We start from the raw sequence: 51,803 nt of genomic DNA, 5'->3' as shown, positions 1-51,803 counted from the left end.
ACTGCAGGGGGGACCCTGTGGGAGAGTAGGACGCCGCCGAACAATTATTGTGGGAAAGCCCCGCACCCTTGTGGTGCGGGGCTTTTCTGCGTTCCCGTAAAGGGCTGCTCAACGAAGCCGCGCAGCAGCGAGGACTCGTTCGCTCCCGGCCGTCAGGCCACCGTCACCGAGCTGGTCTTCAAGCTGGCCGACTGACAATCAGGCACCAGGCACCAGGCACCAGGCACCAGGCCTCAGAGACGGCCTGCGGCCTTGAGCGCAAGGTAGGCGTCGGCAAGTGCGGGGGCAAGGTTGTCCGGGGCCGCGTCCACGACGACGACGCCGTGGCGTTGGAGTTTCTCGGCCGTGCTGCGACGTTCAGCCTGTGCCTGGGTGCCGGCGGCGGCGTCGTAGACCGCGTCCACCGTGCCCCGGCCCTTCGCCATTTCCTCGATCCGCGGATCGGAGACGGCCGCCAGCAGCACTGTGTGTCGCTGCGTCAGTTGAGGGAGCAGCGGGAGGAGCCCCTCCTCGACGGGGGCGGCCTCCAGAGTCGTCAGGAGAACGATCAGCGACCCGCGCGGGGCGCCGGAGAGGGCTGCGGTGCTGAGCCCCCGGGCGTCCGTCTCCACGAGCTCGGGCTCCAGGGAAGCCAGGGTGTTGACCACCGTCGCCAGGACGTCGCCCGCGCCGGTGCGGCCCTGCACCCGGGCCCGGACACGGCGGTCGTAGGCGAGGAGGTCGACGCGGTCGCCTGCGCGCGTGGCCAGGGCAGTGAGGAGGAGCGTGGCGTCCATGGCCGCATCGAGGCGGGGAACATCGCCCACCCGGCCGGCGGAAGTGCGGCCGGTGTCCAGGACGATCAGGATGTGGCGGTCCCGCTCGGGACGCCAGGTCCGGACCGCGACGGCCGACTGACGTGCCGTTGCCCGCCAGTCGATGGACCGGGTGTCGTCTCCCGGCACGTACGCCCGAAGACTGTCGAACTCGGTGCCCTCTCCCCGCGTCAGCACGCTGGTGCGGCCGTCGAGTTCCCTGAGCCGGGCCAGCCTGGAGGGCAGGTGCTTCCGGCTGGTGAACGGAGGCAGTACCCGTACGGTCCACGGGACGCGGTGCTGGCCCTGGCGCGCGGCGAGGCCGAGAGGGCCGTACGAGCGGACCGTGATGCGTTCGGCCTGCCGGTCGCCGCGACGCGTCGGACGCAGAACGGTGGTGAGGTGCCGTCGTTCGCCGGGAGGGACCGTCAGCGTGTGGCGGGACGACGCCTGTTCGGTGCCGGTGGGCCAGCTGCTGGGGGGCCAGGCATCGCGCAACTGCGCACGGAGGCGGCGCCGGGAGGTGTTGGTCACGGTGAGTTGCACGCTCACCGCGTCACCAAGTCGAACAGATGTATCACCAGATCGAGTGAATTGGAGCGTTCGCACTGGCGCGGCCAGGGCGTAGTCGCACAGAATCGCTAGTGAGAGCGGGACGTTGACCGCGAGCATCCCGGCCCAGCTCGGGGCGAGGATGCCTACGGGGAGTGATCCCAGCGCGGCCAGCAGTGCGGTACGTCCGGTGAGGGCCATGGTCACCGCCTCATCGGGGTACGGGGACGTGGGCGAGCACCGAGGTGATGACGGAATCGGGGGTGACCCCCTCCATTTCCGCCTCGGGCCGCAGGTGGATGCGATGACGGAGCGTGGGAAGCGCCAAGGCCTTCACATCGTCCGGGGTGACGTAGTCCCGGCCGGTGAGCCAGGCCCAGGCGCGTGCGGTCGAGAGCAGTGCGGTGGCGCCTCGGGGGGAGACGCCGAGGGCGAGCGAGGGGGATTCGCGCGTGGCACGACAGATATCCACTACGTAGCCGGCGATCTCGGGGGAGACGGCCGTCCTGGCGACGGCTGAGCGTGCGGCCTCCAGGTCGGCGGGTCCGGCGACGGGCCGTATGCCCGCTGCCTTGAGGTCGCGGGGGTTGAAGCCGTCGGCGTGACGGGTCAGGACGTTGATCTCGTCCTGCCGGGACGGGAGAGGCACCGTCAGCTTGAGCAGGAAGCGGTCCAGTTGGGCTTCCGGGAGCGGGTAGGTGCCCTCGTATTCGACGGGGTTCTGGGTGGCGGCGACGAGGAAGGGGTCCGGCAGCGGGCGGGGGGTGCCGTCGACGGTGACCTGGCGCTCCTCCATCGCCTCCAGGAGGGAGGCCTGCGTCTTGGGAGGGGTGCGGTTGATCTCGTCGGCGAGCAGCAGATTGGTGAAGACCGGACCGGGCTGGAAGGAGAACTCGGCGGTGCGGGCGTCGTAGACCAGAGAGCCCGTCACATCACTCGGCATCAGGTCGGGGGTGAACTGGACACGCTTCGTGTCGAGTTCGAGGGAGGCGGCGAGGGCCCTGACCAGGAGGGTCTTGGCGACGCCGGGGACGCCTTCGAGGAGCACGTGCCCCCGGCAGAGCAGCGCGACGACGAGTCCGGTGACAGCCGGATCCTGGCCGACCACGGCCTTGGCGATCTCGGAGCGGAGGGCTTCCAGGGACGCGCGGGCGCCGTCGGCGGACTCCGGGGCCTCAGGGGTCACGGGGACCACTGCGGGTTCGGCCGGCTCGGGGGTCGGGGCGCTCATGAAGTGCGTACCTCTCTTTCGAGGGCGTCGAGGTGCTCGGCCAGGAGGACAAGGGCCGCGTCGTCGGCGGGCGCCGGGCCGAAGAGCAGGGTGCTCAGGTCGTCGCTTGTGGTGGTGGTGCGGGCGGATACAGCGGGGAGGAGGACAGCGGAGGTGTGTGCCTCGTGGGTGGGCACGTCGGCGAGGCGGGCGATACGGGTGCGGGCGGCGGCCCGGAGTGATTCGGCTGCCCGGTCACGGGCGTTGGCCTTGCGGTAGAGGCCGGCGCGGCCTTCGGCGGATTCCGACGCGCGGATGGACACCGGCAGCCGTTCCATGACCAGGGGGCCGAGCCGGCGGCCGCGCCAGATCGCGGCCAGGGCGGCGGCGAGGGTGAGTTGGAGCGTTCCCCAGAGCCAGCCGGAGGGGATCAGTTCGAGGAAGCTGCTCTCCTCGCCCGGGAACTCCTCTTCGTCGCCCCTGTCGTCGGTGTCGTCGGAGATGCCGTCATCGCTGGTGGCGGATGGATCAGCCAGGGAAGGGAGGTACCAGACGAGATGTGGGCGCGAACCGAGGAGTTGCAGGGCCAGAGAGGCGTTGCCCTGGTGGGCGAGACGTTCGTTGTGGAGGAAGTCGGGGGAGCCGAGGAGGACGGTGTCGCCTTTCTTCCCGTCCTTGAGGAGCAGCAGGCTGGGTGTGCCGTCGCTGGGGTAGCAGGCGGTGGCGTCGGCGTCCCGTGCCGTGTAGCGGATGCCGCCCATGTCCACCGTGCCTGCGTTGCGGGCGGCGGGGAGCGTGCAGGACGGGGGGAGCGTGCTCACCGGGCGGTGGGGCTCGGCGCGTACGCCGGGGGCCAGGCGGGAGGCGGCCGAGGGGCCCGGGGCGATGAGGAGGGTGCGGCCGTCGGAGCCGGTGGTCGCTCCGTGGAGCCGGCGCTGTTGCGACGGGGTGAGGAGGTTGGGGCCGGTGACCAGGAGTGTGGTGTCGGGTCCTGTTGCGCCGATGGCGTCGTCCAGGGTCGTGGCGACGGTGACGGACACCCCGCGCTCCTTGAGGAGCTCGGCCGCCGCGCGGCTGCCCTTGGGGCCGGCGGAGCGGGGGTCGAGGTGCCCGTACGCGGTGCCGGAGCGTACGGCGGCGAACGTGACGCCGGCGATCACGAGGACGAGCAGGACGATCAGCACCCCTTGGACACGCTTCCAGACCTGGCGCGGGGGGAGTGCCGTCGAGGTGGGGGAGGGGGCGGTGGCCGTGGTCATACGGCGGCCCCTCGGGTGGAGCCGGGGAGTACGGGCTTTGCCGCGTCGAGCTCGGTGTCCAGGGCGCGGAGGGCCAGATACGTCGGTTGGCCCGCTGTACGGCCGCCGTATGTGACGTCGTCGAAGTCCCGGGCGGCGGAGCGCAGCCGGGCCGAGTGGTCGGGCAGGGCGCGGCCCGCTTCCGTTGCGGCTTCGTCAGCCGTGCGGCCGGGCCGGGGGTCGAGCAGGGCGCGTTCCTCCAGTGACCGGACGATGGCGCGCATGCGTTCCTGGACGGCTTCGGTCCAGCGGAGAGCGGCGGCGTGTGTGTCGGCCGCGGCGCGGTGCTGGGCGGCGCTGCGGGGGCCGTCGCTCTCGAAGAGGGCGTCCACGGGCCGGGAGGAGCGTTGGGGGGTGCCGAGCCGCCACCAGAGGGCGATGCCGAGTCCGATGAGGAGGAGCACCAGGACGACGAGTCCGGCCGGGCCGCCGGGGGCGACGCCTGCGGCGGCGTCGAACACCCCGGCGACCCAGTCCCAGAAGCGGTTCAGGGCGCGCTCAAGGAAGTTCGGATCGTTCTCGTGGTACATCGGCTTGGCCAGCTCGCTCTCGGCAGCCTCCCGCGCGGGGACCCGTGGAGTGTCCACGGGTATGTCGCCCGCGCTGGTGAGGTGCCGTGCTGCTGTGGTGCCCCCCGCCCCCGGCACCGCATCAGCTCCGAGGGGTGTCGGCGCCGTAGCCGGGCAGTCCGGCGGCCCGTGCGAGGTCGACGTCGAGTGCCTCGCGGCGGATGCGCTGGTCCATGTAGAGCAGTGCCATCACACCGGTGACGAAGGGGTAGACCAGCGTGTAGATGATCACTTCGCCGATGCCCGTGACGATCAGGAAGGGCCAGCCGGGGGTGGGGACGCTGCCGTTGAAGAACTCGCTGACGCCGGTGCCGTCGGCGATGAGCCCGACGACGGTGAAGGGGATGGAGACGGCGAAGCTCAGCAGGAAGACGAACAGGTAGGTCAGTGCGAGGATCCCGAAGGTGCGCCACCAGGCGCCGCGAACCAGCTTCGCCGATCTGCGCAGCGAGGCGATGATGCCCTGCCGTTCCAGCATCAGGGCGGGGGCGGCGAGGATGAAGCTGACCTGCAGCCAGATGATCACGACGCAGGCGGCGGCGAAGCCGAGGAACGCGAGCGCCGCGCCGGCTCCGGAGCCCAGCAGCAGTCCGGGACCGATACCGACGGCCATCACCGTGACGGCGATCAGGGTGATCAGCAGGGTCAGCCCGATCAGGGGGAGGAGCCGCGGGCGGGCTTCGGCCCAGGCGTCGGAGAGCGTGACGGGGCGGCCCAGGACCGAGCGGCTGATCACCACGGTGACGACGGACGCGGTGAAGAGCATCGCGATCATCGCGAGGAGAGAAGCCGGGGCCAGGGAGAGAAGCGATGTCCGGGCGGATTCGGAGGCCTGTCGGAGGGCTTCGGTGCCGCGGGCGTTCGGGTCGATGGCGGTCGGCTTGGGCAGGAGGTAGCGCTGCATGAGGATGACGGCGACCTGGGTGACCAGGGAGACCGCGAGGCTGAAGCCGAGCGCGGTACGCCAGTGCGCCCGCAGGGCCGAGACGGAGCCGTCGAGGATCTCGCCGAGGCCCAGGGGGCGCAGCGGGATGACGCCGGGCTTGGCCGCCGGAGGCCGTGCGCCCCAGCCCGGTTGCTGCGGACCGCCGCCCCAGCCGGGGGCGGGCGGGGGTGCTCCGGGGCCGCCGCCGGGGTTGCTCGGCGGGGACCACTGGGCGGGGGGCGGCTGCTCGGGGGACCACTGTGCCCCCGGCACGCTTCCGTCCTGAGGCCCGGAGGGGCGGGGAACGGCCGCCTCCTGGCCGTCGGAGGGGGCAGATCCGGGCGTCGCCCAGCCCGGAGAGTCGTTCATTCTCGCTCCTTCACCGTCCTGACCGCTCATCGGGGCGGCAGGTTGGCAGCCATCGTGCCACGGGCCGGTGCGGCGTGGACCAGGAGCCTTCTCTCCTTCGTGCCTTCATTTGTGGGCGGCTCACCGGGCAGACTGGGTGGATGGCTGATCAGGACGCGCAATCGCCGGTGGGCAGCGAGCCTCCCGCGCTTCCCGCACTCCGTTGGGACGAGCCTCCGGAAGGTCCCGTACTGGTGCTCCTCGACCAGACGCGGCTGCCCGCCGAGGAGGTCGAGCTGGTGTGCACGGATGTGCCCGCGCTGGTGCGGGCGATCCGGACGCTGGCGGTACGAGGGGCCCCGCTGCTCGGGATCGCCGGGGGGTACGGGGTGGCGCTCGCGGCGGCGCGGGGCTACGACGTGGCGGAGGCCGCCGGGCTGCTGGAGGGGGCGCGGCCCACCGCGGTGAACCTCGGGTACGGGGTGCGGCGGGTGGCGACGGCCTACTGGGCGGCGGCCGGGAAGGGGGCGGGGCCGGAGGAGGCCGCAGCGGTGGCGCTGGCCGAGGCCCGGGCCCTGCACCGGGAGGACGCCCAGGCCAGCAGGCGTATGGCGGAACACGGGGTGGCGCTGCTGGAGGAGCTGCTGCCGGGGCGGGGTTATCAGCTGCTGACCCACTGCAACACCGGGGCGCTGGTCTCCGGGGGCGAGGGGACGGCGTTCGCGGTGGCGCTGCGGGTGCACCGGCAGGGGCGGCTGCGCCGGCTGTGGGTGGACGAGACCCGGCCGCTGCTCCAGGGGGCGAGGCTGACGGCGTACGAGGCGGCGCGCAGCGGGATGGCGTACAGCCTGCTCACGGACAGTGCGGCGGGTTCCCTGTTCGCCGCGGGCGAGGTGGATGCCGTACTCATCGGGGCGGACCGCATTGCCGCGGACGGCTCGGTGGCCAACAAAGTGGGGAGTTATCCGTTGGCTGTGCTCGCGAAGTACCACCATGTGCCGTTCATCGTGGTGGCGCCGACGACGACCGTGGACATGGACACGGCGGAGGGCACATCGATCATCGTTGAGCAGCGTTCCGGGCAAGAAGTGACGGAGCTCACACCGTCACGCGCCGTATCGGCGGGCGGTGGGGGTGGGATGGTCGTCGCACCCCTCGGTGCCCCGGTGTACAACCCGGCTTTCGACATCACACCGCCCGAATTGATCACGGCGATCGTCACCGAGGAGGGTGTCATTTCCCCGGTCACGGGGGTCGGACTGGCCGAGCTGTGTGCCAGGTCATCGCAGGTAACGATTAGCTAATGGGATGATGTCGATTATGAAGGGACGCGTCCTTGTCGTCGACGACGACACCGCACTGGCCGAGATGCTCGGGATTGTGCTGCGTGGAGAAGGTTTCGAGCCGTCGTTCGTAGCGGACGGCGACAAGGCACTGGCCGCATTTCGTGAGGCCAAGCCGGACCTGGTGCTGCTCGACCTCATGCTGCCCGGAAGGGACGGCATCGAGGTGTGCAGGCTGATCAGGGCCGAGTCCGGTGTGCCGATCGTCATGCTCACTGCCAAGAGCGACACCGTCGATGTCGTGGTCGGCCTGGAATCAGGGGCCGACGACTACATCGTCAAGCCGTTCAAACCTAAGGAGTTGGTCGCCCGGATCAGGGCACGCCTGCGGCGGTCCGAAGAGCCCGCGCCGGAGCAGCTGACCATCGGTGACCTGGTCATCGACGTGGCCGGTCACTCCGTGAAGCGGGAGGGGCAGTCCATCGCCCTGACCCCGCTGGAGTTCGACCTGCTGGTCGCCCTCGCCCGCAAGCCGTGGCAGGTCTTCACCCGTGAGGTCCTGCTGGAGCAGGTCTGGGGCTACCGCCACGCGGCGGACACCCGGCTGGTGAACGTGCACGTCCAGCGGCTGCGCTCCAAGGTCGAGAAGGACCCGGAGCGGCCGGAGATCGTGGTGACCGTCCGTGGGGTCGGTTACAAGGCCGGGCCGAGCTGACATGGCCGAGGGCAGCGCTGCTCCGATCCCCGGGGAGCCGGGAGTCCGTGCGGAGCGGGCTGCCGGTCCGGGACGGAAGGCTTCTCGTATGAGCCGTTTCCTGTGGGGCGGCCGGTTGTTTGAGGACCGGACGCCCGGCGGGCCCGTACCGCGTCTGCTGATGCGGTGGGTGCGCCGTCCGTTGCTGCCCGCCGTGCGGTTGTGGCGGCGCAATCTGCAGCTCCGTGTGGTCGCGGGCACGCTGCTGATGTCGATCGCCGTGGTGCTGTTGCTCGGCTTCGTCGTGATCGGGCAGGTCCGCAACGGGCTGCTCGACGCGAAGGGCAAGGCCGCCCAGACCCAGGCCGCCGGTGGTTTCGCCGCGGCCCAGGAGAGGGCGAACGCCTCCCTGGCCCCGGGCGGGCAGGGAGGCGACGGGCCCGACGGCAAGACCGCCAGTACCTCGTGGCGCACCGAGCTCGTCGACCAGCTCGCCAGTGGCGGCAAGAACGCCTTCAACGTGGTCGCGCTCAGTGCGGACTCGGTGGGCGAGGGCGCGGGCAGCCGTGCCCCGCGTGGTTCGGGCAGCGTCGAGGCGGCCAGTGTGCCCGAGCGGCTGCGCCAGGACGTGGGCAAGGGACAGGGGGCGTTCCAGACGTACTCCCTGATCCGGTACTCCAACGGCAATGAGTCCCAGCCGGGCCTCGTCGTCGGCAAGCGGCTCTACGACATCGACCAGCAGTCCTACGAGCTCTACTACCTCTTCCCGCTCACGCAGGAGGAGAAGTCCCTGACGCTGGTCAAGACGACCCTGGCCACCGCCGGCCTCTTCGTCGTCGTGCTGCTCGGAGCCATCGCCTGGTTCGTGGTGCGGCAGGTCGTCACCCCGGTGCGGATGGCGGCCGGTATCGCCGAGCGGCTCTCCGCCGGGAAGCTCCAGGAACGGATGAAGGTCACCGGCGAGGACGACATCGCCCGGCTCGGTGAGGCCTTCAACAAGATGGCGCAGAACCTCCAGCTGAAGATCCAGCAGCTGGAGGAGCTCTCCCGGATGCAGCGGCGCTTCGTCTCCGACGTCTCGCACGAGCTGAGGACCCCGCTCACGACCGTCCGGATGGCCGCCGACGTCATCCATGAGGCGCGCGCCGACTTCGATCCCGTCACCGCCCGCTCCGCCGAACTGCTCGGCGACCAGCTCGACCGCTTCGAGTCGCTGCTCTCGGACCTGCTGGAGATCAGCCGGTTCGACGCGGGCGCGGCCGCACTGGAGGCCGAGCCGATAGACCTGCGGACCGTGGTGCACCGGGTGATCGGCGGCGCCGAACCGCTCGCCGAGCGCAAGGGCACCCGGATCCTCGTCGTCGGCGACGACCAGCCGGTGATCGCCGAGGCGGACGCCCGCCGTGTCGAGCGGGTGCTGCGCAATCTCGTGGTCAACGCCGTCGAGCACGGTGAGGGCCAGGACGTCGTCGTGCGGATGGGCGTGGCGCAGGGCGCGGTCGCCGTGGCCGTACGGGACTACGGGGTCGGGCTCAAGCCCGGCGAGGCGACCCGCGTCTTCAACCGGTTCTGGCGTGCCGACCCGGCGCGCGCCCGTACGACCGGCGGGACCGGCCTCGGTCTCTCGATCGCCGTCGAGGACGCGCGGCTGCACGGCGGCTGGCTCCAGGCGTGGGGCGAGCCCGGGGGCGGGTCGCAGTTCCGGCTGACCCTGCCGCGTACGGCGGACGAGCCGCTGCGCGGTTCGCCGATACCGCTGGAGCCCGAGGACTCGCGGCGCAACCGGGAGGACCGGGAGCGCGGCGAGGCGCCGACGGGCGAGAACCGGCTGGTGTCCGTACCGAACCAGTCCGGGGCGGTGGAGCGCTCGCCGCTGGCCGTGCCGGGGTGCGCCGTCTCGGTGCCGCACCCCGCACCCGCCTCGGTGCACCCGGCCGCGCTGCCCGGCAACGGGGCCCGTGTGGTGGCACGCCCGGCCCCGGAGCGTTCCGGCGGCGCAGGTCTGCCGACGCAGGATTCCGACCAGGAGGACACCACTCGTGGGTACTGACCGCCGTCGTGGTGGGCCCGGACGCGGCGTGCGGCTGACCGCGCTGCTCGGCTGCTCCGTCATCGTGCTCGCCGGCTGCGGGTCGATGCCGGTGACCGGGGACGTCAAGGCCGTCGACGCCTCGCAGCCGGGGGACTCCCAGGTGCAGGTGTATGCGGTGGAGCCCCGTGAGGGCGCGGCGCCCAGCGAGATCGTCGACGGCTTCCTGGAGTCGATGACCAGCGACGACCCCGGTTTCCGGACCACGCGCAAGTACCTGAGCGCGGAGGCGGCCAAGACCTGGCAGCCCAGCGAGGGCACCACGGTGCTCGTCCAGGCCCCCAATCGCGGCGGGCCCCTGCTCCACGACGATGACCGCCGGGACGACGAGACCTCCTACACGCTGACCGGCGAGAAGGTGGCGGCGGTCGACGCCCAGAGCTCCTACCAGCCGCTCGCCCCCACCGACTACTCCCAGATGCTGCACCTGGTGCGGGAGAAGGGGCCGGACGGGAAGAGCGAGTGGCGCATCGACGTCGTGCCCGACGGCCTGGTCCTCGGTCAGTCCGACTTCAAGCGGCTCTACCGTTCGGTGAACAAGTACTACTACGCCACCGGCCGGACGAACGAGCAGCCGACGCTCGTGGCCGACCCCGTCTACGTACGCAATGGAACCGACCCGGTCACCCGGATGAGTACGGCCACGCAGACGGTCAGGACGCTGCTGGAGGGGCCGACGAACTGGCTGCGGCCCGTGGTCGACTCCCGGTTCCCCACCGGGACCGCCCTGCGCAAGGACGTCGTCGCGCTGGCCCCCGACGACCAGAACGTGCTGAAGGTGCCGCTCAACGGCAAGGCCGACAAGGCGGGCCGGACGGCCTGCCGGATGATGGCCGCCCAGGTGCTCTTCACCCTGAAGGACCTCACCTCCGCGCGGGTCGAGCAGGTGGAGCTGGAGGGCGCACGGGGCCGGCTCTGCGCGCTGGACGCGGACGAGGCGGCGAAGTTCTCCTCCGACAGCGGGTCCGACGGGCCCGACAGCCAGTACTTCATCGACGCCAAGGGCAGGGTCCAGCGGATCTCCGGCGCCACCGGGGGCAGCGGCGTCCCCGAGGCGGTCCACGGCCCGCTCGGCGTCGGCACGGTGGTGATGGGTGCCGTCGGCGTGGCCCGGGACGAGCAGCGGGCCGCCGCCGTCTCGGCCGACGGGCAGAACCTCCACGTCGCCTCCCTGGACGAGGAGGGCGCGCTGCCCGACCCCGTCGTGACCAGCACCGCGAAGAAGGCGGCCGACCGGCTGTCCGCGCCGAGCTGGGACGGGCGCGGTGACCTGTGGGTCGCCGACCGCGATCTGGCGGGCCCGCGGCTGCTGCGGCTGGTCAAGGGGGAGGGCGAGCCGCAGCAGGTTCGCGTCCCGGGCCTGGGCGGCGGGCGGATCGAGGAGCTGCGGCTGTCGGCCGACGGGGTGCGGATCGCCCTGCTGGTGAAGGAGGACGGGCGTACGACGCTGAAGATCGGCCGGGTGGAGCGGCGCGGGACCGACGTGGCGCCCGAGATCTCGGTCGAGGAACTGCGTCAGGCCGCGCCGCAGCTCACGGACGTGTCGGCCATCTCCTGGTCGGGCCGTAGCCGCCTCGTGGTGGTCGGCAAGGAGGCGGGCGGCGTCCAGCAGGTGCGGTACGTGCAGGCGGACGGTTCCACGCCGTCCTCCGGAGCCTCCGGGGTGCTGCCCGGTGTCAACCAGGTCCGCGCGGTGGCCGCTGCGGACGACGAGCTGCTGCCGCTGATGGCGGAGACCGAGGGCGACGGCATAGTGAAGCTCTCGCCCGGGGACAACTGGCAGACGGTCTTCGAAGAGGGCACCTCGCTGGTCTACCCGGGCTGATCCGGCGCTTCCCCGTCCGGAGGCCTCCACCGTCCGTGGGCTTCCACCGTCCGGAGGACTTTCCATCGTCCGCAGGGTTTTCCACAGGGGTGGTCCGGTTCCCGGGGGCCGGGCACAGTGGAGCCGTGAGGGATTGGTGGCGGGAGGTCTCCGGCCTGGTCCTGCCGGTGTCCTGTGCGGGCTGCGGCAGACCGCGTACGGAGCTGTGCGCGGCGTGCGGGGCCGCGCTGAGCGGCGCCCCGCCCCGCCGTGTGCGCCCCTCGCCCCGGCCCGCGGGGCTGCCGGCGGTCCATGCGGCGGCCCCCTACGAGAACGCCGTACGTGCCGTGCTGCTGGCCCACAAGGAGCGCGGGGCACTCGGGCTCACCGGACCCCTCGGACGGGCCCTGGCGGCCGCTGTACGGGCCGGGACGGGGCGGATGGGAGCCGTGGGGCCCCTGCTGCTGGTGCCCGTCCCCTCCGCGCGCTCGGCGACCGCGGCGCGCGGCCATGATCCGGTGCGCAGGATCGCCCGGGCGGCGGCGGGGGAGCTGCGGCGCTCGGGCCGGCCGGTGCGGGTGCTCCCGGTCCTGCGGCAGCGCCGCGCGGTCGCCGATCAGTCGGGGCTCGGGGCGCACCGGCGGCGGCTGAACCTCGCCGGGGCGCTGGAAGTGGTCACCGGGGGAGAGCGGCTCCTCGTCCACGGGAGGGTGGTCCTGGTGGACGATCTGTTGACGACGGGCTCGACGCTGGCCGAGGCGGCGCGGGCCGTCACCGAGGCGCTCGGGGGCGGCCGGGGCCCCGCCGGGAGCGGCACGTGCACGGCGGCGGTCGTGTCCGCTTCTCCGTCCGCCTTCGAAATAAACCGGAACTGACCGAGAACTTGCATCGTTGCAGGTAATGAGAGGGCAAAACCCCCTGAACGGAGGTAAGTGCCGGTAGCGGGTGCCGATACCCCGGTGCGCAGGCTATGTTCAGTTGTGAGGAGCGGTGAAGGCCGAACCTCGATGAATGCACCTTGAGGTTTCGGGCAGGTAACTCACCGATGGACCGGAAGAGATAGAGCCGGTGGGGTAGTGACCTCTCCGACGGGGGAGGAGGAGGCGAAAGTCACCGAGTCCGAGGCCCCTGGGGATCACCGGGGGCTGGTGCAAAAGGGAGATGCCCCGCCGTCGAAGCGGGGCGATCCGGGAACGGAGTTCTGCGTGGACATCGTCGTCAAGGGCCGCAAGACCGAGGTGCCCGAGCGGTTCCGCAAGCACGTGGCCGAGAAGCTGAAGCTGGACAAGATCCAGAAGTTCGACGGCAAGGTGATCAGCCTCGACGTCGAGGTGTCCAAGGAGCCGAATCCTCGTCAGGCCGACCGTTCCGACCGGGTGGAGATCACGCTCCGCTCGCGCGGCCCGGTCATCCGGGCGGAAGCGGCGGCGGGCGACCCCTACGCAGCGCTCGACCTGGCCACCGGAAAGCTGGAGGCCCGGCTGCGCAAGCAGCACGACAAGCGCTACAGCCGCCGGGGCAACGGCCGTCTGACGGCGGCCGAGGTCGGGGACGTGGTGCCGGGTGTCGCCTCGTTCGACGAGGACGGCGAACTGGTCGGCGAGCAGCCGTCGGAACCCGTACCGACCACGAAGGTCGGATCGATCGAGGTGCAGGGCGAAGGGCCTCTCGTGATGCGCGAGAAGACCCACACCGCCGCACCCATGGCGCTCGACCAGGCGCTCTACGAGATGGAACTGGTCGGGCACGACTTCTACTTGTTCGTCGACTCCGAGACGAAGGAGCCCAGTGTCGTCTACCGGCGGCACGCCTATGACTACGGTGTCATCCACCTGAGGACCGACCCGCTCGCCGCTGACGAAGCAGGCGGCGCGGGTGGTGCGCTCGGCGGCTGACACCACACCGCCTCGGTGCCCCCGGAGCGTTTTCACGCCACCGGGGGCACCTGTGCGGGAGCACAGGATCGTCGCTTGGGCGTCCCGGCATGGAATCATGGCGTTCCAAGCCAATCGGGGTTCGGTGAAACGCCGTTGGCGGACGACTGATGACTATCAGGCCGTGGCCTTCAGGGGGAGGAACGATGGTGGACACCTTCGGGCCCGTGCGCGATGCGAGTGGTTCCGACGACGGCGGTGCCCATACCGGCGGCGACCCGGACGGAACGCCGCGCAAGGAGCCCATCCGGGTCCTCGTGGTCGATGACCACGCGCTCTTCCGCAGGGGCCTGGAGATCGTTCTCGCGCAGGAGGAGGACATCCAGGTCGTCGGCGAGGCCGGGGACGGTTCGGAGGCGGTCGACAAGGCCGCCGACCTGCTGCCCGACATCATTCTGATGGATGTGCGGATGCCCAAACGCGGTGGCATCGAAGCCTGTACCTCCATCAAGGAGGTGGCCCCCAGCGCGAAGATCATCATGCTGACGATCAGCGACGAGGAGGCCGACCTCTACGACGCGATCAAGGCGGGCGCCACCGGATACCTCCTCAAGGAGATCTCCACCGACGAGGTCGCGACGGCCATTCGCGCCGTCGCCGACGGGCAGTCCCAGATCAGCCCCTCCATGGCCTCCAAGCTGCTCACCGAGTTCAAATCGATGATCCAGCGCACCGACGAGCGGCGGCTCGTCCCCGCCCCCCGGCTCACCGAGCGGGAACTGGAAGTCCTCAAACTCGTGGCGACCGGCATGAACAACCGGGATATCGCCAAGGAGCTGTTCATTTCCGAGAACACGGTGAAGAACCACGTCCGCAATATCCTGGAGAAACTGCAGCTGCACTCCCGCATGGAAGCCGTGGTCTATGCCATGCGGGAGAAGATCCTGGAGATCAGGTAGCCGCTGCGGCCCGGCCCCTCAGCGGTAGGCCCGCTGGAGAGCCCGGCCGATCTCGTCCCTGAGCGGGTCGCGCAGCTCCGGGGCGTCGATCCGCTCCAGTCGGATGTCCGTACAGCCCACCCAGGCCGCCGCCTCCACCAGGGCCTCGGCCATCGGGACCACCGCCTTCGGACCGGCCAGGGACGCCTGCCGGGCGACCAGCGTGGTGCCCTCGCGCGCCGGGTCGACGCGGCCCTGGAGCTTTCCGCCCGCCAGCAGCGGCATCGCGAAGTAGCCGTGGACCCGCTTCTGCTTGGGGACGTACGCCTCCAGCCGGTGCGTGAAGCCGAAGATCCGCTCGGTCCGCGCCCGCTCCCACACCAGCGAGTCGAACGGGGACAGCAGCGTCGTACGGTGGCGTCCACGCGGCTCCGAGGCCAGCGCCTCGGGGTCCGCCCAGGCGGGCTTGGCCCAGCCCTCCACCACCACCGGCACCAGCCCCGAGTCCGCCACCACCGCGTCGAACTCCTCGCCCCGCAGCCGGTGGTAGTCCGCGATGTCGCTGCGGGTGCCGACCCCCAGCGACTTGCCCGCCAGTGCGACCAGCCGCCGTCGGCACTCGGTGTCGCTCAGGTCGTCGTGGAGCACGGCGTCCGGAATGGCCCGCTCCGCCAGGTCGTAGACCCGCTTCCAGCCGCGCCGCTCGGTGCAGACCACCTCGCCGTACATCAGGGCCCGTTCGACGGCGACCTTGGAGGCCGACCAGTCCCACCACTCCCCGCCGTTCTTCGCGCCGCCGAGCTCGGTCGCCGTCAACGGGCCGTCGGCGCGCAGCTGTTTGATCACCGTGTCGTACACGCCGTCGGGGAGGTCGTGGTGCCAGTGCGGGCGGGAGCGGTAGGCGCGGCGGCGGAACGCGAAGTGCGGCCACTCCTCGACGGGCAGGATGCACGCGGCGTGCGACCAGTACTCGAAGGAGCGGCCGCCCGACCAATACGCCTCCTCCACCGTGCGGCGGCCGACCGCGCCGAGCCGGGCGTAGGGGATCAGCTCGTGCGAGCGGGCCAGCACCGAGATGGTGTCCAGCTGGACGGCCCCGAGGTGGCGCAGCACCCCGGGCACCCCCGCCCGGCGGTCCGGCGCCCCCAGGAAGCCCTGGGCGCGCAGGGCTATGCGGCGGGCCTGGTCGGCGGAGAGTTCGACTGCGGGAGGAGGCACAGGCGTCATACGTCGAACCCTAGACGGCACCACTGACAGCGGAGGAGGGAATCCCGGCGCCGCCTCACCGCGCGGAGTCCGGGGCGGTGCCGGGCCGCTCGGAGTGCTGCTCGGGGAGGTAGGGACGGGCGCCGGGGAGCCCCAGGTCGGACGGGAGCAGCGCCGCCGTCCAGGCGTCGCGCCGCACCCCCTTGTTGAGCAGCCCGGACCGCTGCTCACCCTCCAGCCGGAACCCCGCCCGCAGGGCGACCGCTCGCGAGGCCAGGTTGCCGATCTCGGCCCGCCACTCCAGCCGGTCCGCCCCGAGAGAGGAGAAGGCCCAGCGGGCGGAGCCGAGGACCGCCTCGGTGACGTACCCGCGACCGCGGTGCTCCTTGCTGGACCAGTAGCCGACCTCGTACGTCCCGGGTCTGCTGCGGCGGTCGATGCCGAGCGCCCCGACGAGCGTCCCGGTCTCGCGCAGCGCCAGGGCGAAGCTGTACGAGGAGTCGTCCCGCCAGCCGCCCGGGGCGAGGGTCGCGGTGAACAGCTCCGCGTCGGTGAGCCGGTACGGGGAGGGGATCACCGTCCAGCGCTGGATGTCCGGGTCCTGGCAGGCCGCGTGCACCTTGTAGGTGTCCTGCGGGCCGAACGGCCGCAGAAGAAGGCGTCGCGTGGTGAGAGTGATCGGCTCCATACAGTGATTCTGGTGAGCGGGAACGCGCGATGCGAGCACTTTCGGGGCTTCCCGGCACCTTCCGCGCCTCTCGTCCGTTGTCCGTAGAGGGTGCGGCGAGGTCCACGCGGCGGCAGCCCTCCCGACGCGGTGGTGTCCTCGCTTACGATGGCCGTTGCGGTGGGGCCCACCTGCCGTGCCCGCGCCAGAGTCCATCACACGACCAGTGCCAGGCCCGACCGGCAAGGAGACCAGCCTCAGTGTCCGTCTTCAACAAGCTCATGCGTGCAGGCGAAGGCAAGATCCTGCGCAAACTGCACCGCATCGCGGACCAGGTCAGCTCCATCGAAGAGGACTTCGTCAACCTCTCCGACGCCGAGCTGCGGGCGCTCACCGACGAGTACAAGGAACGGTACGCGGACGGCGAGAGCCTGGACGACCTGCTCCCCGAGGCGTTCGCCACGATTCGCGAGGCCGCCAAGCGCGTCCTCGGACAGCGCCACTACGACGTACAGATCATGGGTGGCACCGCCCTGCACCTCGGCTATGTGGCCGAGATGAAGACCGGTGAGGGCAAGACCCTCGTCGGCACCCTGCCCGCGTATCTCAACGCGCTCTCCGGCAAGGGCGTGCACCTGATCACGGTCAACGACTACCTCGCCCAGCGCGACTCCGAGCTCATGGGCCGGGTCCACAAGTTCCTGGGCCTGACCGTCGGCTGCATCGTCTCCAACATGACGCCGGCGCAGCGCCGCGAGCAGTACGCCTGCGACATCACGTACGGCACGAACAACGAGTTCGGTTTCGACTACCTCCGCGACAACATGGCGTGGTCCAAGGACGAGCTCGTCCAGCGCGGCCACAACTTCGCCGTGGTCGACGAGGTCGACTCGATCCTGGTCGACGAGGCCCGTACGCCGCTGATCATCTCCGGCCCGGCCGACCAGGCCACCAAGTGGTACGGCGACTTCGCCAAGCTGGTCACGCGTCTCACCAAGGGCGAGGCGGGCAACCAGCTCAAGGGCATCGAGGAGACCGGCGACTACGAGGTCGACGAGAAGAAGCGGACCGTGGCCATCCATGAGCCCGGTGTCGCCAAGGTCGAGGACTGGCTCGGCATCGACAACCTCTACGAGTCGGTCAACACCCCGCTCGTCGGCTATCTGAACAACGCCATCAAGGCGAAGGAACTGTTCAAGAAGGACAAGGACTACGTCGTCATCGACGGCGAGGTCATGATCGTCGACGAGCACACCGGCCGTATCCTCGCCGGCCGCCGCTACAACGAGGGCATGCACCAGGCGATCGAGGCGAAGGAAGGGGTGGACATCAAGGACGAGAACCAGACCCTCGCCACGATCACCCTGCAGAACTTCTTCCGCCTCTACGACAAGCTCTCCGGCATGACCGGTACGGCGATGACCGAGGCCGCCGAGTTCCAGCAGATCTACAAGCTCGGCGTGGTGCCGATCCCGACGAACCGGCCGATGGTCCGGGCCGACCAGTCGGACCTGATCTACCGCACCGAGGTCGCCAAGTTCGCCGCGGTCGTCGACGACATCGCCGAGAAGCACGAGAAGGGGCAGCCGATCCTGGTCGGCACCACCTCGGTCGAGAAGTCCGAGTACCTTTCGCAGCAGCTCTCCAAGCGCGGTGTCCAGCACGAGGTCCTCAACGCCAAGCAGCACGACCGGGAGGCGACGATCGTCGCCCAGGCCGGCCGCAAGGGCGCGGTCACGGTCGCCACGAACATGGCCGGCCGAGGCACCGACATCAAGCTCGGCGGCAACCCGGACGACCTCGCCGAGGCGGAGCTGCGCCAGCGCGGCCTCGACCCGGTGGAGAACGTCGAGGAGTGGGCGGCCGCGCTGCCCGCCGCGCTGGAGTCGGCCGAGCTGGCCGTCAAGGCGGAGTTCGAAGAGGTCAAGGAGCTCGGCGGGCTGTACGTGCTCGGCACGGAGCGGCACGAGTCGCGCCGTATCGACAACCAGCTGCGCGGTCGTTCCGGCCGTCAGGGCGACCCGGGCGAGTCCCGCTTCTACCTGTCGCTGGGCGATGACCTGATGCGCCTGTTCAAGGCCCAGATGGTCGAGCGCGTCATGTCGATGGCGAACGTCCCGGACGACGTGCCGATCGAGAACAAGATGGTCACCCGTGCCATCGCCTCCGCCCAGTCGCAGGTCGAGCAGCAGAACTTCGAGACGCGTAAGAACGTCCTGAAGTACGACGAGGTGCTCAACCGGCAGCGCGAGGTCATCTACGGTGAGCGCCGCCGCGTTCTGGAGGGCGAGGACCTCCAAGACCAGATCCGGCACTTCATGGACGACACGATCGACGACTACATCCGGCAGGAGACCTCCGAGGGCTTCGCCGAGGAGTGGGACCTGGACCGGCTGTGGGGTGCCTTCAAGCAGCTCTACCCGGTCAAGGTCACCGTCGACGAGCTGGAGGAGGCGGCCGGGGACCTGGCGGGCGTCACCGCCGAGTTCATCGCCGAGTCGGTCAAGAACGACATCCACGAGCAGTACGAGGAGCGCGAGAAGACCCTCGGCTCCGACATCATGCGTGAGCTGGAGCGGCGCGTGGTCCTCTCCGTGCTGGACCGCAAGTGGCGCGAGCACCTCTACGAGATGGACTATCTCCAGGAGGGCATCGGTCTGCGGGCCATGGCGCAGAAGGACCCGCTGGTCGAGTACCAGCGCGAGGGCTTCGACATGTTCAACGCCATGATGGAGGGCATCAAGGAGGAGTCCGTCGGCTACCTGTTCAACCTGGAGGTCCAGGTCGAGCAGCAGGTCGAAGAGGTTCCCGTGCAGGACGCGGCCGAGCGCACCTCGCTCGCCAAGGAGGGCGCTCCCGCCGCCCGTCCGGAGATCCGCGCCAAGGGCCTGGAGGCCCCGCAGCGTCCGGACCGGCTGCACTTCTCCGCTCCCACGGTGGACGGCGAGGGCGGTGTCGTCGAGGGCGACTTCGCCACCGGCGACAGTGCGCGGTCGGGCTCCTCGGACGGCATGACGCGTGCCGAGCGCCGGAAGGCGCAGCGGAGCAGTGGCGGTGGCGGCGGGCGCCGTCGCAAGAAGTAGCGCCAGCGGCGCCACACCGGCCGGGGCCGGACACCACTGGGTGTCCGGCCCCGGCCGCGTCGTGGGGGTCACCGGGGGCCCGGGTGCCCGGCGGTGAGGCGTTCGCCGCCCAGTTCCACGGCCGCGCAGCGCCAGCGCTGGTCGGGGCCCTGTTCCAGGCGGAAGGCCATGGCCCGCACCCGGTCGCCCGCCGTGATGCTGGCAAACGCCTCGACGACCCCGGTGGCGGGCTGGGCGCCATGGCAGTGGCGCAGGACCGGGCGGGCTCCCCGGGCGGCCCCGAGCGGGGTGCTGGGGGCCAGTTCGGCGAGCTGGTCGTAGGCGTCGCCGATGGTGTGGCCGAGCATCCAGTGGACCGGGCGCTGGCCGCTGAGGACCGCGAGCAGCCGTTCGGCGAACCACTGGTGGGGTCGGGGCGGGCGGTGCGGCTGGAGCCGCCGGGACCGCTGGGGAGGTACGGCTCCGGGCCTGCGCTGGTCGCGTCGGCCGACGGGCCTCGTGCTGTCCGTGCTCATGTTCATCGCCCCCGTGAACCGGGCCCGGTGAATACCGGGCGGTAACTTGTGCTGGGGATCTTCTACGGGGACGCCCGACAACACCGCAAGGGGCTCCCGTGCCCGGTCAGGGGCCCGGGAGGATTCACCTATCCGGGGTGTGGCCCTTGTGCCGCAAGGGCCGACGCGGGGGTGACGGGGCGCCGCGGGTGGACACGGGCCCCGGTTGCCGAAACCCGAAAGGGGACGGCCCCCACGTATCCTGAAGGCGTCTCCGACTACGAAAGCGGCCTGCCATGCGCGTGTACGTCCCCCTGACCCTCTCCGGTCTCGCAGCGGCGCACGCGGGCGGCGAGGTCGGCCCGGGGCCGCTGACGGCCTACGCGGTGACGCCCGGGCTGCGCGAGTGGTACGTCTCCGACGACATCGAGGAGCTGGAGTACGCGGCGCTCAGCCGGGCCGCCGCCGCCTCGCTCCGTCTGATCGCCGGGAACCCGGACGAGCCCCGGCGGCGGATCGTCGTCGCCGTCGACGTTCCCGACGGGGCCGCCACCGCCGACCCCGACCACGGGCTGAGCGCGGCCTCGCTCGGCGAGGTGCGCATCGCCGCCGCGCTGCCGCTGGCCAAGGCGGCCGCGGTGCACGTGGACGCCGACGAGGCCGAGAAGGACGTGGCCGCGGCGGCGGCGCTGGGCGCGGCGGACCTCGGTGACGACGACGCGCAGTTCACGGTGGACGGGGCGGAGGACCACGAGCTGCTCTGGTTCGGTGTGCAGGAGATTCCGCAGCTCATCGGCTGAGGCCTCGGCGTTGTCAGATCCTGCGGGTACGTTTTCTGTATGACACCCGGGAAGACACGCACGCATCTGGTCTGGGACTGGAACGGCACGCTGCTCGACGACATCCACGCCGTCATCCACGCGACGAACGCCGCGTTCGCCGAGGTGGAGCTGGCGCCGCTCACGCTGGAGCAGTACCGGGAGATGTACTGCGTGCCCATACCCCGCTTCTACGAGCGGCTCCTTGGCCGACTGCCCACCGAGGCCGAGTGGGAGCGGATGGACGACATCTTCCACCGGTACTACGCGGAGCGCCGGGTCGCCTGCGGGCTCACCGCCGGGGCGGAGGACCTGCTCGCGCAGTGGCAGCTGGCCGGGCACAGCCAGTCGATCCTGAGCATGTACGGGCACGAGCACCTCGTGCCGGTGGTGCGGGGGTACGGGATCGAGCCGCGGTTCGTCCGCGTGGACGGGCGGACGGGGCCGTCGGGCGGGAGCAAGGCGCTCCACATGGAGCGGCACTTCGAGGCGCTGGCCGGGGTGGGCGGGATATCCCCGGAGAACTCGGTGGTCATCGGGGACGCGGTGGACGACGCGGTGGCCGCGGCGCATGTGGGGGCGCGGGCGGTGCTGTACACCGGGGGGTCGCACAGCCGGAGCAGCCTGCTGGCTGCGGGGGTGCCGGTGGTGGACAGCCTGGGGGAGGCGGTGGCGTTGGCGGAGACGTTTTCCGCGTAGCGGGGGCGGTGGTGAGGGGCCCGCGCTGCGGGATTCGGGGCGCTGCCCCGGGCCCCGGTCCTCAAGCGCCGGACGGGCTGGTTCTGGCCGGGCGGGCCGGGTCAGTCCGGCGGGCCGGATCAGCCGTGCGGCTCAAAAGACGTCCTCAAGCGCCGGACGGGCTGGATGTGGTTGGGCTGGAGTGGGTGCGTAGTACCCGTAGGAACTCGCGCATCCAGGCCGGGTGGTCCGGCCAGGCTCGGGACGAGACCACGGGGCCGTCCACCACCGCCTCCGTGTCCTGGAAGGTGGCCCCCGCGCTCTGCATGTCCGGTTCCAGCGCGGGGTACGCCGTGACGCGGCGGCCGCTGAGGTTGCCCGTGGCGGCGGTGATCAGGGGGCCGTGGCAGATCTGGGCGACCGGGCGGTCCGCGGAGAAGAAGGCTCCGATGATCTTGCGCAGTTCGGCGTTGTTGCGGAGGTACTCCGGGGCCCGGCCGCCGGGGATCACCAGGGCGAGGTAGGCCCCCGGGTCCACCTCGGAGAAGGCCAGGTCGGCGGGGAGGGTGTAGCCGGGTTTCTCCGTGTACGTGTCGTAGCCGGGCTCGAAGTCATGGACCACGAAGCGCAGCGTCTTGCGTTCGGGGGCCGCGATGTCGACCTCGTACCCCTCCTCCAGCAGCCGCTGGTAGGGGTAGAGCACTTCGAGGGACTCGGCGGCGTCCCCGGTGACGATGAGGATCTTCTCGGGCATCGTGCGCTCCTCGGCCGGGCTCCATGGACAGGGTTGCCTCCGGCCTATGGACAGGTTGCCCCCGGTTTCGCGCCTTCGCCAAAGGAGGAGCCAGTGTGTCGGCACAAAGCGCCGCACTGTCCGAAGTGTCAAAGTTCGATGTCTTCTTTTGTACACAAGCAGCTCATGACGGGGCGGGGTGCAGGGGCGATAGCCTGGTGCCGTGATCAGCGCGATACGCCTCGGGGGCAGCGAAGCCCCCGGCCGCCGCCCGGAGTGCCACCGCACCCGGGCGATCCGCGATCTCCCGACCCAGGACCGGCCGACACAAACGGCCCATGTGGTCCCGGGTGACTCTCGAAGCGGCATAGCGTCGACCCAGACCGGAAACCCCGTGTCGTGGCGGTACGTCGTTTTTCTCACCTACGTCACGCAACGGCGCGCGACAGGAGCCAGAGGACATGCAGACCAAGCTGGACGAAGCCAAGGCCGAGCTGCTCGCACGGGCTGCCCAGGTAGCTGACAACAGCCCGGGCGGTGGTGTCGGTGGCCCGGGCGGTACCCCCCGGGTGCGGGTCGCCGCCGCCGGGGCCGACGAGGACGCCCGTCCGGGTCAGGACACGGTGCTCGCCTACCTTCAGCGCTACTACCTGCATACGGCTCCCGAGGACATCAAGGACCGTGAGCCGGACGACGTGTACGGGGCCGCCGCCTCGCACTACCGGCTGGCCGAGAACCGTCCGCAGGGCACCGCCAACGTCCGCGTGCACACCCCGACCGTCGAGGAGAACGGCTGGACCTGCAGCCACTCCGTCGTCGAGGTGGTCACCGACGACATGCCGTTCCTGGTGGACTCCGTCACCAACGAGCTGTCCCGGCAGGGCCGCGGCATCCATGTCGTGATCCACCCGCAGGTCACCGTCCGCCGCGATGTCACCGGCAAGCTCATCGAGGTTCTCTCCGGCGGCCCCGGCACCCCGAGGACCGCCAAGGGCCGCCGGGACGCCCGGGCCGAGCTGCCGCACGACGCGCTCGTCGAGTCCTGGATCCACGTCGAGATCGACCGCGAGACCGACCGCGCCGACCTCCAGCAGATCACCGCCGACCTGCGCCGCGTCCTGTCCGACGTACGCGAGGCCGTCGAGGACTGGGGGAAGATGCGCGACGCCGCCCTCCGGATCGCCGACGACCTGCCCGGCGAGCCGCTGGACGACCTCGGCGACGAGGAGGTCGAGGAGGCCCGCGAACTGCTGCGCTGGCTGGCCGCCGACCACTTCACCTTCCTCGGCTACCGCGAGTACGAGCTCAAGGACAGCGACGCGCTCGCCGCCGTACCCGGCACCGGCCTCGGCATCCTGCGCTCCGACCCGCAGCACAGCGTGGACGAGGACCACCCGGTCAGCCCGTCCTTCGACCGGCTCCCCGCCGACGCCCGCGCCAAGGCCCGGGAGCACAAGCTCCTCGTCCTGACCAAGGCCAACAGCCGGGCCACCGTGCACCGCCCCAGCTACCTCGACTACGTCGGCGTGAAGAAGTTCGACGCCAAGGGCAACGTCGTCGGCGAGCGCCGCTTCCTCGGCCTCTTCTCCTCCGCCGCCTACACCGAGTCCGTGCGCCGGGTGCCCGTCATCCGCCGCAAGGTCGCCGAAGTGGTGGAGGGCGCGGGCTTCTCGTACAACAGCCACGACGGCCGCGACCTGCTCCAGATCCTGGAGACCTACCCGCGCGACGAGCTGTTCCAGACCCCCGTCGACCAGCTCCGCTCGATCGTCACCTCCGTCCTCTACCTCCAGGAGCGCCGTCGGCTCCGGCTCTACCTGCGCCAGGACGAGTACGGGCGCTACTACTCCGCGATCGTCTACCTGCCGCGCGACCGTTACACCACCGGCGTACGCCTGCGGCTGATCGACATCCTTAAGGAGGAGCTCGGCGGCACCAGCGTCGACTTCTCCGCCTGGAACACCGAATCGATCCTCTCCCGGCTGCACTTCGTCATCCGGGTCCCGCCGGGCACCGAGCTGCCGCATCTCACCGACGCCGACGCCGACCGCATCGAGGCCCGTCTCGTCGCGGCCGCCCGCTCCTGGGCCGACGGCTTCGGGGAGGCCCTCAACGCCGAACTGGGCGAGGAGCGCGCCGCCGAGCTCCAGCGGCTGTACGGCCACTCCTTCCCCGAGGGGTACAAGGCCGACCACTCGCCGCGCGCCGCCGTGGCCGACCTGGTCCACCTCGAAACCCTCCGGGAGGGCGAGAAGGACTTCGCCCTCAGCCTGTACGAGCCGGTCGGCGCGGGCCCCGGCGAGCGCCGCTTCAAGATCTACCGGACCGGCGAGCAGGTCTCCCTCTCCGCCGTCCTCCCGGCCCTCCAGCAGCTCGGTGTCGAGGTCGTCGACGAGCGGCCGTACGAGCTGCGCTGCGCGGACCGTACGCACGCCTGGATCTACGACTTCGGGCTGCGGATGCCGCAGGCGGACGGGCACACCGGCCATCTCGCCGACGATGCCCGCGCCCGCTTCCAGGAGGCGTTCGCCGCCGTCTGGCGGGGCGAGGCGGAGAACGACGGCTTCAACGCGCTGGTCCTGGGCGCCGGGCTGAACTGGCGTCAGGCCGTGGTGCTGCGTGCCTACGCGAAGTACCTGCGGCAGGCCGGTTCGACCTTCAGCCAGGACTACATGGAGTCCACGCTCCGCAACAACGTCCACACCACCCGGCTGCTCGTCTCGCTCTTCGAGGCCCGGATGTCGCCGGGCCGTCAGCGGGCGGGCACCGAGCTCACCGACGGGCTCCTCGAAGAGCTCGACGGGGCCCTGGACCAGGTGGCCTCGCTGGACGAGGACCGGATCCTGCGGTCCTTCCTCACCGTCATCAAGGCGACCCTGCGCACCAACTTCTTCCAGAAGGCGGACGACGGCACTCCGCACGCGTACGTCTCGATGAAGTTCGACCCGCAGGCCATCCCGGACCTGCCCGCGCCCCGCCCGGCGTACGAGATCTGGGTCTACTCGCCGCGTGTGGAGGGCGTCCACCTGCGCTTCGGCAAGGTCGCTCGCGGCGGTCTGCGCTGGTCGGACCGGCGCGAGGACTTCCGTACGGAGGTGCTCGGCCTGGTCAAGGCGCAGATGGTGAAGAACACCGTCATCGTCCCCGTCGGCGCCAAGGGCGGCTTCGTCGCCAAGCAGCTCCCGGACCCGTCCGTGGACCGGGACGCCTGGTTCGCCGAGGGAGTCGCCGCCTACCGCACCTTCATCTCGGCGCTGCTCGACATCACCGACAACATGGTGGCCGGCGAGGTCGTGCCGCCCGCCGACGTCGTCCGCCACGACGAGGACGACACCTACCTCGTCGTCGCCGCCGACAAGGGCACCGCGAGCTTCTCGGACATCGCCAACGAGGTCGCCGTCGCGTACGGCTTCTGGCTCGGGGACGCGTTCGCCTCCGGCGGTTCGGCCGGTTACGACCACAAGGGCATGGGCATCACCGCCCGGGGTGCCTGGGAGTCCGTCAAGCGGCACTTCCGGGAGCTGGGCCACGACACCCAGACCGAGGACTTCACCGTCGTCGGCGTCGGGGACATGTCCGGTGACGTGTTCGGCAACGGGATGCTGCTCTCCGAGCACATCCGCCTGGTCGCCGCCTTCGACCACCGGCACATCTTCATCGACCCCACTCCGGACGCGGCGACCTCGTACGCCGAGCGCCGCCGCCTCTTCGAGCTGCCCCGCAGCTCCTGGGCCGACTACAACACCGAGCTGCTCTCCGCGGGCGGCGGAATCCACCCGCGCAGCGCCAAGTCGATCCCGCTGAACAACCACATCCGCGAGGCGCTCGGCATCGACGCCTCGGTGAGCAAGATGACGCCCGCCGAGCTGATGCAGGCCATCCTCAAGGCCCCCGTCGACCTGCTGTGGAACGGCGGCATCGGCACGTACATCAAGGCCGTCTCCGAGTCGAACGCCGATGTCGGCGACAAGGCCAACGACGCGATCCGCGTCAACGGCGAGGACCTGCGGGCCCAGGTCGTCGGCGAGGGCGGCAACCTCGGCGCCACCCAGCTCGGCCGGATCGAGTTCGCCCGCCACGGCGGCCGGATCGACACCGACGCGATCGACAACAGCGCCGGTGTGGACACCTCCGACCACGAGGTGAACATCAAGATCCTGCTGAACGGTCTGGTCCGGGACGGCGACATGACCGTCAAGCAGCGCAACAAGCTGCTCGCCGAGATGACCGACGAGGTCGGCGCGCTCGTCCTGCGCAACAACTACGCGCAGAACGTCGCCCTCTCCAACGCCTCCGCCCAGGCCCCCTCCCTGCTCCACGCCCAGCAGCGCTTCATGCGGCGCCTGGAGCGGGACGGGGCGCTCGACCGGGCGCTGGAGTTCCTGCCCACCGACCGGCAGATCCGCGAGCTGCTGAACAACGACACCGGGCTCAGCCAGCCCGAGCTGGCGGTGCTGATCGCCTACACCAAGATCACGACGGCGGACGAGCTGATCTCCACCGTCCTCCCCGACGACCCGCACCTCCAGAAGCTCGTGCACGCCTACTTCCCGACCCAGCTGCGCGAGCGGTTCCCCGAGGCGGTCGACGGGCATGCGCTGCGCCGCGAGATCATCACGACGGTGCTGGTCAACGACACGGTGAACACCGCCGGTTCGACCTTCCTGCACCGGCTGCGGGAGGAGACCGGGGCGTCGATCGAGGAGATCGTACGGGCCCAGTTCACGGCCCGCGAGATCTTCGGTCTGGCGGGGGTGTGGGACGCGGTCGAGGCGCTCGACAACCAGGTCTCCGCCGACGTCCAGACCCGGATCCGGCTGCACTCGCGGCGCCTGGTCGAGCGCGGTTCGCGCTGGCTGCTGGGCAACCGGCCGCAGCCCGTCGCCATCGCGGAGACCATCGAAGGGTTCCGGGACGGGGTCGAGCAGGTCTGGAACGAGCTGCCCAAGCTGCTGCGGGGCGCCGACCTGGACTGGTACCACTCGATCCTGGACGAGCTGACCTCGGCGGGCGTGCCGAGCGAGCTGGCGGTCCGGGTCGCCGGGTTCTCCTCCGCCTTCCCGGCGCTGGACATCGTCGCCATCGCGGACCGGACGGGCAAGGACCCGCTGGAGGTCGCCGAGGTCTACTACGACCTCGCGGACCGGCTGCGGATCACCCAGCTGATGGACCGGATCATCGAGCTGCCGCGGGCCGACCGCTGGCAGTCGATGGCCCGTGCCTCCATCCGCGAGGACCTGTACGCGGCGCATGCGGCGCTCACGTCGGACGTGCTGAGCGTGGGGGACGCGGCGGCCACTCCGGAGGAGCGGTTCGGGGCGTGGGAGGAGAAGAACGCGGCGATCCTGGCTCGGTCGCGGTCGACGCTGGAGGAGATCCAGGGGTCGGACGCGTTCGATCTGGCGAATCTGTCGGTGGCGATGCGGACGATGCGGACGTTGTTGCGTACGCACGCGTAAGGGGTACGTCTGTGGGGGCCGGTGCCGTTGGTGGCGCCGGCCCCCTTGGGGTGGGGTCCGTCCTCAAACGCCGGACGGGCTGGAGGATGTCCTCAAGCGCCGGACGGGCTGGATCGGCGCGGGCGGGCTGCTCTGCTACTTGCGTTTTGTGAACTTTTCGTACTCCGCCACCACTTCCTCCGCCGGGCCGTCCATCCGCAGCGTGCCCGCCTCCAGCCACAACGCGCGGTCGCAGGTCTCGGTGATGGACTTGTTGCTGTGGCTGACCAGGAAGACCGTGCCCGCCTCGGCGCGGAGTTCCTTGATGCGGTCCTTGCTGCGGCGCCGGAACTTCGCGTCGCCCGTGGACAGCGCCTCGTCGATCAGGAGGACGTCATGGCTCTTGGCGGCCGCGATGGAGAAGCGGAGCCGGGCGCCCATGCCGGAGGAGTACGTACGCATCGGGAGCGAGATGAAGTCGCCCTTCTCGTTGATGCCGGAGAAGTCGACGATCTCGTCGTAGCGTTCGCGGATCTGCTCGCGTGTCATGCCCATCGCGAGCCCGCCCAGCACCACGTTGCGCTCGCCGCTCAGATCGCTCATCAGGGCCGCGTTCACCCCGAGCAGCGAGGGCTGGCCCTGGGTGTGGACCTTGCCCCGGCTCGGCGGGAGCAGGCCCGCGATGGCCTTCAGCAGGGTCGACTTGCCCGAGCCGTTGGAGCCGATCAGGCCGATCGCCTCGCCCTTGTACGCGGCGAAGCTGACGCCCTTCACCGCGTGCACCTGGCGTGCGCCGGGGGTACGGCGGCGCGAGGTGAGCCGGCTGAGCGCCGAGGTCGCGCTGCCCTTGCCCGTACGGGCGCCGTTGACGGTGTACGTGATGTGGACGTCGTCCACCACGACCGTCGGGACGCGGTCGTCTGCGGGGATGTCCTCGGCGATGTTCTTCGAGATGTTCTTGAGGTCAGCCACGTCCGTACGTCTCCTCCGCCTTCCAGAAGTACACGAATCCCGCCACCCCGCACAGCAGCGCCCAGCCGGCCGCCGCCGCCCACACGTGCGGCGGCAACTGCGATGCGCCGTAGCTGTCGATGAGCGCGTACCGCATGAGGTTGATGTAGAGCGCCGCCGGGTTGTACTCCAGGATCACCATCACCGCGTGCGGCACCCGCTCTCCCGCCAGCAGGTGGTCCAGGCTCCACATCACCCCGGACGAGTACATCCAGGTCCGCAGCACGAACGGCGTCAGCTGCGCGATGTCCGGGGTCTTCGCCGTCAGCCGGGCCACGGCCATCGAGACGCCCGTGTTGAACACCGCCTGGAGCGCGAGCGCCGGAATGGCCAGCAGCCACGACGGCCGCGGGAACTGGCCGAACACCAGCAGGATCAGGGTCAGCGCGCCCAGCGAGAACAGCAGCTGCTGCAACTGCTGGAGCGCCAGCGCCACCGGCAGCGAGGCGCGCGGGAAGTGCAAGGCCCGCACCAGGCCGATGTTGCCGCTGATCGCCCGGGTGCCCGCGGTGATCGAGCTGCTGGTGAACGTCCAGATGAAGACCCCGGTGACCAGGAACGGAACGAAGTCCTCCACCCCGCGCTTGGTGTCCATCAGGACGCCGAAGATGAAGTAGTAGACCGTCGCGTTCAGCAGCGGCGTCATGATCTGCCAGACCTGGCCCAGCTTCGCCTGGCTGTACTGGGCCGTCAGCTTGGCCGTCGCGAACGCGGCGATGAAATGCCGCCGCCCCCAGAGCTGCCGGAGGTACGCGGGCAGCGACGGCCGGGCGCCGCTGACCGTCAGGCCGTGCCGGGCGGCGAGGGCGGCCAGCTCACCGGGGGCGTAGACGGGCGCGGTGGGCTCGGTGGCCGGGGCGTCCTTGGGAGAGGAGGTCACCGGGGGCGGCGGGGCTGCTGTCTGGCTCACCACGAACGATCGCTTTCGACGGAAGCGGGAGGGGGGAAGTGGAGCAGGACGGTACGGTCCCGTGGGGACGCCCTCGTGGGGACGGGACCGTATCGTCGTAACGCCGAGAGTAGGACGCTTGTACGTCGCAACGCAACCGTCCCGTCGTCGCGCACTATCATTCGGGCCATGACCACCGAACGGGGAACCCGCCGCCGCGCCCCAGCGGGCGCCGCCGTCCTGCGCGAGGACGTCACCGACGCCATCCGCGCGGCCGTCTTCGAGGAACTGGCCTCGGTGGGGTTCGCCCGGATGTCCATCGAGGGCATCGCGCGCCGCGCCGGGGTCGGCAAGACCGCCGTCTACCGGCGCTGGAAGTCCAAGCTCGCCCTCGTCCTCGACCTGGTCGCCGCGGTCGCCGCGCAGGGGATGCCCGCACCGGACACCGGTTCGCTGTACGGGGACGTCCGCGCCGTCCTCGGACTGGCCGCCTACGCCCTGCGCCACCCCGTCGCCTCGCAGGTCATCCCGGACCTGCTGGTGGAGGCGGCCCGCAACCCGGATATCTCCGAGGCGATCAAGGCCGCCCTGCTCGACCAGCAGCAGGGCGTCGCCGCCGTGGTGGTCAGGGCGGCGGTGGCCCGGGGGGAGCTGCCGGAGGGGAGCGATCCGGACCGGGCGCTCGACCTGATCGTGGGGCCGCTGTACTGGCGCCTGGTCGTGGTCCGGGGCGAGCTGCCGAAGGGGTATCTGGACGACCTGGCCGCCTCGGCGGTCGCCGCGCTGCGGAGCGGCTGAAACAAAGCCCTGACCAGGGGGTCACTGCTCCGGTACGCGGGACAGCACCTCTCCCGTACGCGGGCTGTACGCGAGCACCGTCGCGTTCTGCGGCAGCCGCTGGAACCGGGTGAGCAGCGCCCACCGCACCCCGTACCGCCCGGTGATCCGGTCCCGTTCCTCCTGCGGGGTCGCCGCGTCCAGGTAGGCGGCCACCGCCCGGCTCCGCGCGCTCCGCTCCGCCGCCGCGAGCCCCGCGTCCGGGACCCCGTCCGCGAGGACGAACGCCCCGTGCCCGGCCAGGGCGTACATGGCCGGGACGCTGTCCGTCAGCACCACCTCGCCGGGCGGGATGTGCGCGGTGGCCCAGGTGTACGGCTCCCCCGTCACCGGCGCCCCGCCGCCCGACGGGCTGCTCGTGGCCCCGGGGGACGACTTCGGGGCCTGCACGGCGGTGAGCCCGTTGTAGTACGGCCACACCGCCGCCACGGCCACCGTGCACAGGGCGGCCAGCGCCCACCTCCGCAACGTCGGCCTGATCCGGGTCCGCTGCTTCACCGCGACCAGCGCCACCACGCCCAGCGCCGCACCGAGCGCCGTCGGGGGATGGACCAGCAGGACGAGCCCGAGCAGGGCCCCGATCCCGGCCGCCTCCGCCCACCGGGGCACCCTCCCCGGCAGCCGCCCGGAGCCCGTACGGGGGACCCGGGTGACCGCGTGACCGGTCCAGGCCCACAGGTTCAGGGCGACCGCCACGGCGAACGTGCTCGGCGCGCTCCACCGCCCCGGGTCCGCCCAGTGGATCAGGGCCAGGGGGACCAGCGCGAGGACCGGCACCCAGCGGCTCGGGGTCAGCAGCCGGGCCAGACGGCCGATCCCGGTCAGCAGCAGAGCCAGGTTCACGGCGGCGGACAGCGCGAGCACGATCTGCCCGGAGAGCCCGGCGGCGCGGGCGGTGAGGCCCTGCAGCACGGCGTACGGGGAGTAGTGCGCGCTGGCCGCGGCGGGCAGGTCCGTCATCGGGAACGCCGGGTGCAGCAGACTGCTCCGCAGCCGTTCGACGACCGCCGCGTTCAGCCCGGCCTCGCAGCACATGGGCACGTTCCAGGCCGCCGCCGACAGCACCGCCCACAGCAGCCCGCCCAGCAGGACGTACGGCGAGGGCAGCCATCGGGGCGCTACGACGCGTTCGTCGTCATCGGCCGCCGGGGGAGGGACGAGCGGGGGAGGGGCGTCGGACGGAGCGGGGGTGGGAGAGGAGAGGGACACAGGTCATGGGTTCCGTGCCCGGGGCCGTCCCTCCCGGCCGCCACTCTTCCGGGGGACGTGAGGGGATCGGCCGATTCCGGGGACGCGCAGGGACCGGCAGGGTCCCGGGGACGTGCGGGAATCGTCGATTCCGGGGGACGCAGGGGATGCCGGGGGCGTGACGGGGGCGTGACGGGGGCGTGAGGGGGGCTTACAGACTGTCCGCCAGCAGCCGGTCCGCGACCCGGGCCGCCGCCCCGCCGTCGTCCAGGTCGCAGTAGTCGCGGCGGAAGCTCTCGTAGGCGTCCGCGTGCCGGGCGGCCAGCGCCCCGGTGGAGCGCAGCGCCTGCGCCACCTCCTCCGTCGTGACCAGCAGCGGGCCGGGCGCCCGGGTCTCGAAGTCCAGGCAGAAGCCGCGCACGGTGTCGCGGTAGTGCTCCAGGTCGTACGTGTGGAAGAGCATCGGGCGGCCCGTCAGCGCGAAGTCGAACATCAGCCCCGCGTAGTCGGTCACCAGGACGTCCGCGACGAGGAGGAGCCCGGCCGCCCCCGGGTGGCGGGAGACGTCGAGCACCCCGGGCCCGTCCTGGACCCCGCCCGTGACCCGGGGGTGCCTGCGGACCAGCACGGTGTGGCCGGGGCCCAGGGAGCGGGCGAGGGCGTGCGGGTCGAGCGCCGGATCCCAGCGGTACGGGCCGGGGGCCGTGCGGTCGGGGGCGTCGCGGGAGGCGGACGGGGGGTGGGCCAGGTGGTCGCGGTAGGTCGGCGCGTACAGCACGACGCGGTGGTCCTCCGGGACGCCGAGCGTGCGCCGGACCTCCTCGGCCGCCTTGTCCCGGTCCGGCGGGAACAGCACGTCGTTGGCGGGCGACCCGGCCTCCAGCACCTCCCCTCCGTACGCCAGTGACCTGCGCAGCAACGGGGTGGCGAAGCGGCTCGGGGAGATCAGTACCGACCACTGGGCCGATCGGTGCGCCAGGGTGGCGAGATGCTGGTGGTCGGCGTAGAGGGTGTCCGTCAGGCCGGTGCCGAAGCGGCCGAGCGGGGTGCCGTGCCAGGTCTGGACGACGCTCTGCCCGGGGCGCCGCTCGAACCAGGCGGGCAGATGGTCGTCCGTGACGATCCGGCGCGCGCGGGCCAGGGCCTCGTACCACCCGGCGCTGTGCACGGGGACGGCCCGCGCGCCGGGTGGTACGTGGGTCGTACGGCCGGGGGTGGTACCGGTGACCCACAGGTGCTCGGTCTCCGTGCCCCGGCGCACGAGCTCGGCGTGCACGGCGCGCGGGGAGTCGCCGCCCATGTAGAGGACGGCGTCGAGGAGCGGGGGCGCAGCCGTGGCGGTGGTGGTGCGCCGCGCGGGGTGGTGGTGCGCCGGGTGGTGGTGCGTGGGGTGGTGCGCGGCGCGCAGGAGCCGTCTGTTGTACGCGCTCCGCTCGGCGACCGGGAGCGCCGGTCCCGCCACGACGGTCAGCCGGTCGCCGTTCCGCCGCTCCAGGGCGAGGGCGGAGTCGCCGCAGGGGAGCCGGGCGGCGAGGGAGGTGAGGACGCGTACGGGGTGACCGTCCAGATGGAGGCCCCAGCGGCCTTCGGGGAGCGGCGGGGCGATCCGCGCGGAGAAGCGGGTGGTGGGGCGGCCGGGGTGGCCGGGGTGGCCGGGGTGGCCGGGGTGGCCTTCGAGGGTGACCTCCGTGACGGGGAGTGTCTCGTGCAGCGTTTCGTGACGGAGGACGAGGCGGCCGGGGCCGGGTGCGGATGCCGCCCCCAAGGAGACCTGTGCGTACGTCCCCGAGACCCGCAGCGATCCGTCCCCCAGCCGCTCCACCCCGTCCGCCACCGGCAGCCCGCCCAGCTCCACCACCAGCTCCCCCGCCGCGTCCGCACACGCGGGCGGCGGCAGCTCCGGGGCGGCGGGCAGCGGGACGCGGGTCCCGTCGGCGAGCAGCAGCCGGGTCCGCCACCGCGCGCCGCTCTCCGCCGCGACCTCACGGGGGCCCCGGTGAGGGGCGGGCGGTACGGCGGCGAGGCCGTCGAGAGGGACACGTACCGTGAACGCCACCCCACGCCCCGCACCCCCGGTATCCGCCCCGCACTCCACCGGGAACGAACGCTCCTCGCCCCCCTCGCGCATCAGCACAAGGGCCACAGGCTCAGGGCCTCCGAAGGACCGGCCCACCAGCTCCAGCGGGCTCCCCTCCGCACCCCCGCTCCCCTCCACCAGCGCCGCCGGCCGCGCCACCCTCACCCGGAGCCGCCCGCCCCGGTGGTCGAGCACCGCCCGACGCCCGTCGCCCAGGTCGTGCACGAGCGGCTGGTCCGCCCCCGCGTCCAGGGCACGCACCGCCACCCGTCGTACCGTCCCGCGCGCGGCGACGACCAGGCCGACCAGCCAGCCACCGCCGTTGCCCCCCGCAGGGGACAGCCGGTCCGGGTCGAGGACCATCTCGAAGCCCGCGTGGTCGTAACCGTGCAGCTCCTGACCGGAGTTCACCGTCGCCTCGGGCAGGCAGACCGAACGCACCGGAACCGCCCGCACCCGACGGCCCGCTTCCGCCCGGAGCACCCCCACCTTGAGCTGCTGCCGCGCCGACCCGGCCGGGAGGTTGCGCAGGTAGGCGTACCCGCGCAGCCGGAGCTTCCCGTCCGCGCCCCACCGCGCCTCCACGAGCCGCGCGACCGCCGGTACGTCGGTGCGCGCGAGCCGGGCGCTCGCGCCGCGCACGCCGGGGTAGACCGCTCGCCGCCGCCCCGGCGGCCCCTCCACGGCGAACGTCCCCACCCCGTTGGCCCGCTCGAAGGCGAGGACGGCCAGCAGCTCCTCCAGCCGCCTCTCCCGCACCAGCCGCCACTTGATGCGCAGCTCCACCGGCAGCCCCTCCAGCACCCCGTCCCCCGCCTGCTCGACGAACGCCCCGGCCCCCTCCAGGAACGCAGCCCGGTACGCGGGACCGCCCATCGGGAGGCCGTCCAGGAAGTACCCGAAGTCGTCGCGCAGACAGGACGCGTCGTACGCCCGCCGCCGCTCCGCGCCCCCGTGGCTGCCCAGGAACGCGCTGACCTGCTCACACGCCGCGATCCGGTCCCGTACGCCCGTGACATCCGTACGCCGCCGGGTGATCGAACCCTCCCGCACCCGCCAGTAGTAGACGTGCTCGTGCAGGACGTCGACGGACCCCGCGAGGTAGTGCGCGGGGATCATCACCGGGGTGTCCTCGTACAGCTTCCCCTCGGGGAAGGCGAAGGCGTGCCCGTCCCAGAAGGAGCGCCGGAACACCTTGTTCCACGCCACCCGGTCGGCCAGCAGGCGCGGGTCCCGGGTGATGTGGGTGCGGGGCCGGGAGGAGGTCAGCCAGCGGTACTGCCATGCCTGCTGCCGCCCCTGCCCGGTCAGCCGCCACACGTTGCCGGTCACCAGATCGGAACCGGTCGACTCCAGCGAGGCCACCATCCGCTCGTACGCGTCGTGGACGACGAAGTCGTCGCTGTCCGCGAACGCCAGGTAGGGCACGGTGGGGGTGGTGTGCCGGACACCGGTGTTGCGGGCCGCGCTCAGCCCGGCGTTCCGCTGCCGGACCAGCCGGAAGCGGCTGTCCCGGGCGGCGAACTCGGCGGCGATCCGCCCGCTGCCGTCCGTCGAGCCGTCGTCGACCATCACCACCTCGATCGCGTCGAGGCTCTGCTCCGCCACCGAGCGCAGGCAGTCCTCAAGGTAGCCCTCGACGTTGTGGACCGGGACGACGACGCTGAGGAGCGGTGGCTTCATGTTCTGGTCAACAGGGGCCGGGGCCCGGGGTCACCGGCGCTGCCCCGAACGGGTGAACGCGGGGCGCCCGTGCCCCGCGTCCCGGATTACGCTCGGCTGCCATGCCGCCCAGAGCCTCCGCCGCGTCCGTGAAGCGGTTCGTCCGCAGGCAGGTCATGCGGGTCGCCTACCGCACCGACCTCCGCCGCCCGCTCGACCCGGACCTCGCGGTCTACGGGGCCTACTGGAACCGGGGCGTCGCCTGCAACCCGGCCGCCATCCACGCCAAGGCCCGCGAACTCGCCCCGCACATCAGGGGCGTGTGGGTCGTCTCGTCCCGGCACCGGGACCGGATGCCCCCGGGCGTGCCGTACGTCATCGAGGGCTCGCGCCCCTACTGGCGGGCGATGGCCACCGCCACGTACCTGGTCAACAACTCCAGCTTCCCCGGCGGCTTCACCAAACGCCCCGGCCAGCGCTACCTCCAGACCCACCACGGCACCCCGCTCAAGACGATGGGCCTGGACCAGCGCGCCTACCCCGAACTGGCCCGGAAGGCGGACTTCGGCAAGATCCTCGCCCATGTCGGCCAGTGGGACTTCAGCCTCTCCGCCAACCCGCACAGCACGGAGGTCTGGGACCGTGTCTACCCGGCCGCGTACGAATGTCTCGACCTCGGCTATCCCCGTAACGACGTCTACTTCACCGCCACCGCCGAGGACATCGCGAAGATCCGCGCCGAACTCGGCATCCCCCCGGACCGGACCGCACTCCTCTACGCCCCGACCCACCGCGACTACCGCGAAGGCTTCGTGCCCGATCTCGACCCCGAGCGCCTCGCCCGTGAACTCGGCTCGCAGTACGTGGTGTTGGTGCGCGCCCACTACTTCTACGGGCGGTCCGCCGGGCTCGGTGGCGTACCGACCGGCCGCGTCCTGGACGTCACCGCCCACCCCCGGGTCGAGGAACTCTGCCTGGCCGCCGACGCGTTGATCGCCGACTACTCCTCCCTGACCTTCGACTACGCCTGCCTGGACCGGCCGATCGTCGTCCACGCCCCCGACTGGGACGCCTACCGGACGGCACGCGGGACCTACTTCGACCTGCTCTCCGGCCGGTCCGGCGACACCCCCGGCCCCGTCACCACCACCCCCGAGGAGCTGGCCGAGGTGTTCCGCACGGGGGAGTGGTGCTCGCCCGCCTCGGCCGCGCTGCGCACCACGTTCCGGGAGCGGTTCTGCCCGTACGACGACGGGGGCGCGGCGGAACGGGTCGTACGGCGGTTCTTCGGCGTCCCCTTTGCCCCGCGCGGTCGTTGATTCCGACAGCTCACGTACACAGCGAGGCACGTACACAGCGGGGCACGTACACAGCGAGGTTGGGAGACGTCCATGCACCGGTCCGCCTACGAGCAGATGGAACTCTGCGTCCGGGAGTATCTGCCGGTCGAAGGACCCGCGTCCGGCAACGGCACCTACCGGGTCGTCGACCTCGGCTCCCGTATCTCCGGCAAACAGACCCGTACCCACCGGGCGCTCCTCGCCGGGCACCCCATCGACTACTTCGGCGTCGATGTGCAGGACGGGCCCAACGTGGACGCGGTGATGAAGAAGCCGTACCGCATCCCCGCCCGCTCCGACAGCGCCGATGTCGTGCTGTCCGGGCAGGCGTTCGAGCACATCCCGTTCTTCTGGGCGTCGATGCTGGAGATCGCCCGGGTCCTGAAGCCGGGCGGCCACGCCTTCATCACCGCACCCTCGCGCGGCCATGTCCACGACGCCCAGGACTGCTGGCGCTACTACCCGGACGGGTTCCGTGCCCTGGCCGCGCATTCCCGGCTCGAACTCCGGGAGGCCTACACGGACTTCCCTCCGCAGAAGGGCATCTGGCACGACTACCGGGCCATCGACAGGAAGGCCGCCTACTGGGGCGACTCCGTCGGCGTCTTCCGCAAGCCGCAGCGCTACCCCCGGCTGACGATGTTCGCCGTAAGGGAGTTGGCGGTCTGGTGGGCGAACCGGGTCGGCGGTGTCGACTCCGTACCGTTGCCCCCGCCGCTGGACGGCCGCGAGCAGTGCGGCCGCCCGAAGGCTGTCCCCGTACCGGCACCTTCGCTCGAACAGAACCCGCCCCGATCAATGGCAGGTTGACGAAAAGTGACATGCGCCACAAAGCGCGCGTACTGTCCCGGTCCATGGCTTGGCGCAACGCCGTCAACGGCGTCCTTCAGCAGCTCACCGGATACCAGCTCAGGCGCGTGACGGTGCCCGCCGCCCGCACGGCCCCGGCCGATCCCGCCCCGGAGGACCCGAAGCCGCAGGCGGAGAAGCCCCCGGTGAAGAAGCCCGCCCTCGCCTTCCCCGAGGACTACGACGACGAGGCCAGGGACATCATCCGGGCGGTCAAGCCGTACACGATGACCTCGCCGGAGCGGCTCAACGCCTTCATCCTCGCCACCCGGTACATCGCCCGGCACAACATCCCCGGGGACATCGTCGAGTGCGGGGTCTGGCGCGGCGGCTCCATGCAGGCCTGCGCCCGGACCCTGCTCTCCGTCGGGGAGACCGAGCGCGAGCTCCACCTCTTCGACACGTACGAGGGCATGACCCCGCCCACCGCCGAGGACCTTCGGCGCGACGGCCGCCCGGCGCAGGAGCTGCTGGACGCCCAGGGCAAGGACCGGCCGATCTGGGCGGTCGCCTCGCTGGAGGACGTACAGGCCGGGTTCGAGGGCGTCCCGTATCCGAAGGAGCGCATCCACTACGTGCAGGGGCGGGTGGAGGACACGGTCCCCGGGCAGGCGCCCGAGCAGATCGCGATCCTGCGGCTCGACACCGACTGGTACGCCTCGACCAGGCACGAGCTGGAGCACCTGTACTCCCGGCTGGTCAGCGGCGGTGTGCTGCTGATCGACGACTACGGCTACTGGCAGGGGTCGCGGCAGGCCGTCGACGAGTTCCTCGACAAGACCGGCGAGCGGCTGTTGCTGCTGCGCATGGACGAGGGCCGGATCGCCGTCAAGCCCTGAGCTGTTGGAGCTGCCCAGCCCCGTGCCCTTCCCGGTACGGGGCTCGGCCGCGTCGCGGGCGCGCCCCCGTACGCGTAAACCCGCCCTCACCGTCACCCGAACGGCTCCCCTCGGGTGACCGGTCCCCGTGGCGCGGGTTGTACCCCATGGCCCCCGTACCCCATGGCCCCCGCGCCCCTGCTGGTTTCCCCTGTCGTCCGCTGGTTCCCCTTGTCGTCCGCCCGGAAGGATCGTGCGCTGCGATGGCACCCCGTCTCACCGTCGTCGTCCCCCTCTACAACGTCGAGGAGTACCTCGGTGCCTGCTTGACCTCGCTCGCCGAACAGACCATGGCGGACCTGGAGATCGTCCTCGTCGACGACGGCTCCACGGACAACGGGCCTGCCGTGGCACAGGAGTTCGTGGACCGCGACCCCCGCTTCCGGCTGATCCGACAGGAGAACGCCGGGCTGGGCGCGGCCCGTAACGCCGGGGTCCGGGAGGCACACCCGGAGGGGGAGTTCCTGACGTTCGTCGACAGTGACGACGTCGTCCCCCCGGGCGCGTACGAACGGATGCTCGCCGAACTCGACCGCTCCGGCTCCGACTTCGCCACGGGGAACGTGCTCCGGCTGCGGGCGAACGGGGCACTGGAGCAGTCCCCGATGTTCCGCAAGCCGATGGAGAAGGCCCGCTCGGCCACCCACGTCACCCGGGACTGGATCCTGCTCGGCGACCGCATCGCCTGCAACAAGGTGTTCCGCCGCACCTTCTGGGACGAACACGCCTTCGCCTTCCCGGCGGGCGTGCTGTACGAGGACATCGCCGTCGTCCTGCCCGCCCACTTCCTGGCCCGCTCGGTCGACGTCGTCGAGGAGCCCGTCTACCACTGGCGCGACCGGGACGGCTCGATCACCACCCGGCGGGCCGTCCCCCGGGGCATCCGCGACCGGGTCACCGCCGTCACCGCCGTCAGCACCTTCCTCGCGGGCCGCCCCGGCCTCGCCGAGGCCAAGCGGCGCTACGACGCGCACGCGCTCTCCGGCGACCTGTGGCTCTTCATCGAGGCCCTGCCGGACGGCGACGAGGAGTTCCACGCGGCCTTCCTCGAACACGCGGGGGCCTTCGCCGCCACCGTCGCGCCCGATGTCTTCACCGGGCTGCCCCTGGACCTGCGCGTCAAGTGGCAGCTCATCCGGGAGCGCCGGCTCGCGGAACTCCTCGCCCTGCTCGCGGAGGAGAAGACGGACCGGGACGCCTTCCACGTACGCGGACTCCTCCGCCCCCGCGCCCACCACCCCGCCGTCCGCGACCCGCTGCCGCCCGCCGCCACCGCGCTCGCCGCCGCCGACCTGCCCGTCCACGCCCACCTGACCGAGGCCGTGTGGCGGGACGGGCTGCTGCGGCTGACGGGGTACGCCTATGTGCGCAACGCCCCGGGCGGGCCTCCTCGGCTCGGCTGGCTGCGGTCGGGGAAGCGGCTGGTCCCGCTGCGCCTGCGGGCCACCGGGGGCGGCGACAGCATCAGCGGCGACGAGGCCACCGCCCGCTCCGGCCGTTCCCTGCACCGCTACGCCCGCGCCGGGTTCGAGGCGGCCGTCGACCCGCGCACCCTCGCCGGGAAGGTGAAGGGCAGGGGCGGGCGTACGGTCTGGAAGCTGGAGGCCGCCCTGTTCGGGGCGGGACGGGTGCGCCGGGGCCCGATGCGGCTGACCTCCACCCCGGCCCCGCCCACCGCCCTGTACACCGACGAGCGCACCCGGATCGTCCCCGTGCTCTCCGGCAACAAGCTGGAGCTGCGCACCGAACGGGTCGCCGCCGTCCTCACCGGGCAGTCGGCCGCCGAGGACTGCCTCCGCCTTGAGGTGAAGGTCCTCGACGACGACGGGCCCGTCGCGCTGCGGCTGACCGAGTGGCGTACGAAGGAGACCCAGGAGTTCGCCCTGCGCGGCTCGCTCGGCTCCCGGGCCGCCGATATCCCGTTCAGCGCCTTCGCGGGATGCGAGGACGGGGGTGACGGGATCTGGGGAGTCCAACTGGTGGGAGAAAAGGGAAAGTTGACCGTCGCCGCCCGGACCGACGCCGAGGACGGGCGGTATCCGCTCCCCGGCGGCCGTGAGCTGTACGCGGCCCCCAACCCCTCCGGCGACCTCGTCCTCACCGACCGGCCCGTACAGCCCGTCGTCACCTCCGTGGCGTGGGCCGAGGCAGGGGAGCTGGTTCTCGAAGGGGCCTTCCCGGAGCCGTCCGGCGCCATCGGTGAGCTGGTGCTGCGGCACAGCGGCCACCATGAAGAGGCGGTCGTGGGGGTGGAGTTGGGGGAGGCCGGTCACTTCCGGGCTGTCGTCCATCCCGCCGCCGTCGACGGGCCCGGTGGTCCGTTGCCGCTCGCCGAAGGGCGCTGGTACCTCTTCCTCCGCGAGCCGGGCGAGCGCGACCCCGACACCTATCGGCCGCTGCGCCTGGCCACCCCGCTCCACGCCACCCTGCCCCTCCAACGGGACGCGGGCGGAAGGCCCTTCACCCTCCAGCGGCGCCACCACGACCGGCTCGTCCTGGAGTCGGGCAGTGCGCTGCCGGCCGCCGAGCGGGGCCCGTACGGGCAGCGGATCCAGCGTGAGCGGTACGCCGTCCTGCGCGCCGCCGACCGGGACCAACTCCGCCCCGCCGCCCTCTACTCCAGCTTCGACGGCCGCCAGTACTCCGACTCGCCCCGCGCGATCCGCCGCGAACTGGCCGCCCGTGCACCGGACATCGAGCACCTGTGGGTCGTCCGCGACCAGCAGGCCGCCGTACCCGAGGGCGTCCGTGCCGTCGCCCTGCACAGCGCCGCGTGGTACGAGGCGCTGGCCCGGAGCCGCTGGGTCGTCACCAACACCCACCTGCCCGAGTGGTTCGAGCGGGCCGAGGGCCAGTGCGTCGTCCAGACCTGGCACGGCACCCCGCTCAAGCGCATCGGCCGCGACCTCGCGGGCGCCCCGCACGCGGATGCCGCCTATATGGCCTCCATGGAGCGCCGGTCCGCCCAGTGGAGCCTGCTCGTCTCCCCGAACAGCTTCTCCACGCCCGTCCTGCGCCGCGCCTTCGGCTACTCGGGCGAGGTCCTGGAGTGCGGCTACCCGCGCAACGACCTGCTGTACGCGCCCGACCGGGCGAAGGTCGCCACCGCCGTACGGGAGCGGCTCGCGATCCCCGAGGGGCGGCGGGTCGTCCTGTACGCCCCCACCTGGCGCGAGGACCGGCCCCGGCAGGGCGGACGGTACGGGCTCGACCTCCAACTCGACCTGGACCAGGCCCGGGAGGCCCTGGGCGAGGACCACGTGCTCCTCGTCCGCCGCCACTACCTCGTCGGCGGCTCGGTCCCCGACACCGACTTCGTGCGGGATGTTTCACGCCACCCGGACGTCGCCGAACTGCTGCTGATCAGCGACGTTCTGGTCACCGACTACTCCTCGATCATGTTCGACTTCGCCCAGACCGGCCGCCCGATGCTCTTCCACACCTACGACCTGGCGCACTACCGGGACACCCTGCGCGGCTTCTGCTTCGACTTCGAGCACCGCGCCCCCGGGCCACTGATCCCCGAATCCAGGGGAGTTGTGGACGCCCTGCGCGACCCGGAAGCCGCCGTCGCCGGGCACCGGGAGGCGTACGAGCGGTTCCGGGAGGCGTTCTGCGATCTGGATGACGGGAGCGCGGCCGTGCAGGTCGTCGACCGGATGCTCAAGGGGGCACAGGAATGACCGACTTCAGCTGTGTGATCACCGCCGGTGGAAGCGGTGGGGGAGGGGCGGCGGACCGCGAAGGCCCGGCAGGCGCCGACGGCCTCCGCGCCTCCGTCGCGTCCGTCCTCGGCCAGTCCCTGCGCGGGTCCGAGGCCGTCGTCGTCCTCGCCCCCGGAGCCGACGCACCCACCCGCACCGCCGCCCTCGCCCTGGCCGAATCCAGCCCCGACCGGGTCCGGCTCCTCCGCACCGACCCGGACGTCCGCACCACCGGCGCCCTGCGCAACGCGGGCCTGGACGCGGCGACGGGCCGGTACGTCCTGGTGCTCACCCCCGGCGAACGCCTCCACCGCCACGCCTGCCGCAACCTCTGGCAGGCGGGCGAACGCAGCCGCGCCGACCTGGTCGCCGGGCGGTGGAGCCGGACCGTGGGCGAGAGCGGCAAGGAGCAGGAGCCGCCGTGGCAGGAGGAGCTGTACGCGAGCTCCCGTACCCTCGCCCGCTTCACCGAGGCCCCCGAACTCGCCGTCCGGGACGCCCTGGTGACCGGCTTCTGTCTGCGCCGGGAGGCCGCCCGGCGCCACGGGCTGCGGTACGACGAGGAGCTGGCGTACGGCGAGATCCTTTTCGGCCCCCTCGCGGCGGCGGCCGTGGGCCGGATCGCGCTCGTGCGGCGGCTGATCGTGACCGGCCGGGCCGTACCCGACCGGGCCCGCGACCTCGCCGCCCTGGTGGAGGCCCACCGCAGGGTCGCGGACGCCCTGGACGCCCACGGGCTGCGCGAGGAGCGGGAACGGGCCTTTGTACGGGACCACTTGGTGCCGCTGGCCCGCTCCTTCCCCCGGCTGCCCGCCGCCCGCCGCACCCGTACCGCCGCCACGGCCGCCCGCGTCCTGACCGGCCCCGTACCGCGGGAGCTGCCGCCGCTGGAGCGGGTCGCGGTCACCCTGCTGGGCCGGGGCGACGCGGAGGGCGTGGTGACGGCGGCGTACGCGCTGAGCCGTCCCGCCACCATCTGCGCCCCGCTGGTCACGGGGGAGGACGGGCGGGTGCGCTGGGGCGGTGAGGGGGCGGCGGGAATCGACGCCGACGCGGACACCGGTGTCCATGCCGGTGTGGACATCACCGAACTCGGCTACCAGTACCGCCCGTTCGGTGAGGCCCGGCTGATGAACCGGCTCACCCGCTGCACCGCCGAGGAGGGCCGGCTGCTGCTGGAAGGCCGCCTCGTGCTGCCCCCGCACACGGCCCCGGAAGCCCCCCTCACCGAACCCGACGTTCCCCTCGCCGAACCCGACGTCCCCCTCACCGCCTCCCTGGAGTTCCGGGCTCGGGGCGGGGCGCGCGCCGTCGTGTTCGCGGTGGAGGACGTGCGGCGCGACGGAAACGGGATCACTTGGGGGGCGCGCGCCGACGTCTCGCGCCTCCTGCGCCCCCTCGGCGTACGCGACACCGCCTGGGACGCCCGGCTGATCCTCGAAGCGGGCGGGATCCGGTCCGTCAGCGATCTCTTCGCCCCGCAGGACCTGGTGGAAGGGTCGGTCCGGTTCGCCGCCCGGCCCCGGCTCGGGCCCCTCGCCGGGGACACCTGGGAGCCCTACATCACCCTCAAGGACCACCTGGCCCTCCGCCTCACCGCCCGCCGCCGCCCGGCCCGGACCACCCGCCGCCTGGTGCGGTACGCCACCCACTTCCGCCCCGCCCGCAAGGCGAAGCTCCTCGCCCGCGCGCTGCGCAAACGGCTGGACCGCTACCGCTCCCGGTCCTTCAAGGCGACCGCCTACAACACCTGGCTCACCCGGCTCCCCGTCCGCCGCGGCTCCGTCGTCTTCGAGAGCCACATGGGCCGCTGCTACGGCGACAGCCCGCGCGCCCTGCACGAGGAGATCCGCCGACAGGGGCTGAAGCTCCGCGCCACCTGGTCCTACGAGACCTCCCCGGCCGGCTTCCCGGGCGACGCCCGCCTCGTCCGCCGCTGGTCCTGGCGGTACCTGTGGGCGCTGGCCCGCGCCGAGTACTGGATCGACAACCAGGGCTTCCCGCAGCACCTCCGCAAGCCCGCCCGCACCACCTACCTCCAGACCTGGCACGGCTCCGCGTACAAGAGGATGGGCCTCGACGAGACCCGCGTACGCCTCCAGAACGCACCCCGGCGCCAACGCCTCCAGCAGGCCGTCCACCGCTTCGACCACTTCCTCGTCCGCTCCGAGCACGACGTGGCCACCCTCGCCCGCGCCTACCGCCTCCCCGAGGACCGGCTGCTGCGCACCGGTTACCCGCGCAACGACGCCCTGATCGCGGAGCGCACCCGTACGGAGACCGAGGGACGGCTGCCGCGCCCGCCGCTGGCCGAGGCGCTGGGACTGGACGACCACAGGAAGGTGGTCCTGTACGCGCCGACGTTCCGGCGCGGCCCGGCGGCGGGCGGAAAGCGGAACAGGCGCCGACTGCTCCTGGACGTAAGGGAGTTCGCCGAGCGCTTCGGGGACACGTACACCCTCCTCGTCCGCGCGCACTACCTGGAGACCGCCCGGCTCCCCGTCTGCCCGCCCGGCACGGTGGTCGACGTCTCGCGCCACCACGACGTCAGCGAGATCCTCGCCCTGGCCGACGTCCTGGTCACCGACTACTCCTCGATCATGTTCGACTTCGCGCTGCTGGACCGGCCCGTCCTCCTGTACGCCCCCGACCTCGACACGTACGCCGCCGAGCGCGGCAGCTACTTCGATCTGCGGGAGAAGGCGCCCGGCCCGGTGCTCGCGACCCAGGACGAACTCTTCGCGGAGCTGGCCGAGCTGAAGGAGTCCGATACGCGTCACGCGCCCCAACGGGCGGCCTTCGCAGAAGAGTTCGGTGCTTACGACCGGGGGGACGCGGCCCGACAGGTCGTCGCCGCGCTCTTCGGCTCCCGTACCGCCGCCCGCCACACCACCGACCACCACGACCGGGGGGCCGGCCGATGAGCCGTGACATCTTCATCGTCTCCAACAGCACCGACGAACTCGGCGGTGTCACCGCCTGGACGCACCAGACCGCCCGCCTCTTCACCGAGCTGGGCCACCGCGTCCACACCATCGGCATCCACGCCTCCGAACGGAAGATGGCCCTGCCCGCCCGGCCCGGCCACCCCGTCACCGCCCTCTACCCGGCCCACCCCCCGACCCCCTGGACGCCCCACGGCATCCGGGACCGCTTCCGCGTCCCCACCCGGCGCCGGGAGGCGGTCCGGGCGGCGGAGAAGCGGCGGGCGGTCGCGCGGCTCTCCGAACTCTTCGCCGCCGCCCGGCCCGGAGCGGTCGTCGTCGTCACCCAGGTGTGGGCCATGGAGTGGGTCGGGGAGGCCGACACCACCGGGCTGCGGGTCATCGGGATGAGCCACGAGTCCTACGACTACTCCCGCGCGAGCCACCGCTACCGCTGGATCAGGAACCACTACGCGGACATCGACCACTGGCTCGTCCTCACCGAGGAGGACGCCGACCGGTGGGCGGGCGACGGCATGAACAACGTCGGCTTCCTGCCCAACGCCCTGGCCCGGCTGCCCCATGTGCCCTCCCCGCGCACCGCGAGGACCGTGGCGAGCATCGGCCGCCTCACCGACCAGAAGGGCATCGACCTCCTCCTCGACACCTGGGCGCTGGTCGCCCCGCAGCGCCCCGACTGGCGGCTGCGCGTGTACGGGACGGGCGAGGACGAGGCGGCGCTGAGGACCCAGTGCACGGCCCTCGGGCTCGACGGGTCCGTGGAGTGGGCGGGCCGTACGGACGACGTGGAGGCGGCTCTCGCGGACGCCTCCGTCTTCGTCCAGTCCTCCCGGGGCGAGGGCTTCCCGCTCGCCCTTCTGGAGGCGATGGCCAGCGGGGTGCCGTGTGCCGCCTTCGACTGCGCGCCCGGGGTCCGCGAGATCGTCCGGGACGGTCAGGACGGGCTCCTGGCCCCGGCCGGGGACGTCGCGGCCCTCGCCGACCGGCTGCTCCGGCTGACCGGCAACCCCCGGCTCCGCGACGCGCTGGGCGACCGGGCGCGCTCCGGCGTCCAGCGGTTCGCCGAGCCGGAGGTGGGGCGGCGCTGGGAGGAGCTGTTCGCGTTCCTGGAGCGTTGAGGCGGGGTGCTCAGGTGGAGCGGGCGTCCCGGTGTCGTCGCACGCGGCCCGGGCGGCGGTTCAGCCGCCCGCCCGGACCCCCGCCGGGTTCTGCTGCGCCGGGAGCACCGCCCGCCGGGCCGAGGGCGGGACCGGCAGCGGCAGCCCGTCCGTCTCCCCGAGGAAGACGTGCCGCACCACGCGCTCGGCGGCGTGCCCGTCGTCGTACGGACAGAACCGGGCCCGGAACGCGGCGCGCAACTGCGCCGAGCGCGAGCCGCGCCAGTGGTCCGTGGCGAAGATGTCGAACAGCTCGTCCTGGCTGCGCGCGACGACGCCGGGAGGGAACGCCGTGATGTCGAAGTAGGTTCCCCGGGCCGCCTCGAACGCCTCGATGTCGTCCAGATGCAGGACCACCGGTCGGTCCAGGTTGACGTAGTCGAACATCAGCGACGAGTAGTCCGTGATCAGCGCGTCCGAGGCGAGCGCCAGCGTCTCCAGGCAGGGGTGGCCGGTCACGTCGATGATCCGGGGATGCGTCGTCGTACGCGTACGGCTAACGCCCCTGCTACCGCTACCGCTACCGCTACCGCTGCCGTTCCGGGCGCGTGGTGCGCGCTCCAGGATCACGAACCGCGGCCCCAGGACCCGGATCAGCAGCTCCGGATCCAGGGCGGGCCGCTGGACGCGCCGGTAGTCGCGGTGCGTGGGGGCGTGCAGGAGGACCGTGGTGCCCGCCGGGATGCCCAGGGTCTCCCGCAGCCGGGCCACCTCGGCGGGGCCGGTGCGGTGGTAGACGTCGGTGTGCGGGGAGCCGTACTCCAGTGTCGTGTACGCGGACGGGTAGGCCCGCTCCCGTACGAGGGTGGAGTGCGGGTTCGCGGAGAGGGCGAAGTCCCATGTGTCGACGTTCCGCAGAAGCTGGGCGAAGTCGGTGTCCCGGGCGGCGGCGGGCCGGTCCAGGAGGTCGGTGCCCACGGTCTTGAGCGGGGTGCCCTGGTGGGTCTGGAGCAGGATCTGACCGCGCCGCTTCACCAGGCGCCGGTCGAAGTCGGCGTTGTTCACCAGGTACGTGGCGCGGGCGAGGGCGCTCCAGTACGCGAAGGTGCCCGGCGCGAGGGGCCGGGTGCCGGTCGGCACGGTGTGGGCGTCGACGGGACGGCAGATCCACGCGGTCCGCAGCCCCGGGACCAGCTCGCGGGCCTTCGCCTCGATCGCGGCCGGGCTGCCCGCGTACCCCCCGCCCCCGTCGGCGGCGAACACGGCGTCCCGGGAGCGCAGCGGCAGCAGGAGCTGGAGGCGGTAGTACGCCTGGAGGGCCGCGCCCCGCACCGCCCCGCGCAGGGCCGTCGCGCCCCGGCGCAGCCCGTTGCCGAGGCGCCGGCCGGCCGCCAGGGCCCGGTAGGTGCGCCGGGCGCCCAGCCGCATCAGGCCGTGGCGGAGCTGGGCGGGGAGGGGGGCCGGGGCGCCGGGGGTGTGGTGGCGGCGGCAGGAGTCGGTGGCCAGGCGGAAGAACGCGGGGCGGCTGGGGAGCGGGAGGCGGTCGCGGGAGGCGTAGACCGCCGAGAAGTGGTCCAGCATCCGGCGGAACAACAGCGGGCGCCACACGGCGAGTTCGGGGCGGGCGTCGACGTACGCGAAGACCCGGTCGTACTGGTCGAAGATGTCGAAGTGCCGCTCGCTGGTGGTGGAGAGGATGTTGCCGCGCCGCCGCTGCCGGTAGGAGACGCAGACCGCGTCCAGGACCGCGATCGACCCGGCGGACATCAGCACCGGGTAGGTCCAGGGGGTGTCCTCGTAGTAGCCGGGCGGGAAGGTGAACCCCTCGGCCTCGACGAACGCACGGCGGTACGCCTTGTTCCAGACGACCATGAGGAGTTGGAGGAGCTCGGGGCGGTCGGCCAGCCGGAAGGAGGCGGGTCCGCGCTCGTCGAGCCGGTCCGCGAGGACGTTGCGGACGCTCCGGCCCGACCAGTACGTCCGCGCGTAGTCGTACATCAGGACATCGGGGTCACCGGTCGCCCCGAGCCGGTCGGCGATGGTCCGGAGCGCCTCCGGGAGGAGGGTGTCGTCGCCGTCCAGGAAGATCAGATAGTCCCCGGACGCCCGTTCCATACCGGCGTTGCGGGCCGGTCCGAGACCGGAGTTGCGGGGCAGGTGGAGGGCGGTGACCCGGGGGTCCCGGCGGGCGTACTCGTCGGCGATCGGACCGCAGGCGTCCGGGGAGGAGTCGTCGACCACGATGATCTCGTAGTCCTTGAAGGACTGGTTCAGCACGGAATCCAGACACGCGTGCAGATACGCCTGGACCCGGAATGCGGGCACGATGACAGTGAACCGGGGCACTACACATCCATGGGTCGTTCGCGGGGGCCAGGTGGCCCGCAAACGTCGGATGGAATGACAGGGTTACGCCGTACGTGGCATTCGGGCGAAGTGCGCGGCGAAGCGGCCCCGTTCCGGGCAACGGGGCCGCTTCCGGTTGACGTACGGCTGTGCGGTCGCGTCGTGCGTACGGATGACGTGTGGATGAGGGGCTGGGTTACTTGACCGCCCCCGCCATGACGCCCGAGACGAACTGCCGCTGGAACGCGAAGAACACCGCCAGCGGGATGATCATCGACACGAACGCACCGGGCGCCAGTACGTCGATGTTGTTGCCGAACTGCCGGACCTGCTGCTGGAGCGCCACGGTGATCGGCGGCGAGTCGGAGCCCGCGAAGATCAGCGCGACCAGCATGTCGTTCCACACCCACAGGAACTGGAAGATGCCGAGCGAGGCGATCGCCGGACCGCCCAGCGGCATCACGACCCGGGTGAAGAGGCGGATCTCGCCCGCCCCGTCGAGCCGTGCGGCCTCCAGCAGTTCGCGCGGGATCTCCGCGAAGAAGTTCCGCAGCAGGAAGATCGCGAACGGCAGCCCGAAGGCCGTGTGGAAGAGGACCACCCCGAGCGTCGTCTCGAAGATCCCGATGGTGCCGAAGAGTTCGGAGACCGGGATCAGGGCGACCTGCACGGGGACCACCAGCAGCCCGACGACCAGCAGGAACCACCAGTCGCGGCCGGGGAAGTCCATCCACGCGAAGGCGTACCCGGCGAGCGAGCCGATCACCACCACCAGCACGGTGGACGGCACAGTGATCATGATGGTGTTGAGCAGCGAACCGGTGATCGTCGAATTGTCCAGCAGCCGCTGGTAGTTGGCGAAGGTCAGCTCGGAGGGGGCGGTGAAGATCTTCCACCAGCCGGTCGCCGCGATGTTCTCGGAGCTGCGCAGCGAGGAGAGGAACAGGCCGATCGTCGGCATGATCCAGAACAGGGCGACCAGGATCAGGAAGACCCGCATCACCCCGCCGCCGGTACGGGCCGCGATCCGGGCGCCGAGGGACCGCTCGGCCCGGGGTTTCGTGGACGTGCTCACCGCCGCGCCTCCTTCCGTATCCGCCGGATGTTCAACAGCATCACCGGGAGCACCAGCAGGAGCAGGAGCACCGCGATGGCGCTGCCGATGCCCAGGTCGGCGTCCGTGCCGAACGAGGACCGGTAGAGCTGGAGGGCCAGGACGTTGGCGTCGTCCTGCGTCGAGCCCGGGGCGATGATGAAGACCAGGTCGAACACCTTCAGTACGTTGATCATCAGCGTCACCAGCACCACCGCCAGGACCGGGGCCAGCATCGGCACGGTGATCCGGCGGAACACCTGCCACTCGTTGGCGCCGTCCACCCGGGCGGCCTCCAGGAGTTCGCGCGGCAGCCCGGCCAGCCCGGCCGCGATCAGCACCATCGCGAACCCGGCCCACATCCACACGTAACTCCCGATGATCCCGGGCGTCACGAGCGTCGGGCCGAGCCAGTCGACCCCGTTGTACGGCTCGCGGAAGTTGTCGGCGGGCAGGCGCAGTTGGGCCCCGTCCGCCGACGCGGGCAGGGTGAAGACCCCGTCGGCCCCGGCGGTCGCGGTGGCGACGACCCTGCCGTCCCGGACCGCCTCGACCTTGAGCCCCTTCAGCCCCAGCTCCTCCGGGTCGACGACATTGGGCTTCCCGCCGCCGCCCCGGGTGAAGTCCAGCCAGGCCGTACCGGTGATCGCGTCCCCGTCCGCCACCGGGTCCGCCTTCGCCGGGCGGGCGTCGCCCGGCATCTTCGCCGGGGCCACGCCGACCAGGGGCACCTGGACCGGCACCCCGGCCCGTACCGGCTCCTTGGAGACGTACGACCCGCCCTCACCCTTCTCCAGCGGGTGCACGGGCAACGGCCGCGCCTTGGGGAAGCCCGCCGACTCGCTGAACATGTCGTGCACGCTCACCACGACGGCGTTGGCCACCCCGCGCTCGGGCGCCTGGTCGTAGACGAGCCGGAAGATGATGCCCGCCGCCAGCATCGAGATCGCCATCGGCATGAAGACGATCAGCTTGAACGCCGTACCCCAGCGGATGCGTTCGGTCAGCACCGCGAAGATCAGGCCCAGCGCGGTGGCGACGGTCGGGGCGAAGACGACCCAGATCGCGTTGTTCTTCACCGCGGTGCGGATCGTGTCGTCGGTGAACAGCGCCTTGTAGTTGTCGATCCCGGCGAAGCCCGTACCGGCCTGGTCGAAGAACGACCGGTAGACGGAGTAGCCGATCGGATAGAGCACCAGCGCGCCGAGCAGCACCAGCGCGGGCAGCAGGAACGCCGCCGCGATGACCTTGCGGGTGCCGGTCACGCTCCTGGTTCCGGGCTTCGGGGACGGGCGCGGGGCGGTGTCTGCGGGGGGCGCCGCGTCGGCGCCCCCCGCGTTCGTGGTCGCCACCGCGTCAGCTCTTGTACGCCTTGGCGGCCTCGGACTCCAGCTTCTGCTGGGCCCCCGCGATGTCCTTCGGGTCCTTCAGGAAGTCCTGGAGGATCTTCCACTCACCCTTCCCGGGCGTCCCGCCGAACGACTGCGGGGCCTGGTCGGACATGTCGAACCGGACGTCGTCACCGGCCGCGACGAGCGCCTCGGCCATCGTGCGCTGCACGTCGTTCGGGTACGCGGCCGCGTCCAGGTTCTTGTTCGGCGAGATGAACCCGCCCGCCTCGGCCCAGATCTTCGCCGCGTCCACCGAGGCCAGCCAGGTCAGCAGGGCCTGGGCGCCCTTGCTGTCCTTCAGCGCCACCGCCGCGTCGCCACCGGTCACCACGGGGGAGTCCGCGCCGACCGCCGGGAACGGGAAGACCTTGGCGTCCGTACCGATCTTCGCCTCGGTCTGCGCGATGTTGATGGAGACGAAGTCACCCTCGAAGACCATGGCGCCCTTGGGCTGGTCGCCCCCGGTGAACGTCTGGGTCACCGAGGTCGGGAACTCCGTCTGGAGCGCCCCGTCGGCGCCGCCCGCGATCAGCTCGGGCTTGCCGAACAGCTCGGCGAGCGTGGTCAGCGCGTCCTTGACGGAGGAGTCGGTCCACGGGATCTCGTGCTTCGCCAGTTGGTCGTACTTCTCCGGCCCCGCCTGGGAGAGATACACGTTCTCGAACCAGTCGGTGAGCGTCCAGCCGTCGGCGCCCGCCACGGAGACCGGGGTGACGCCGGAGGCGGAGATGGTCTCGGCGGTGGCGATGAAGTCCTTCCAGGTCTTCGGCTCGGTGGCGCCCGCGTTGTCGAAGGCCGCCGCGTTGTACCAGATCAGGGACTTGTTGGCGGCCTTGAAGTACACGCCGTACTGGGTGCCGTCCACCGCCCCGAGGTCCTGCCAGACCTGGGCGTAGTTCTTGGTGAGCTGGGCCTTCGCCTCGTCGCCGACCGGCTTGGCCCACTTCTTGGCCACCGCCTGCTGGATGGCGCCGACCTGCGGGATCATCGCGACGTCCGGG

At 71.8% G+C, this 51,803-nt stretch carries 35 protein-coding genes (1 of these 35 running past the window's edge); 18 read left to right on the top strand and 17 right to left on the bottom strand.

Going from position 1 to position 51,803, the window contains the following annotated elements; genetic code table 11:
* Nucleotides 1–233: 233 nt before the first annotated feature.
* From ACFW9Z_RS29780 to ACFW9Z_RS29760, 5 genes are read right to left on the bottom strand one after another with little or no spacing between them, the layout of a single operon-like run.
* Entirely contained in the window at nt 234–1,547 is a 1,314-nt protein-coding gene (locus ACFW9Z_RS29780; protein ID WP_384645677.1) for a DUF58 domain-containing protein, read from the bottom strand.
* Nucleotides 1,548–1,557: 10 nt separating this feature from the next.
* The gene (locus tag ACFW9Z_RS29775) at nt 1,558–2,577 is read right to left on the bottom strand and encodes an AAA family ATPase (protein ID WP_384645676.1); all 1,020 of its coding nucleotides are present in this window, start codon (nt 2,575–2,577) and stop codon (nt 1,558–1,560) included.
* Nucleotides 2,574–3,815, bottom strand: coding sequence for a DUF4350 domain-containing protein (locus tag ACFW9Z_RS29770; protein ID WP_384645675.1), 1,242 nt, complete (start codon nt 3,813–3,815; stop codon nt 2,574–2,576). The genes ACFW9Z_RS29775 and ACFW9Z_RS29770 overlap by 4 nt, the downstream gene beginning before the upstream one ends.
* Nucleotides 3,812–4,501, bottom strand: a complete 690-nt coding sequence (locus tag ACFW9Z_RS29765) for a DUF4129 domain-containing protein (protein WP_384645674.1) — start codon at nt 4,499–4,501, stop codon at nt 3,812–3,814. Before ACFW9Z_RS29765 ends, ACFW9Z_RS29770 begins: the two co-directional genes overlap by 4 nt.
* Before the next feature lie 4 nt (nt 4,502–4,505).
* A complete protein-coding gene (locus ACFW9Z_RS29760; RefSeq protein ID WP_384645672.1) occupies nt 4,506–5,717 on the bottom strand; it encodes a hypothetical protein in 1,212 nt (403 codons plus the stop codon).
* A 140-nt stretch (nt 5,718–5,857) separates the two neighbouring features.
* Between ACFW9Z_RS29760 and mtnA the strand changes: the two genes are divergently transcribed.
* The 7 genes from mtnA (at nt 5,858) to ACFW9Z_RS29725 (ending at nt 14,399) form a co-directional block, all read left to right on the top strand.
* On the top strand, nt 5,858–7,000 hold the full coding sequence (mtnA, locus tag ACFW9Z_RS29755) for an S-methyl-5-thioribose-1-phosphate isomerase (protein ID WP_384645671.1): 1,143 nt from the start codon (nt 5,858–5,860) through the stop codon (nt 6,998–7,000).
* A gap of 4 nt (nt 7,001–7,004) precedes the next feature.
* Nucleotides 7,005–7,694: a two-component system response regulator MtrA gene (gene mtrA / locus ACFW9Z_RS29750; protein ID WP_007448372.1), complete on the top strand. Its 690-nt coding sequence runs from the start codon at nt 7,005–7,007 to the stop codon at nt 7,692–7,694.
* A gap of 88 nt (nt 7,695–7,782) precedes the next feature.
* On the top strand, nt 7,783–9,723 hold the full coding sequence (gene mtrB, locus ACFW9Z_RS29745) for an MtrAB system histidine kinase MtrB (RefSeq protein ID WP_384645670.1): 1,941 nt from the start codon (nt 7,783–7,785) through the stop codon (nt 9,721–9,723).
* Nucleotides 9,724–9,751: 28 nt separating this feature from the next.
* Nucleotides 9,752–11,587: an LpqB family beta-propeller domain-containing protein gene (locus ACFW9Z_RS29740; protein WP_384645681.1), complete on the top strand. Its 1,836-nt coding sequence runs from the start codon at nt 9,752–9,754 to the stop codon at nt 11,585–11,587.
* Nucleotides 11,588–11,712: 125 nt separating this feature from the next.
* On the top strand, nt 11,713–12,441 hold the full coding sequence (locus ACFW9Z_RS29735) for a ComF family protein (protein ID WP_384645668.1): 729 nt from the start codon (nt 11,713–11,715) through the stop codon (nt 12,439–12,441).
* A 330-nt stretch (nt 12,442–12,771) separates the two neighbouring features.
* On the top strand, nt 12,772–13,461 hold the full coding sequence (hpf, locus tag ACFW9Z_RS29730) for a ribosome hibernation-promoting factor, HPF/YfiA family (RefSeq protein WP_384645667.1): 690 nt from the start codon (nt 12,772–12,774) through the stop codon (nt 13,459–13,461).
* A gap of 185 nt (nt 13,462–13,646) precedes the next feature.
* Nucleotides 13,647–14,399 carry a response regulator gene (locus tag ACFW9Z_RS29725; RefSeq protein ID WP_384645666.1) on the top strand — a complete coding sequence of 251 codons (753 nt, stop codon included), beginning with the start codon at nt 13,647–13,649 and terminating at the stop codon, nt 14,397–14,399.
* Nucleotides 14,400–14,417: 18 nt separating this feature from the next.
* Here the strand turns inward: ACFW9Z_RS29725 and ACFW9Z_RS29720 are convergent, their stop codons facing one another.
* A complete protein-coding gene (locus ACFW9Z_RS29720) occupies nt 14,418–15,605 on the bottom strand; it encodes a winged helix-turn-helix domain-containing protein (protein WP_384645665.1) in 1,188 nt (395 codons plus the stop codon).
* Between the two features lie 55 nt (nt 15,606–15,660).
* Nucleotides 15,661–16,272, bottom strand: coding sequence for a GNAT family N-acetyltransferase (locus ACFW9Z_RS29715; protein WP_384645664.1), 612 nt, complete (start codon nt 16,270–16,272; stop codon nt 15,661–15,663).
* Nucleotides 16,273–16,511: 239 nt separating this feature from the next.
* On the opposite strand from ACFW9Z_RS29715, the gene secA reads away from it, so the two are divergent.
* The gene (gene secA, locus ACFW9Z_RS29710; RefSeq protein WP_384645663.1) at nt 16,512–19,334 is read left to right on the top strand and encodes a preprotein translocase subunit SecA; all 2,823 of its coding nucleotides are present in this window, start codon (nt 16,512–16,514) and stop codon (nt 19,332–19,334) included.
* A 68-nt stretch (nt 19,335–19,402) separates the two neighbouring features.
* On the opposite strand, the gene ACFW9Z_RS29705 is transcribed toward secA, so the two are convergent.
* Nucleotides 19,403–19,849 carry an Rv3235 family protein gene (locus ACFW9Z_RS29705; RefSeq protein WP_384645662.1) on the bottom strand — a complete coding sequence of 149 codons (447 nt, stop codon included), beginning with the start codon at nt 19,847–19,849 and terminating at the stop codon, nt 19,403–19,405.
* 275 nt (nt 19,850–20,124) lie between these two features.
* Between ACFW9Z_RS29705 and ACFW9Z_RS29700 the strand changes: the two genes are divergently transcribed.
* Together ACFW9Z_RS29700 and ACFW9Z_RS29695 are read left to right on the top strand one after the other, a co-directional pair.
* A complete protein-coding gene (locus ACFW9Z_RS29700; protein ID WP_384645661.1) occupies nt 20,125–20,628 on the top strand; it encodes a DUF6912 family protein in 504 nt (167 codons plus the stop codon).
* Between the two features lie 39 nt (nt 20,629–20,667).
* A complete protein-coding gene (locus ACFW9Z_RS29695; RefSeq protein ID WP_384645660.1) occupies nt 20,668–21,345 on the top strand; it encodes an HAD family hydrolase in 678 nt (225 codons plus the stop codon).
* 145 nt (nt 21,346–21,490) lie between these two features.
* Here the strand turns inward: ACFW9Z_RS29695 and ACFW9Z_RS29690 are convergent, their stop codons facing one another.
* On the bottom strand, nt 21,491–22,078 hold the full coding sequence (locus tag ACFW9Z_RS29690; protein ID WP_384645659.1) for a DJ-1/PfpI family protein: 588 nt from the start codon (nt 22,076–22,078) through the stop codon (nt 21,491–21,493).
* Between the two features lie 440 nt (nt 22,079–22,518).
* Here ACFW9Z_RS29690 and ACFW9Z_RS29685 point away from each other — a divergent pair, with 440 nt between their 5' ends.
* Nucleotides 22,519–27,516, top strand: a complete 4,998-nt coding sequence (locus tag ACFW9Z_RS29685) for an NAD-glutamate dehydrogenase (protein ID WP_384645658.1) — start codon at nt 22,519–22,521, stop codon at nt 27,514–27,516.
* 135 nt (nt 27,517–27,651) lie between these two features.
* Here ACFW9Z_RS29685 and ACFW9Z_RS29680 read toward each other — a convergent pair whose 3' ends face one another.
* Together ACFW9Z_RS29680 and ACFW9Z_RS29675 are read right to left on the bottom strand one after the other, a co-directional pair.
* Complete coding sequence (locus ACFW9Z_RS29680) at nt 27,652–28,437, bottom strand: ABC transporter ATP-binding protein (protein WP_384645680.1); 786 nt, start codon at nt 28,435–28,437, stop codon at nt 27,652–27,654.
* Nucleotides 28,438–28,459: 22 nt separating this feature from the next.
* Complete coding sequence (locus ACFW9Z_RS29675; protein WP_384645657.1) at nt 28,460–29,419, bottom strand: ABC transporter permease; 960 nt, start codon at nt 29,417–29,419, stop codon at nt 28,460–28,462.
* A 165-nt stretch (nt 29,420–29,584) separates the two neighbouring features.
* Between ACFW9Z_RS29675 and ACFW9Z_RS29670 the strand changes: the two genes are divergently transcribed.
* Nucleotides 29,585–30,193: a TetR/AcrR family transcriptional regulator gene (locus ACFW9Z_RS29670; protein WP_384645656.1), complete on the top strand. Its 609-nt coding sequence runs from the start codon at nt 29,585–29,587 to the stop codon at nt 30,191–30,193.
* 21 nt (nt 30,194–30,214) lie between these two features.
* Here ACFW9Z_RS29670 and ACFW9Z_RS29665 read toward each other — a convergent pair whose 3' ends face one another.
* On the bottom strand, nt 30,215–31,441 hold the full coding sequence (locus tag ACFW9Z_RS29665) for a hypothetical protein (RefSeq protein ID WP_384645655.1): 1,227 nt from the start codon (nt 31,439–31,441) through the stop codon (nt 30,215–30,217).
* A 190-nt stretch (nt 31,442–31,631) separates the two neighbouring features.
* On the bottom strand, nt 31,632–35,180 hold the full coding sequence (locus ACFW9Z_RS29660) for a CDP-glycerol glycerophosphotransferase family protein (protein ID WP_384645654.1): 3,549 nt from the start codon (nt 35,178–35,180) through the stop codon (nt 31,632–31,634).
* Between the two features lie 101 nt (nt 35,181–35,281).
* On the opposite strand from ACFW9Z_RS29660, the gene ACFW9Z_RS29655 reads away from it, so the two are divergent.
* From ACFW9Z_RS29655 to ACFW9Z_RS29630, 6 genes are all read left to right on the top strand, one after another.
* Nucleotides 35,282–36,478, top strand: coding sequence for a CDP-glycerol glycerophosphotransferase family protein (locus tag ACFW9Z_RS29655; protein WP_384645653.1), 1,197 nt, complete (start codon nt 35,282–35,284; stop codon nt 36,476–36,478).
* Between the two features lie 72 nt (nt 36,479–36,550).
* On the top strand, nt 36,551–37,309 hold the full coding sequence (locus ACFW9Z_RS29650) for a methyltransferase domain-containing protein (protein WP_384645651.1): 759 nt from the start codon (nt 36,551–36,553) through the stop codon (nt 37,307–37,309).
* Nucleotides 37,310–37,320: 11 nt separating this feature from the next.
* Complete coding sequence (locus ACFW9Z_RS29645) at nt 37,321–38,187, top strand: TylF/MycF/NovP-related O-methyltransferase (protein WP_384645650.1); 867 nt, start codon at nt 37,321–37,323, stop codon at nt 38,185–38,187.
* A 242-nt stretch (nt 38,188–38,429) separates the two neighbouring features.
* The gene (locus ACFW9Z_RS29640; protein ID WP_384645649.1) at nt 38,430–41,909 is read left to right on the top strand and encodes a CDP-glycerol glycerophosphotransferase family protein; all 3,480 of its coding nucleotides are present in this window, start codon (nt 38,430–38,432) and stop codon (nt 41,907–41,909) included.
* Nucleotides 41,906–44,854 carry a CDP-glycerol glycerophosphotransferase family protein gene (locus ACFW9Z_RS29635; RefSeq protein WP_384645648.1) on the top strand — a complete coding sequence of 983 codons (2,949 nt, stop codon included), beginning with the start codon at nt 41,906–41,908 and terminating at the stop codon, nt 44,852–44,854. Before ACFW9Z_RS29640 ends, ACFW9Z_RS29635 begins: the two co-directional genes overlap by 4 nt.
* Nucleotides 44,851–45,993, top strand: a complete 1,143-nt coding sequence (locus tag ACFW9Z_RS29630; RefSeq protein WP_384645647.1) for a glycosyltransferase — start codon at nt 44,851–44,853, stop codon at nt 45,991–45,993. Before ACFW9Z_RS29635 ends, ACFW9Z_RS29630 begins: the two co-directional genes overlap by 4 nt.
* 60 nt (nt 45,994–46,053) lie before the next feature.
* On the opposite strand, the gene ACFW9Z_RS29625 is transcribed toward ACFW9Z_RS29630, so the two are convergent.
* The 4 genes from ACFW9Z_RS29625 to ACFW9Z_RS29610 all read right to left on the bottom strand — a co-directional run.
* On the bottom strand, nt 46,054–48,318 hold the full coding sequence (locus ACFW9Z_RS29625) for a CDP-glycerol glycerophosphotransferase family protein (protein WP_384645646.1): 2,265 nt from the start codon (nt 48,316–48,318) through the stop codon (nt 46,054–46,056).
* Between the two features lie 196 nt (nt 48,319–48,514).
* Nucleotides 48,515–49,393 carry a carbohydrate ABC transporter permease gene (locus ACFW9Z_RS29620; RefSeq protein WP_384645645.1) on the bottom strand — a complete coding sequence of 293 codons (879 nt, stop codon included), beginning with the start codon at nt 49,391–49,393 and terminating at the stop codon, nt 48,515–48,517.
* A complete protein-coding gene (locus ACFW9Z_RS29615; protein ID WP_384645679.1) occupies nt 49,390–50,676 on the bottom strand; it encodes a carbohydrate ABC transporter permease in 1,287 nt (428 codons plus the stop codon). Before ACFW9Z_RS29615 ends, ACFW9Z_RS29620 begins: the two co-directional genes overlap by 4 nt.
* A gap of 91 nt (nt 50,677–50,767) precedes the next feature.
* On the bottom strand, nt 50,768–51,803 hold the 3' portion of the coding sequence (locus tag ACFW9Z_RS29610) for an ABC transporter substrate-binding protein (protein ID WP_384645644.1). The gene runs 326 nt beyond the window's last position; 1,036 of the gene's 1,362 nt are visible here — the last part of the coding sequence; the start codon falls outside the window, past its right edge; it ends in the stop codon at nt 50,768–50,770.

Origin of the sequence: Streptomyces sp. NPDC059452, from assembly GCF_042750035.1 — a bacterium.
Classification (GTDB): domain Bacteria; phylum Actinomycetota; class Actinomycetes; order Streptomycetales; family Streptomycetaceae; genus Streptomyces.
This window is presented reverse-complemented; position numbering and strand designations above follow the sequence as displayed.

Coding starts and splice junctions, on each gene's coding strand:
- ACFW9Z_RS29660 (WP_384645654.1), bottom strand. CDS start 35,180: ATGAAGCCACCGCTCCTCAGCGTCGTCGTCCCGGTCCACAACGTCGAG.
- ACFW9Z_RS29670 (WP_384645656.1), top strand. CDS start 29,585: ATGACCACCGAACGGGGAACCCGCCGCCGCGCCCCAGCGGGCGCCGCC.
- mtnA (WP_384645671.1), top strand. CDS start 5,858: ATGGCTGATCAGGACGCGCAATCGCCGGTGGGCAGCGAGCCTCCCGCG.
- ACFW9Z_RS29760 (WP_384645672.1), bottom strand. CDS start 5,717: ATGAACGACTCTCCGGGCTGGGCGACGCCCGGATCTGCCCCCTCCGAC.
- mtrA (WP_007448372.1), top strand. CDS start 7,005: ATGATGTCGATTATGAAGGGACGCGTCCTTGTCGTCGACGACGACACC.
- ACFW9Z_RS29720 (WP_384645665.1), bottom strand. CDS start 15,605: ATGACGCCTGTGCCTCCTCCCGCAGTCGAACTCTCCGCCGACCAGGCC.
- ACFW9Z_RS29780 (WP_384645677.1), bottom strand. CDS start 1,547: ATGGCCCTCACCGGACGTACCGCACTGCTGGCCGCGCTGGGATCACTC.
- ACFW9Z_RS29640 (WP_384645649.1), top strand. CDS start 38,430: ATGGCACCCCGTCTCACCGTCGTCGTCCCCCTCTACAACGTCGAGGAG.
- ACFW9Z_RS29695 (WP_384645660.1), top strand. CDS start 20,668: ATGACACCCGGGAAGACACGCACGCATCTGGTCTGGGACTGGAACGGC.
- ACFW9Z_RS29635 (WP_384645648.1), top strand. CDS start 41,906: ATGACCGACTTCAGCTGTGTGATCACCGCCGGTGGAAGCGGTGGGGGA.
- mtrB (WP_384645670.1), top strand. CDS start 7,783: ATGAGCCGTTTCCTGTGGGGCGGCCGGTTGTTTGAGGACCGGACGCCC.
- ACFW9Z_RS29630 (WP_384645647.1), top strand. CDS start 44,851: ATGAGCCGTGACATCTTCATCGTCTCCAACAGCACCGACGAACTCGGC.
- ACFW9Z_RS29725 (WP_384645666.1), top strand. CDS start 13,647: ATGGTGGACACCTTCGGGCCCGTGCGCGATGCGAGTGGTTCCGACGAC.
- ACFW9Z_RS29770 (WP_384645675.1), bottom strand. CDS start 3,815: ATGACCACGGCCACCGCCCCCTCCCCCACCTCGACGGCACTCCCCCCG.
- ACFW9Z_RS29685 (WP_384645658.1), top strand. CDS start 22,519: ATGCAGACCAAGCTGGACGAAGCCAAGGCCGAGCTGCTCGCACGGGCT.
- ACFW9Z_RS29650 (WP_384645651.1), top strand. CDS start 36,551: ATGCACCGGTCCGCCTACGAGCAGATGGAACTCTGCGTCCGGGAGTAT.
- ACFW9Z_RS29705 (WP_384645662.1), bottom strand. CDS start 19,849: ATGAGCACGGACAGCACGAGGCCCGTCGGCCGACGCGACCAGCGCAGG.
- ACFW9Z_RS29775 (WP_384645676.1), bottom strand. CDS start 2,577: ATGAGCGCCCCGACCCCCGAGCCGGCCGAACCCGCAGTGGTCCCCGTG.
- ACFW9Z_RS29700 (WP_384645661.1), top strand. CDS start 20,125: ATGCGCGTGTACGTCCCCCTGACCCTCTCCGGTCTCGCAGCGGCGCAC.
- ACFW9Z_RS29645 (WP_384645650.1), top strand. CDS start 37,321: ATGCGCCACAAAGCGCGCGTACTGTCCCGGTCCATGGCTTGGCGCAAC.
- ACFW9Z_RS29690 (WP_384645659.1), bottom strand. CDS start 22,078: ATGCCCGAGAAGATCCTCATCGTCACCGGGGACGCCGCCGAGTCCCTC.
- ACFW9Z_RS29655 (WP_384645653.1), top strand. CDS start 35,282: ATGCCGCCCAGAGCCTCCGCCGCGTCCGTGAAGCGGTTCGTCCGCAGG.
- ACFW9Z_RS29715 (WP_384645664.1), bottom strand. CDS start 16,272: ATGGAGCCGATCACTCTCACCACGCGACGCCTTCTTCTGCGGCCGTTC.